This is a genomic window from Myxococcus sp. MH1 (genome assembly GCF_059738865.1).
Map to the genome: position 1 here is coordinate 10085891 of NZ_AP026947.1, position 57291 is coordinate 10143181.

47 protein-coding genes (2 of these 47 only partly in view) are annotated in these 57291 nt (G+C 71.1%); 30 read left to right on the top strand and 17 right to left on the bottom strand.

The features are described 5' to 3' along the window. On the bottom strand, positions 1 to 1127 hold the 5' portion of the coding sequence (locus tag AC6JA9_RS39920) for an Hsp70 family protein (RefSeq protein WP_046716815.1). The gene continues 703 nt to the left of window position 1, outside the view; only the first 1127 of its 1830 coding nucleotides appear in the window; it begins with the start codon at positions 1125 to 1127; its stop codon lies off the left edge, out of view. Positions 1128 to 1285: 158 nt separating this feature from the next. Here AC6JA9_RS39920 and atpH point away from each other — a divergent pair, with 158 nt between their 5' ends. The 3 genes from atpH to atpA all read left to right on the top strand — a co-directional run bounded on the left by atpH (position 1286) and on the right by atpA (position 5207). After that, on the top strand, positions 1286 to 1825 hold the full coding sequence (atpH, locus tag AC6JA9_RS39925) for an ATP synthase F1 subunit delta (protein ID WP_223751233.1): 540 nt from the start codon (positions 1286 to 1288) through the stop codon (positions 1823 to 1825). Positions 1826 to 2024: 199 nt separating this feature from the next. After that, positions 2025 to 3461, top strand: a complete 1437-nt coding sequence (locus tag AC6JA9_RS39930) for a sensor histidine kinase (protein WP_497958708.1) — start codon at positions 2025 to 2027, stop codon at positions 3459 to 3461. Between the two features lie 198 nt (positions 3462 to 3659). After that, on the top strand, positions 3660 to 5207 hold the full coding sequence (gene atpA, locus AC6JA9_RS39935; protein WP_223751157.1) for a F0F1 ATP synthase subunit alpha: 1548 nt from the start codon (positions 3660 to 3662) through the stop codon (positions 5205 to 5207). A gap of 283 nt (positions 5208 to 5490) precedes the next feature. Here atpA and AC6JA9_RS39940 read toward each other — a convergent pair whose 3' ends face one another. Together AC6JA9_RS39940 and AC6JA9_RS39945 are read right to left on the bottom strand one after the other, a co-directional pair. After that, positions 5491 to 6015: a hypothetical protein gene (locus tag AC6JA9_RS39940; protein WP_497958709.1), complete on the bottom strand. Its 525-nt coding sequence runs from the start codon at positions 6013 to 6015 to the stop codon at positions 5491 to 5493. A gap of 94 nt (positions 6016 to 6109) precedes the next feature. Continuing rightward, positions 6110 to 6958 (bottom strand): HAD family hydrolase, encoded by an 849-nt coding sequence (locus tag AC6JA9_RS39945; protein ID WP_223783905.1) that lies wholly within the window; start codon positions 6956 to 6958, stop codon positions 6110 to 6112. A gap of 175 nt (positions 6959 to 7133) precedes the next feature. Between AC6JA9_RS39945 and AC6JA9_RS39950 the strand changes: the two genes are divergently transcribed. The 3 genes from AC6JA9_RS39950 to AC6JA9_RS39960 all read left to right on the top strand — a co-directional run bounded on the left by AC6JA9_RS39950 (position 7134) and on the right by AC6JA9_RS39960 (position 10216). Next, positions 7134 to 7508 carry a hypothetical protein gene (locus AC6JA9_RS39950; RefSeq protein ID WP_223751159.1) on the top strand — a complete coding sequence of 125 codons (375 nt, stop codon included), beginning with the start codon at positions 7134 to 7136 and terminating at the stop codon, positions 7506 to 7508. Between the two features lie 174 nt (positions 7509 to 7682). Beyond that, positions 7683 to 9176 (top strand): hypothetical protein, encoded by a 1494-nt coding sequence (locus tag AC6JA9_RS39955; RefSeq protein ID WP_223751160.1) that lies wholly within the window; start codon positions 7683 to 7685, stop codon positions 9174 to 9176. A gap of 164 nt (positions 9177 to 9340) precedes the next feature. Beyond that, positions 9341 to 10216, top strand: coding sequence for a hypothetical protein (locus AC6JA9_RS39960; RefSeq protein ID WP_497958710.1), 876 nt, complete (start codon positions 9341 to 9343; stop codon positions 10214 to 10216). On the opposite strand, the gene AC6JA9_RS39965 is transcribed toward AC6JA9_RS39960, so the two are convergent. Beyond that, positions 10206 to 10616, bottom strand: coding sequence for a response regulator transcription factor (locus AC6JA9_RS39965; protein ID WP_223751162.1), 411 nt, complete (start codon positions 10614 to 10616; stop codon positions 10206 to 10208). The two genes, AC6JA9_RS39960 and AC6JA9_RS39965, sit on opposite strands and share 11 nt — an antisense overlap. Before the next feature lie 334 nt (positions 10617 to 10950). On the opposite strand from AC6JA9_RS39965, the gene AC6JA9_RS39970 reads away from it, so the two are divergent. Further along, complete coding sequence (locus AC6JA9_RS39970; RefSeq protein WP_223751163.1) at positions 10951 to 11841, top strand: hypothetical protein; 891 nt, start codon at positions 10951 to 10953, stop codon at positions 11839 to 11841. A gap of 100 nt (positions 11842 to 11941) precedes the next feature. On the opposite strand, the gene AC6JA9_RS39975 is transcribed toward AC6JA9_RS39970, so the two are convergent. Together AC6JA9_RS39975 and AC6JA9_RS39980 are read right to left on the bottom strand one after the other, a co-directional pair. Beyond that, entirely contained in the window at positions 11942 to 12640 is a 699-nt protein-coding gene (locus AC6JA9_RS39975) for a nucleotidyltransferase family protein (RefSeq protein ID WP_141324256.1), read from the bottom strand. A gap of 257 nt (positions 12641 to 12897) precedes the next feature. Next, positions 12898 to 13209, bottom strand: a complete 312-nt coding sequence (locus tag AC6JA9_RS39980; RefSeq protein WP_141324287.1) for a hypothetical protein — start codon at positions 13207 to 13209, stop codon at positions 12898 to 12900. A gap of 177 nt (positions 13210 to 13386) precedes the next feature. On the opposite strand from AC6JA9_RS39980, the gene AC6JA9_RS39985 reads away from it, so the two are divergent. Together AC6JA9_RS39985 and AC6JA9_RS39990 are read left to right on the top strand one after the other, a co-directional pair. Next, positions 13387 to 15381, top strand: coding sequence for a patatin-like phospholipase family protein (locus tag AC6JA9_RS39985; protein ID WP_497958711.1), 1995 nt, complete (start codon positions 13387 to 13389; stop codon positions 15379 to 15381). A 131-nt stretch (positions 15382 to 15512) separates the two neighbouring features. Further along, the gene (locus AC6JA9_RS39990; protein WP_223751165.1) at positions 15513 to 16328 is read left to right on the top strand and encodes an OmpA/MotB family protein; all 816 of its coding nucleotides are present in this window, start codon (positions 15513 to 15515) and stop codon (positions 16326 to 16328) included. Positions 16329 to 16397: 69 nt separating this feature from the next. Here AC6JA9_RS39990 and AC6JA9_RS39995 read toward each other — a convergent pair whose 3' ends face one another. Then, entirely contained in the window at positions 16398 to 16922 is a 525-nt protein-coding gene (locus AC6JA9_RS39995) for a hypothetical protein (protein WP_223751166.1), read from the bottom strand. A gap of 192 nt (positions 16923 to 17114) precedes the next feature. Between AC6JA9_RS39995 and AC6JA9_RS40000 the strand changes: the two genes are divergently transcribed. Both AC6JA9_RS40000 and AC6JA9_RS40005 read left to right on the top strand, forming a co-directional pair. Beyond that, complete coding sequence (locus AC6JA9_RS40000) at positions 17115 to 20003, top strand: hypothetical protein (RefSeq protein WP_408888805.1); 2889 nt, start codon at positions 17115 to 17117, stop codon at positions 20001 to 20003. 33 nt (positions 20004 to 20036) lie between these two features. Then, positions 20037 to 21230 (top strand): OmpP1/FadL family transporter, encoded by a 1194-nt coding sequence (locus AC6JA9_RS40005; RefSeq protein ID WP_248545451.1) that lies wholly within the window; start codon positions 20037 to 20039, stop codon positions 21228 to 21230. A 105-nt stretch (positions 21231 to 21335) separates the two neighbouring features. Here the strand turns inward: AC6JA9_RS40005 and AC6JA9_RS40010 are convergent, their stop codons facing one another. Both AC6JA9_RS40010 and AC6JA9_RS40015 read right to left on the bottom strand, forming a co-directional pair. Continuing rightward, on the bottom strand, positions 21336 to 22514 hold the full coding sequence (locus AC6JA9_RS40010; RefSeq protein WP_223783900.1) for a cyclic nucleotide-binding domain-containing protein: 1179 nt from the start codon (positions 22512 to 22514) through the stop codon (positions 21336 to 21338). A gap of 27 nt (positions 22515 to 22541) precedes the next feature. After that, the gene (locus AC6JA9_RS40015) at positions 22542 to 23759 is read right to left on the bottom strand and encodes a cyclic nucleotide-binding domain-containing protein (protein WP_141324262.1); all 1218 of its coding nucleotides are present in this window, start codon (positions 23757 to 23759) and stop codon (positions 22542 to 22544) included. 240 nt (positions 23760 to 23999) lie between these two features. On the opposite strand from AC6JA9_RS40015, the gene AC6JA9_RS40020 reads away from it, so the two are divergent. From AC6JA9_RS40020 to AC6JA9_RS40065, 10 genes are all read left to right on the top strand, one after another. Further along, positions 24000 to 25364, top strand: coding sequence for a WD40/YVTN/BNR-like repeat-containing protein (locus AC6JA9_RS40020; RefSeq protein WP_223783898.1), 1365 nt, complete (start codon positions 24000 to 24002; stop codon positions 25362 to 25364). Beyond that, entirely contained in the window at positions 25361 to 25987 is a 627-nt protein-coding gene (locus tag AC6JA9_RS40025; RefSeq protein WP_497958712.1) for a hypothetical protein, read from the top strand. The genes AC6JA9_RS40020 and AC6JA9_RS40025 overlap by 4 nt, the downstream gene beginning before the upstream one ends. Further along, positions 25984 to 27237, top strand: a complete 1254-nt coding sequence (locus AC6JA9_RS40030; RefSeq protein WP_408888801.1) for a YncE family protein — start codon at positions 25984 to 25986, stop codon at positions 27235 to 27237. The genes AC6JA9_RS40025 and AC6JA9_RS40030 overlap by 4 nt, the downstream gene beginning before the upstream one ends. Next, positions 27234 to 27959 (top strand): c-type cytochrome, encoded by a 726-nt coding sequence (locus tag AC6JA9_RS40035; protein ID WP_248545456.1) that lies wholly within the window; start codon positions 27234 to 27236, stop codon positions 27957 to 27959. The genes AC6JA9_RS40030 and AC6JA9_RS40035 overlap by 4 nt, the downstream gene beginning before the upstream one ends. A gap of 12 nt (positions 27960 to 27971) precedes the next feature. Further along, the gene (locus AC6JA9_RS40040) at positions 27972 to 29255 is read left to right on the top strand and encodes a DUF1444 family protein (RefSeq protein ID WP_497958713.1); all 1284 of its coding nucleotides are present in this window, start codon (positions 27972 to 27974) and stop codon (positions 29253 to 29255) included. Between the two features lie 71 nt (positions 29256 to 29326). Further along, positions 29327 to 29821 carry an endonuclease V gene (locus tag AC6JA9_RS40045; protein ID WP_497958714.1) on the top strand — a complete coding sequence of 165 codons (495 nt, stop codon included), beginning with the start codon at positions 29327 to 29329 and terminating at the stop codon, positions 29819 to 29821. A gap of 116 nt (positions 29822 to 29937) precedes the next feature. Then, positions 29938 to 31854 (top strand): beta-propeller domain-containing protein, encoded by a 1917-nt coding sequence (locus AC6JA9_RS40050; protein WP_497958715.1) that lies wholly within the window; start codon positions 29938 to 29940, stop codon positions 31852 to 31854. Between the two features lie 127 nt (positions 31855 to 31981). Further along, entirely contained in the window at positions 31982 to 33160 is a 1179-nt protein-coding gene (locus AC6JA9_RS40055) for an alkaline phosphatase PhoX (protein ID WP_497958716.1), read from the top strand. Between the two features lie 75 nt (positions 33161 to 33235). Beyond that, positions 33236 to 34084: a hypothetical protein gene (locus tag AC6JA9_RS40060; protein WP_408888797.1), complete on the top strand. Its 849-nt coding sequence runs from the start codon at positions 33236 to 33238 to the stop codon at positions 34082 to 34084. A gap of 82 nt (positions 34085 to 34166) precedes the next feature. Beyond that, positions 34167 to 34568, top strand: coding sequence for a DUF2203 domain-containing protein (locus AC6JA9_RS40065; protein ID WP_046716838.1), 402 nt, complete (start codon positions 34167 to 34169; stop codon positions 34566 to 34568). 7 nt (positions 34569 to 34575) lie between these two features. On the opposite strand, the gene AC6JA9_RS40070 is transcribed toward AC6JA9_RS40065, so the two are convergent. Next, positions 34576 to 35178, bottom strand: a complete 603-nt coding sequence (locus AC6JA9_RS40070) for a hypothetical protein (RefSeq protein WP_223751180.1) — start codon at positions 35176 to 35178, stop codon at positions 34576 to 34578. Between the two features lie 195 nt (positions 35179 to 35373). Here AC6JA9_RS40070 and AC6JA9_RS40075 point away from each other — a divergent pair, with 195 nt between their 5' ends. Both AC6JA9_RS40075 and AC6JA9_RS40080 read left to right on the top strand, forming a co-directional pair. Further along, positions 35374 to 36300 carry an NmrA/HSCARG family protein gene (locus AC6JA9_RS40075; RefSeq protein ID WP_223751181.1) on the top strand — a complete coding sequence of 309 codons (927 nt, stop codon included), beginning with the start codon at positions 35374 to 35376 and terminating at the stop codon, positions 36298 to 36300. A gap of 97 nt (positions 36301 to 36397) precedes the next feature. Continuing rightward, positions 36398 to 37093 carry a hypothetical protein gene (locus tag AC6JA9_RS40080; RefSeq protein WP_223751182.1) on the top strand — a complete coding sequence of 232 codons (696 nt, stop codon included), beginning with the start codon at positions 36398 to 36400 and terminating at the stop codon, positions 37091 to 37093. 3 nt (positions 37094 to 37096) lie between these two features. Here the strand turns inward: AC6JA9_RS40080 and AC6JA9_RS40085 are convergent, their stop codons facing one another. Then, positions 37097 to 37342 carry a hypothetical protein gene (locus tag AC6JA9_RS40085; protein WP_223751183.1) on the bottom strand — a complete coding sequence of 82 codons (246 nt, stop codon included), beginning with the start codon at positions 37340 to 37342 and terminating at the stop codon, positions 37097 to 37099. A gap of 258 nt (positions 37343 to 37600) precedes the next feature. On the opposite strand from AC6JA9_RS40085, the gene AC6JA9_RS40090 reads away from it, so the two are divergent. Next, a complete protein-coding gene (locus AC6JA9_RS40090) occupies positions 37601 to 37843 on the top strand; it encodes a hypothetical protein (protein WP_046716841.1) in 243 nt (80 codons plus the stop codon). Between the two features lie 3 nt (positions 37844 to 37846). Here AC6JA9_RS40090 and AC6JA9_RS40095 read toward each other — a convergent pair whose 3' ends face one another. Both AC6JA9_RS40095 and AC6JA9_RS40100 read right to left on the bottom strand, forming a co-directional pair. Next, positions 37847 to 39214 carry an MFS transporter gene (locus AC6JA9_RS40095; protein ID WP_267698991.1) on the bottom strand — a complete coding sequence of 456 codons (1368 nt, stop codon included), beginning with the start codon at positions 39212 to 39214 and terminating at the stop codon, positions 37847 to 37849. Then, positions 39211 to 40173 (bottom strand): ornithine cyclodeaminase family protein, encoded by a 963-nt coding sequence (locus tag AC6JA9_RS40100; RefSeq protein ID WP_141324278.1) that lies wholly within the window; start codon positions 40171 to 40173, stop codon positions 39211 to 39213. The genes AC6JA9_RS40095 and AC6JA9_RS40100 overlap by 4 nt, the downstream gene beginning before the upstream one ends. A 266-nt stretch (positions 40174 to 40439) precedes the next feature. Between AC6JA9_RS40100 and AC6JA9_RS40105 the strand changes: the two genes are divergently transcribed. Then, on the top strand, positions 40440 to 42017 hold the full coding sequence (locus AC6JA9_RS40105) for an ATP-binding protein (RefSeq protein WP_305070709.1): 1578 nt from the start codon (positions 40440 to 40442) through the stop codon (positions 42015 to 42017). A gap of 6 nt (positions 42018 to 42023) precedes the next feature. Here AC6JA9_RS40105 and AC6JA9_RS40110 read toward each other — a convergent pair whose 3' ends face one another. Continuing rightward, positions 42024 to 43649 carry a Sapep family Mn(2+)-dependent dipeptidase gene (locus AC6JA9_RS40110; protein ID WP_408888796.1) on the bottom strand — a complete coding sequence of 542 codons (1626 nt, stop codon included), beginning with the start codon at positions 43647 to 43649 and terminating at the stop codon, positions 42024 to 42026. A 136-nt stretch (positions 43650 to 43785) separates the two neighbouring features. Here AC6JA9_RS40110 and msrA point away from each other — a divergent pair, with 136 nt between their 5' ends. Then, positions 43786 to 44442: a peptide-methionine (S)-S-oxide reductase MsrA gene (gene msrA, locus AC6JA9_RS40115; RefSeq protein ID WP_141324280.1), complete on the top strand. Its 657-nt coding sequence runs from the start codon at positions 43786 to 43788 to the stop codon at positions 44440 to 44442. A 51-nt stretch (positions 44443 to 44493) separates the two neighbouring features. On the opposite strand, the gene sitI6 is transcribed toward msrA, so the two are convergent. Genes sitI6 through AC6JA9_RS40130 form a run of 3 tightly spaced genes read right to left on the bottom strand, consistent with a single transcriptional unit; the run spans position 44494 to position 46426 of the window. Then, the gene (sitI6, locus tag AC6JA9_RS40120; protein WP_408888795.1) at positions 44494 to 45210 is read right to left on the bottom strand and encodes a SitI6 family double-CXXCG motif immunity protein; all 717 of its coding nucleotides are present in this window, start codon (positions 45208 to 45210) and stop codon (positions 44494 to 44496) included. Continuing rightward, complete coding sequence (sitA6, locus tag AC6JA9_RS40125) at positions 45211 to 45912, bottom strand: SitA6 family polymorphic toxin lipoprotein (protein WP_438825888.1); 702 nt, start codon at positions 45910 to 45912, stop codon at positions 45211 to 45213. Positions 45913 to 45943: 31 nt separating this feature from the next. Continuing rightward, positions 45944 to 46426, bottom strand: coding sequence for a hypothetical protein (locus AC6JA9_RS40130; RefSeq protein WP_497958717.1), 483 nt, complete (start codon positions 46424 to 46426; stop codon positions 45944 to 45946). A gap of 297 nt (positions 46427 to 46723) precedes the next feature. Here AC6JA9_RS40130 and AC6JA9_RS40135 point away from each other — a divergent pair, with 297 nt between their 5' ends. The 4 genes from AC6JA9_RS40135 to AC6JA9_RS40150 form a co-directional block, all read left to right on the top strand. Beyond that, a complete protein-coding gene (locus AC6JA9_RS40135) occupies positions 46724 to 50101 on the top strand; it encodes a peptidoglycan-binding protein (RefSeq protein WP_497958718.1) in 3378 nt (1125 codons plus the stop codon). Positions 50102 to 50506: 405 nt separating this feature from the next. After that, entirely contained in the window at positions 50507 to 54973 is a 4467-nt protein-coding gene (locus AC6JA9_RS40140; protein ID WP_497958719.1) for a discoidin domain-containing protein, read from the top strand. Between the two features lie 92 nt (positions 54974 to 55065). Continuing rightward, positions 55066 to 56241, top strand: coding sequence for a hypothetical protein (locus tag AC6JA9_RS40145; protein WP_223751192.1), 1176 nt, complete (start codon positions 55066 to 55068; stop codon positions 56239 to 56241). A gap of 61 nt (positions 56242 to 56302) precedes the next feature. Continuing rightward, positions 56303 to 57291, top strand: the 5' portion of a protein-coding gene (locus AC6JA9_RS40150; protein ID WP_497958720.1) for a TIGR02996 domain-containing protein. The gene runs 259 nt beyond the window's last position; only the first 989 of its 1248 coding nucleotides appear in the window; the start codon lies at positions 56303 to 56305; its stop codon lies off the right edge, out of view.

Below are 57291 nucleotides of genomic sequence, written 5' to 3' on the forward strand. Positions count from 1 at the left end.
ACCGCGGCGCCCAGCGCCACGGCCTCGTCCGGGTGCACGTCCGTGGAGGGCTGCCGACCGAAGAAGTCCGCGACCAGCCGGCGCACCAGCGGCACGCGCGTCATGCCGCCCACCAGCAGCACCACGTCCACCGAGCGCGGGTCCATCTTCGCCTCGCGCATCACGCCCTCGCACACCTCCAGGCAGCGGCGAGACAGGGGCTCCGACAGCGTCTCGAAGAACGAGCGCGTGAGCACCGTCTCCAGCTCCGTCGTGCGCCCGCCCTTGCCCGAGTGGTCGCCCAGCCCCGTCACGGAGATGGTGGACTCCTCATGCTCGGTGAGCTCGCGCTTGGCGGCCTCGGCGGCGACCTTCAGGCGCCTCAGGCTCTGCGCGTCCTGCGACACCACGTGGCGCAGCTCATCGTCCACCTGGGCCAAGAGCCACTGGACGATTCGCTGGTCGAAGTCCTCGCCGCCCAGCCTGGGGTCGCCGCCGGTGGCGCGCACCTCGAAGACGCCGGACTTCACGTCGAGGATGGACACATCGAAGGTGCCGCCGCCCAGGTCGAACACCAGCGCGTTGCCCTCGAAGCCACGCGACAGCCCGTACGCGAGCGCCGCCGCGGTGGGCTCGTTCACCAGCCTCACCACCTCCAGGCCCGCGATGGAGGCCGCCTCGCGCGTGGCCTGGCGCTGGTTGTCGTCGAAGTTGGCGGGGACGGTGATGACACACTTGCTGACGGGGCGGCCGAAGTGCGCCTGCGCGTCCAGCGCCAGCTCGCCCAGAATCATCGCGGAGACCTGCGTGCAGGGCATCACCCGCCCGGCCAGCTTCACGCGCACGTCACCGGCGGGGCCCGCGACGAGCGGATAGGGCACCAGCGCCTTCGCCTGCTGCACCAGCTCCGGCGTGTAGCGGCGCCCGAGGAAGCGCTTGGTGGCCCAGACCACCGCGTCCGGGTGCTCCTCCGCCAGCACCTGGGCCTGCTGGCCCACGACGCGCTCGCCGCTCTTGGTGACGCCGAGCACGGAGGGCGTGAGCCGGCCCCCCGCGCGCGAGGGGATGAGGCGCGGCCGGCCATCTTCCACGGTGGCCACGGCGCTATTGGTGGTACCCAGGTCGATGCCGATGACGGGGTCGTGCATGGGGGGCGGTCGGGACCCCACGGTACGGGTCTTCCCGCCTCCTCGCCAAGCCCCCTCGCGTCGGACCTGCCCTCCGCCTGTCGCTTCCCTGCCCGCCCGGGCACGACGGCCACGGGGGTGGACGGCCATGGGGCACCATGCTAAGGGCGCGACCCGTCATGGTGAACGTCTCCATCGCCCGCCGCTACGCCCGTGCCCTCCTCGACGTCTCGTCGGAGGCGGGCCGCATCGATGCCGTCGCCGAGCAGCTCACCACCTTCGCGGACATCCTCGCGAAGAACCCCGAGCTCACGGACGTGCTCAACAACCCCGCCTACTCGCGCTCCCAGCGCGGCCAGGTCGTGGAAGGGGTGATGAAGCTCATCCCCGGGCTGGAGCCGGTGCTCGCCAACACCCTGCGCCTGCTGGTGGACCGCAACCGGCTGGTCTACGTGCCGGACATCGCCCGCGTGTTCCGCGACATGGCGGATGCCCGCGCCGGCCGCGTCCGCGGCAACGTCACCAGCGCCGCCGCCCTCCCGGCCGACACCCTGGCCCAGCTGCGCCAGACCCTGCAGCAGCTCACCCAGCGCGACGTCATCCTGGAGACCCGCGTGGACCCCAGCCTGCTCGGTGGCGTGTCCGCCCAGGTGGGCAGCATCCTCTACGACGGCAGCCTGCGCACCCAGCTGGACCAGATGCGCCGCGAGCTGAAGTAGCACCCGCCGTCCGGGGCGTGCGGCCGCATCCTCGCGGCCAACGCCCCAGGTCGTCCACGCACCCGGTAGTCCGGGGCAAACCGGCATTTCCAGTAGCCCTGGGACAGAGGTATACTCGGGGGAACACGGGGCAACCCCGGGTTTTCTGGACGACCTCAACATGCCGCAGTCCCTGTTTCACCCCCTTCCCGGTGGCCCGATGTTCGCCGTGGCCCCCGAGGAGGCCTGGCCCTTCCTCGGCGCGCTGCTGAACGCGACGGGTTGTGGCATCGCCCTGCTGGACAGGGAGCTCAGGCCCGTGTGGGTGAATGGCGCGCTGACGTCGCTGTCGGGGCTGGAGACCCGGGCCTATCTGGGGCGTCCCCTGGTGGACGTCTGGCCGAAGGTGGCCTTCTCGCTGGCCCCGCTGCTGACGCGTGCCCTCTCGGGGGAGAACGTGGTGGAGGCGCCGCTGACGGGGGTGCTGGCCGCGGGCTCGGGTGAGAAGCACCTGCGGGTGGGGCTGTCCCCGGCGCACCAGGCCGGGGTGCTGGCGGGCGTGGTGCTGTGGGTGCGCGACGAGACGGAGCGCGTGCGCGAGGAGGCCCGGCTGCGCGAGCGCGAGGCGCACATGCGCAGCCTGGCCGACGTGGCCTGTGACGGGCACTTCCTGCACGAGAACGGCGTGGTGCTGGACGCCAACCGCGCGCTGGCGCACCTCCTGGGCCACGAGTCGCCCCGGGAGTTGATCGGCCACCACCTGGTCGAATGGGTGGCGCCGGAGTACCGGCCCGCCGTCATGTCCGCGGTGGCCCGGGGGGTGGAGACGCCCTACGAGGTCATGTGCGTGCGGCGCGATGGCCAGCGCATCCCCTTGGAAGTGCTGGGGAAGTTCGTGACGTGGGAGGGCCGGCAGGTGCGGCTGGCCGCCATCTGGGACATCAGCGGGCGCAAGGCGGCGGAGGAGCGCGCCGAGCGCACCGAGCACTTCCGGGAGCAGCTGCTGGGCGTGGTGGGCCACGATTTGCGCTCCCCGCTGGAGAGCATCCAGTCCGGCACGAGCGCCCTGCAGCGGCTGGAGAACCTGGAGGAGCCCCAGCAGCGGCTGGTGGGGCACGTGGCCCAGGCCGCGCGGCGCATGGAGCGGATGATCCACGAGCTGCTCGACTTCACCCGGGCCCGGCTGTCCGGCGGGCTGCCGGTGCGCCCGGAGCCGCTGGTGCTGGACCGGCTGGTGGAGAAGGTCCTGGAGGAGCGGCGGCAGGTGCACCCGGGCCGCACGCTGCTGATGGAGACGCAGGGCGACCTGCGGGGCCACTGGGACGCGGGGCGCATCACCCAGCTGGCGGACACGCTGCTGGGCAGCGTGCTCCAGCACAGCCCGGAGCCCACCCCGGTGTGGCTCAAGCTGGTGGGCGCGGTGGGGGGCGTGACGCTGTCCATCCGCAACGACTCGCTGATGGTGCCGCAGGAGGAGCACGCCACCCTCTTCGAGCCCTTCCGCCGGGGCCGCCCCGCCAGCGCCGAGGGCCTGGGCCTGGGCCTGTTCATCGCCCGGCAGGTGGCCGTGGCCCACGGGGGCCGGCTCACCGTGGAGTCCTCCCAGGGCGGAACACGCTTCGTCGTCTGGCTGCCCCGCGAATCCTCCGTCCGCTAGGGCGCCGCGAGCGCCCGCCCGCCCTCGCTCGGCCGGTGTGGGAGCGCCGGGACTTAAGGGGTTGATAATGCCCCGAGAGCCCCGAATGTCGTGCGCATTGCAGGGGCCGGGGGTGCGTGGTAAGGGGCCCCGACTTCTTAAGCTTTGGCGGACCCGAACCGACCCGGCCCGCCCCCTGTTCGAGGACGCAAAACGCCCATGGAAATCCGCGCCGACGAGATCAGCAGAATCATCCGGGAGCAGATCAAGGACTACGGCAAGAAGGTCACCGTCGCGGAGACGGGCACCGTGCTGTCCGTCGGCGACGGTATCGCGCGCATCTACGGCCTGGAGGGCGTGCTGGCCGGTGAGCTGGTGGAGTTCACCAACGGCGTGAAGGGCCTGGTCCTCAACCTCGAGGAGGACAACGTCGGCGTCGCCATCATGGGTGACTTCCAGACCATCCGCGAGGGCGACACCGTCAAGCGCACCCAGCAGATCGCCTCCGTGCCCGTGGGCAAGGGCCTGCTCGGCCGCGTGGTGGACCCGCTCGGCCAGCCCCTGGACGGCAAGGGCCCCATCGAGGGGACCGAGACGCGCCGCCTGGAGGTGAAGGCGCCCGGCATCGTGAAGCGCAAGAGCGTGCATGAGCCCCTGCAGACGGGCATCAAGGCGCTGGACGCGCTGGTGCCGGTGGGTCGTGGTCAGCGCGAGCTCATCATCGGTGACCGCCAGACGGGCAAGACGGCCGTCGCCATCGACACCATCATCAACCAGAAGGGCCTGAACGTTTACTGCATCTACGTGGCCATCGGTCAGAAGCAGTCGACCGTCGCCCAGGTCGTGGAGAAGCTCAACCGCTTCGGCGCCATGGAGTTCACCACGGTGGTGGCGGCGAACGCCTCCGACCCGGCCCCGATGCAGTTCTTCGCGCCGTACGCCGGCGTGGCCATGGGCGAGTACTTCCGCGACAACAAGATGCACGCCCTCATCATCTACGACGACCTGTCCAAGCAGGCCGTGGCGTACCGCCAGCTGTCGCTGCTCTTGCGCCGCCCGCCGGGCCGCGAGGCGTACCCGGGCGACGTGTTCTACGTGCACAGCCGCCTGCTGGAGCGCGCCGCCAAGCTGTCGGACGAGGAGGGCGCGGGCTCGCTCACCGCGCTGCCCATCATCGAGACGCAGGCCGGCGACGTGTCCGCCTACATCCCGACGAACGTCATCTCCATCACCGACGGGCAGATCTTCCTCGAGACGGACCTGTTCTTCTCCGGCGTCCGCCCGGCCATCAACGTCGGTCTGTCGGTGTCCCGCGTCGGCTCCGCCGCGCAGATCAAGGCGATGAAGCAGGTCGCCGGCACCATGAAGCTGGACCTCGCGCAGTACCGCGAGCTGGCCGCCTTCGCCCAGTTCGGCTCGGACCTCGACAAGGCCACCCAGGAGACCCTGGCCCGTGGCGCCCGCATGGTGGAGCTGCTCAAGCAGGGCCAGTACGAGCCGCTCTCCGTCGAGCGTCAGGTCATGCAGATCTACGCCGCGACCAACCGCGACGACCCCAAGAAGCGCGGCTGGGTGCGCGACATCCCCGTCTCCGACGTGGTGCGCTGGATGCGTGAGTTCCTGGAGTTCGCGGACGGCAAGCACCCGAACGTCGCGAAGGACATCGCCTCCAAGCGCGAGCTGACCAACGACATCAAGGCGGCGCTGAACAAGGCCATCTCCGAGTTCAACGACGTCTTCCAGCCCACCCCGGGCGCGAAGGTCTAGGCAGAGCTCCGGCCGCCAAGGCCCGACGCACCGAGCCCCGCGCTCCCTTCACCGGGAGGCGGGGCTTCGTGTTTCCGGGTGCGGCGGGGGCTCGTGGTCCGCGACTTCGCCGCGTCCTCGCCGCGCTGGTGCCTCGCGTCCGTGGTGCCGATGCCGCGGGCAGGGGGGTGCCTGGCGTGGTCGCGGTAACCTGCTGCTTCGCCTTGTCCTCGCGCGCTGGTGCCTGGCGTCCGTGGTGCCCACAGCGCGGACGCTGGAGTGCCTCGCGCGATGTGCTGAGCCGCTACTTCGCCCCCTCCGCGCGGGCCGGCACCTCGCGCACCGCGGTGCCGATGGACTCGCCCGTCCACTCGGGGTCCACGGGGATGATGAGGTAGCCGTCCTCGGCCCCGCGCACGGGGCGATCATCGAGCGGCAGCGGGTCCCCGACCTCGGGCGCGGGCACGTCCGTCCAGGAGATGAAGCGCGCCTCGAACTCGCGCACACGCTGGCCCCCCGCCAGCTTGCGCTCCGCCGGGTGGGGCAGCAGCACCGCGTCCGCGCCCATCAGACACACGGTCTCCTGGAGAAGCTCCTTGCGGCCCTCCTCGCCCAGGTACTCGTTGGTCGTCATCGACAGCGTGCCCACCTCGGCGTAGGGCCTGGATGGCTCGCCCTGCTCGAAGACCTCGAACGCGCAGCCGGGCGCCTTCGCGGGACGCGTGACGGAGGCCTGCGGCCGGCTCACCACCGTCTGCGGCGAGGACGCGCACGCGGCCCCGAGCACCGCGGCGAAGAGGCACATCGACAGCGGACGACGCGGGCCCATGGACACCCCTGTTGCCGAATCGCGAGGACGCGGGGCATTCGAGGCCCCGCCTCCTGACTCAACGCGGCCTCCGGGCCCACCATATCGCGCGCGCTCAGCGCAGCCGGGGCAAGAGCGCGTGCAGGCTCTTGTCCACGCCGCCACGGGCGCCGAGCTGCTCGATGGCCTTCAGCTCGTACGGCAGCACGTTGTCGCGCGCGACCAGTTGCACGTGCGCGCCCAGGGCGGCCGGCAGCGCCAGGTCCAGCTCGTAGATGTCACCCGCCACCAGCGTCTGGTCCGGCCGCGTGCCGGTGGTGTCCCAGATGCGCTTGAGCGCCTCGAAGTAGCGGCCCCGGCGCAGGTACACCGGCCGGCGCAGCACCCCGTCCAGCGTCTGCGTCTCCGGCAGCGCGTCGAAGCGCGCGTCCGCCACGTCCGGCGGGTCCAACAGGAACTTGCGCGCGTCGCCGGACACCTTGAGCCGCTCGCGGCCCTTGGGGGCCAAGGTGTCGAGCTTCTTCACCACCAGCTCCGTGTGCGCGTTCGTCACCACCGTGACGGGCAGCCCCGTGGCGAGCAGCGCCTCCAGCACCTCCTTCGCCTCCGGCTTGAAGGCCGTGGCCGAGTGCACGTACGAGTCGCGATACAGCTTCTGCACCGCCTCCGAGCGCGTGGCCTCGTTCGTGCCCACCGACAGCCGCTGGAAGATGCGGTGCGCGGCCGTCGTCGCCGTCAGGTACGGGTCCGCCGTGGCGGGCGCCACCACCCTGCCGCCCAGGTTCCAGCCGAGGAGGTCCGCACCCGCGCGCAGCGCCGCGACTTCTTCCTCCCACGCCTGCTCCACGCCCTGCCCCAACGCGTGGGCCAGCCCGTCACGAAAGTGTGTCAGGAAGGGCGCGCTCTCCGTCGCCACGTCCGTGAAGGTCCCGTCGAAGTCCAGCACCACGCAAGCAATCGCCATCAGCCCACCGTCTCCCGAAGTTGGAGGAAAGGGGCCGGATGACGCCCCGCCACGGCCCGCGAATCAAGCCCGTGACTCCGGTTTCCGCCCTGTAAACTTGAGGCCTCCCTGTAAATCGGTGGCAGGGCCGCCACCTTGAGGCCTACAGCGGGGGACTCGCTAGCCTTCGGGGGGCATGGAAGCGACACGGCGAAACGAGGCGGCGCGGTGGCGCCGGGCGTGGTTGCCCTGGGGGCTGCTGGCCGGAGCGTGCGTGCTGGGCGCGACGGGCGCCTGGGCGGGCTCGCGCTCCGTGTCGGCGCTGCACGAGCGCCGCGTCCAGTTGGAGCGCGAGGCGGCCGAGTCCGAGGCCCGCGTGGCGGAGCTCCAGGCCCTGCGCGAGGCCATGGCCCGGCGGCTGCGCGTGCTGGAGCAGCAACACCAGACGGCCCGCGAGGAGGCCCTCAGCGCGGCCGCCGCCTGCGCCGCGCCCCCCGCCGAGCCGCCCCCCGCCCAGGGCCGCGCCGAGCCCCGCCGGACCACCAAGGGCAAGAAGGCCCACCGCCGCTGAGAGTCCCTTCGGGCGTGGACCCCAGGTCCACACCCGCCGGCCCGTGTGGACCTGGAGGCAACAGCCCCTGCCCCTCCCGCGCGCGCAACCCCCTGGAAGGACTGTGACGCGGTGCACGGCCCGCCACGTGCTACCTGGGGCTTCGCGTCATCTTCCGCGCGAGGTCCTCACCCCATGTCGTCCCTCCAGTTCCGAGCTCCCTCCAGGCTCCTGTTGACCGCGCTGTGTCTCACCGCGCTCCTGCCGCTCTCGCGCGCCAGCGCCGAGCCGGGCATCCGCATCCTCAACTCGCTGTCCACCGCGGACCTGGCCTTCAACGCCCTCACCACCAACTCCCGCTCGCTGGAGGCCCTCACCTCGCAGCCGCTGACCACGTACGCCTTCGAGGCGGACGCGCGCCTGCGCCACCAGCTGGAGGACCCGGCCGCGCGCAACGTCATGCACTACCTGGTGGAGTGCGCCCTGCCCGCCACCGCCACGGTGGAGTGGATGGACCGCAAGAAGGAGGTCCACTCCTTCTCGGGCGGCGTGGGCCTGTGCCCGGAGTGGGGCGTGCGCGCGCCGAGCGCCCAGTGCCTGGGCTACGTGAGCGCGTGCCTGCTGTCGCGCAACAACGCCTACGGCCACACGGTGGAGATTTCGATGCGCGGCGAGCACCCGAAGGACTCCCGGCTCTTCAACCCCACCGGCGTCACCCAGCAGTGGCACCCCATGTTCCTGCCCTGCGCGCACGGAGGCCGCGGCGCGTGGGAGGAGTGCGGCTGGGTGGGTGAGGGCGTGGGCAGCTGCACGCCGGGCGAGCAGGTCACCATCGCCGCGGGCGCGCCCCGGCTGGACACGTCGTGCACGACGACGCTGGGCTCCGGCGACGGCGACCGCGTGCTGCGCGTGTGCGCCCAGCCCCGGGGCTGCGAGGCCGCCAGCTCCCTGGCGCTCGGCGAGGGCAACGACTGCGGCGGCGCGCAGCCCAGCGCCACCTTCACCTGCCCCCGCGGCGGCAGGTACAGCGTCATGTCCGCGCCATATGACCGCTCCTCGCCGCCCGGCTCCTGGGTGCGCCCCGCCGTCACCCACGGCCGCTACCCCACCGAGTCCTTCGGCGCGTTCACCTTCCGCGAGGGCGCCTTCTTCGGAAACATCCTGGACCCCAAGGGACTCAACGTGGAGGTGCACATCAACATGGACACCTACGCGCCCTTCCTGTCCAAGCCCGACTTCGACGGCTACCCGTACCAGAACGCCCACGCGTGCTACTCGCGGGACTGGGTGGCGGGCGACGTGCACCTGGCCTCGCGCGTCTGCGCCAACGCCATCGTCGGCGGGCGCAACGCGTACGGCTGCCTGGCGCGCACCGTGGGCCCCTGCGAGCCCGACGCCTTCACCCCCAAGGCGGCCTGCGACGTGAACGACGGCCCCGTCGTCACCGCCGACGGTGACTTCGAGGTCTGCGCCGACACGGAGGGCGCCTACCACCTCGAGTCCATCACCACCGTGCTCAACAGCCCCTGTGACGCGCTGCCCCCCAGCGACCGCGTCACGTGCGACCCCGCGATGTGCGACTTCAGCTACTCCCCGCCCCGCTGCAAGAAGGGCTGTGAGCAGCGCTCCGCCTCCCAGTGCCTGGCGGTGGCCTGCGTGAAGAACCCCAAGCTCTGCGGCAAGAAGTAACCCCCCAGGGCCCCGGGAGGGTCGTCGCCCACCTCCCGGGCTCCATCCTCGGGCCGGCGGGGGGTGGGCGACGGCCCGTACACCCCAGGTGTATGAATAAAGCAGGCGGACGGCCGTCCCGAGCCGTGTTGCCGCCCGACGGCCACCGCCCCAGGAGCCCCGCCGTGTTCTCTCTTCGTTCCGCCTTGTGTGCCTTCCTCGCGCTGGGCCTGCTGCTGGGCACGACGTCGGCGGAGGCGCGCTTCGGCAAGCGCTCCCGGCCGTCGCAGAGCGACTCGAAGAAGGACGACGACAAGAACGACGACACCCACGAGGCCTCGCCGGTGGGCTCGCGGGATGACGACGACGATGACCGGCCCCGTCGCCGCCGGAGCAACCACCGCCGCCACGTCTCCTCCGGCGCGGGCGACGTGGTGGAGGGCCTGGGCTTCCTCGCCTTCGTGCTCTCCAGCGGCAACCACCGGCTGACCGTCGTGGACGAGCCCCGGCAGCGCGGGGAGCTGCGCCAGGAGCGCCACGCCGCGCCCCTCTCCTTCCGCCTGGGCCTGCAGGGCGGCCCCGTCAACAGCGGCGGCGCGGGGGACTTCTTCATCGGCCTGGAGGGCCGGCGCTTCGGCTTCGACGCGCGCGTCACCGGCATCGCCGTGGACGCCGACGACGGCACCGACGAGACCGACAACCTCACCCTGGTGGAGGCGCACCTGACGTGGGCGCTCGTCTCCCTGGAGCGCGCGCGGCTGCGCCTGGAGGCCGGCGTGAGCACCGCCAACGCGCCGGACATCACCTTCGTGGGCCCCAGCCTGGGCCTGTCCCTGGAGGCGTGCCTGGCCGGCACGCTGGACTTCGAGGCCCGCGCCCAGATGACGCCCTTCCCGTACCGGCAGGTGGACGCGAGCGCCGCGCTGGCGCTGCACCTGGGCGCGCTCGTGCTGCGCGGCGGCTACCGGGGGATGGTGCTCGACGACGCGGGCCAGGTGGACGGCGTGGTGCACCGCGACGGCTTCCACGGCCCCTTCTTCGGCCTGGGCCTCACCTACTGACGCGCTGAGCGGTCTCCTGCCGGGGGTCCGGGCAGTGCGCCTGGACCACGGCCATCAGGTCCTTGAGCCGCACGGGCTTGCGCAGAAGCGCCACCGCCCCCGGGGGACACGGGCCGGACTCCGCGCGCATCCCCACCACCCGCGAGCTGGCGAAGCGCGCGTCCTGCTTCAACGTCTCCAGGAGCGACGGCCCCTGGACACACGGCGCCTCCAGGTCCACCAACACCAGACACGGCACCTCCGTGGCCGCCAGCACCCGCACGGCCTCGCGGGCGTTGATGGCCATGTTCACGTCATAGCCTTCGGCCTGGAGCGCCTCCGCCATCACGCCCCGGAGGTCCGGGTCGTCCTCCACCAGGAGCACGGTCGGCTGCATCACCACATGGGTCACGATTGCCACCCTAGTGCCTCCTTCCCGGGCTGACACGCCTCGTTCCACCCCACGGCGCCTCATTGTCGAACCGTGAGCATCCGCACGGTGCGAGCAGGCGGATACGCCCGGCGCCCGTGGGAGGAGATGCACCGCGCGCGGGCGCTGCGCACCCGTGAGCGTCGGGTACACGAGCCTCGCGCGGCCCGGCTGTCACGTCGTGCGCACTCGGCGCCGTGTGCGCTGCCCACGGCCGTACAGCAGCGGCTGGCCAACGGCCGTCCGCCCTCGGGGGCCATGGCCGGCAAGGGCCGGGCGCCCTTGAATGTCGCTCCCCGTCGTCCCCGTCCCCGAGGAGTGCACCTTGCCCTCATCCAAGGCCGTGCTGGGCTGTGTGCTCGCCGCCACCGTCCTGCTGGAGCCCGCCCTCGCCGAGGCCCGCTTCGGCAAGCGCTCATCCTCGTCGTCCCCCGGCCGTGCCGGGCGCGGGTCGCCGCGCCGCGAGCACCCCTCCTCCCCCGCGGGACAACCTCGCGACGGCGCGCCCGCGCCCCACCCCGCGACGGCCATCGACACGAAGCCCCCGCGCGCGGACGACGACGACGCGCCCCGGAGGAGACGCCGGCGCGTGAGGGCCCCGGCGACGGGCGCGCTCGTGGGCGTGGGCGCCGCGGCGACGGGCACGTCCACGCTGCGCTCCAGCGCGAGCACCACGCGCCGGCGCGACGAGCCGGTGCCCCTGCTGGTGCGCATGGGCGCGCAGGCGGAGTGGCTCAAGGACGGCAGCGGCATGGGCGTGTTCATGGCCATGGAGGGGCGGCGGCTGGGCGTGGACACGCGCCTCACCGGCCTGTCGCTGAAGGCCGACGACGGCTCCGACACCGAGGACCGAATCACCCTGTTGAGCGCGCGACTGACGGCGGCGCTGTGGGCCAGCGCCCGGGGCCGGATGCGCGTGGAGGCGGGCCTGTCGAGCGCGCACGCGCCCGGCATCATCTTCGTGGGGCCCAGCTTCGGCGCGTCCGTGGAGGCGTGCATCGGCGCGTCCCCCCTGGACGTGGAGGCAAGGCTCAACGCCACGCCCTTCCCGCATCGACAGGTGGACATCCAGGCGGGCCTGGCGGCGCACCTGGGCGGCTTCAACGTGCGCGGCGGCTGGCGCGCGCTGTACCTCAACGACGCCGGACACCTGGACGGCGTCGAGCATGAAGAGGGCTTCGGCGGACCCTACTTCGGCCTGGGCCTCACCTTCTGACCTCCCGCGCGCGATGGGCGAGCGCTCGCCGCCCAGCGCGCGACGACGACGACAGGCCGGAGCCACCTTCCACGAGGAAGGCTCCGACCCCCTGCTCCGACTACTCGTCCGACGCCGCGGCCATGGGCGCCGAAGCGCCCTCGCCGACGTCCGACACCGTGGTGAGCCCCGAGCCGCGCTTGCCACTGCCCTTGCGCTTGGGCGGCGCGGGCGGGGGCGCGAGCGTCGGCGCCGAGCCGAACAGCCGCTCGTATGTCTCCGGCGCGTTGATGTTCACCAGCACCCCAGGGTCCTTCATGGGCACCCGGCGCACGCGCATGCCCTTGAGCACCGTCTCCAATTGCTCGCCGTCCGCCGCGCGCAGCCGCTCCGCCATCCCGCGCGACATCATCACCGGCCACCCCGGCGCGCCCTCGAACTCCGGACGCAGCATCTCGTCGGAGTCCCCCATCAGCTTGAGCATCGACTTCACCGTGTTGGTCCTGAGCGCCGGCATGTCCACCGGGTGCAGCACCACCACGTCCGCCCCCTCCGCCAGCGCCGCGTCCAGCCCCGTCTTCACCGAGGCCATCTGGCTGTCGCGCCACTGCTCGGACTCCCGGAGGTCCATCCCTGGATGCTGCTTGCGAATGGCCTCCGCGTCCTTCCCCACCACACCCAGCACCTGACAGCCCGCCTTGACGAAGGTCGACGCCAGCGACTGAAGGAAGCTCTTGTCGCCTTCGTGCAGGATGAGCGCCTTGGGGTGGGCCATCCGCCGGGCCTCGCCCGCTGCGAGGATGATCGCCACTGCCTTCATACCAAGCCTCCTCCGTCCCCCGGGGAATCGAGTGCCTCTTGGCCCGGGGCCACCGGGAACAGGCTGTGACCTCTCGGGGGGATTTTGAGCCCACCCCTCGGTGCGAGCCGTCAGCCGGCCCCCAGTCACTTCCCGCGCCGCGTCCGAGTGGCGAGAGCTGGAGCGTGCGCCCTCCGCAGACGCACGGCCCGCCTGCTCGTCCGCACCGCCCCGGAGGCTTGCTTCCCCTGCCCGGGGCCCGGAGGGCCTGGCGCGCTTCAATGCAGCCACCGGGGTGATGGCGCGTGGAGCAGCAGCGTCGTCGCGGGGGCCACCGTCTTTTCTTCCGTCCCCGCCAGCGCCTTGGCGGTCAGAATTTCAGCCAGCCGCGCCAGCGGCGCGAAGGCGGACAGCCGGCGCAGCTCGTCCTCGGACACCTCCCCCAACCACGCGCCGTCACGGCCATCCACGACGGACAGCGCGTGCACCGCGTGGTGGTGCATCACCTGGAGCGCCGAGAGGACGGTGTCCTCCGGGAAGAGCGTCACGGCGCGGGAAACGAGCATCTCGAACTCAGGGCTGCGGCACATCGTCACGGAAGGCCTCCAGAAAGCAGGCGTCAGGCGCCTCTGATCCACCCCCGTAGCAAGTGCCTTGCCGGGCCTGGATGACGGTTCGCCAGTCGACACACAACCCGCGACGCCGGATGCGCGATAATCCCCCTTGCGACCGCAGCCACCCCTCGACGCGTCCGTGGAGTCACCGCGATGAGCATCAAGCCCCTGCCCTCCTCCACGTCGTCTGCCGCGGCGCGTCGTACTCCCGAGCCCGTGGCCGCGCGCCCGGCGGAGGCGCCCAAGCCCAACCTGCTCGAGCGGATGGGCCAGGGGCTGCAGAACGTCGCGCGCGAGGCCAACCGGCTGGTGGACGGCTTCGAGGCGAAGCTGCCGGACCTGTCGCGCCTGGGTCTGCCGAAGCTGCCGGGCGCGGGGAACACGCCGTGGGCCGGCATCACCCTGACGGGCAAGCCGCTCCAGATTCCGCTCGACAAGCTGCTGCAGGTCGACCTGGGGGATTTGCGCAAGGTGCTCGAGCGCATCCTGCCGCCGAAGATCGACGACAAGCAGGGCAAGCAGCTCGTCGCGCAGACGAAGGACTTCCGCGACACGCTGGGCCAGGTGCGCTCGCTGGCGGCGCAGCTGGACATGCTGCCCTCCACGCACCCGCGCTATCCGCAAGTGAAGGCCGCGCTGGAGAAGGCGGAGGCGCAGCTCACCCAGACGACGGGCTACACGCGCGCCACCGCGCCGCGCCCCGGCTCGCTGTGGTTGGATCCGCAGTTCCTCGCCAAGGAGCTGCCCGGCGGCCAGGTCCACGCGAGCCGATTCCCCACGGGCACGCCGGTGACGAAGCCGCCCTCCGCGCTGGACATCGTGTCGGGTGGCGACGCGAGGAAGGCCGCCGAGTACACGGCCTCCGTCGCGCAGAACCGCGCCGAGGCGGGGATGCCGGTGCAGGGCGGCGAGCCCATGGGCGTGCACCTGAGCCTGGAGGGCGGTGGTGGCAAGGGCAAGCGCTACGCGGCCATGTTCGCGGAGATGCGCGACCTGGGCGTGGTGCCGGTGAGCCTGACGGGCACGTCCGCGGGCTCCATCGCCGCCGCGTTCGCCGCCACGGGCGCCACGCCGCAGCAGATTGAGGACGTGGCCAAGGACCCGCGCCTGGGCCAGTTGTATGACTTCGACCTGGACCTGAACGACGGTGGCCTCCTGGATGGCCAGGCCGCGTTCGACCTGTTCGACCAGAAGCTGCGCGAGCTGACCGGCATCACCGACCGGCCCGTCACCTTCGCGGACCTGAAGATTCCCCTGCAGCTGGTCGCCGCCAAGGCCTACGACAGCGCGGTGCCGGACGGCGGCTTCAAGAGCGCGCAGGACCGCATCTTCGTCTTCAGCCAGGAGACCACGCCGGACACGCCCGTGGCGCTCGCCATGCGCGCCTCCATGGCCATCCCCGGCGTGTTCGACCCGGTGCAGGTGGTGGACCCCGTCACCGGCCGCCAGATGCACCTGGTGGACGGCGGCACGCTGGACAACCTGCCCATGGGCTACGCGAAGAACGACCTGCCGCAGATCGGCGCGTCGCTGCAGTCGCGCGGCGGCACGCACCCGTCCAACGGCACCGCGCAGCCCAAGCCGCTGCCCACCGGCCAGCTCGACACCGACGACGCCCTCTGGAACGGCTTCAACGGCTACGCGATGCTCAAGGACAACGCCACCGAGGCCCAGGACTGGCGCGACAAGGCGAAGCCCGGCGCCAACCAGTTCATGCTCGCCGTGCCCACGTGGAACCTGGACGACCCCAAGCAGGGCAACAGCGTGCTCGGCTTCGGCTACGACGCCAAGGTGGACCCCAAGCTGGACACGCAGACGCGCCAGGTGACGCGCGACTTCCTGCGCGAGTTCATGGACGACATGAAGGTCCCCGGCTCGCGCGGCACCAACCTCGTCACCCAGGTCCCCAAGGACCTGAAGTTCAGCGAGGACGTCCAGATCTGGGGCGAGAAGTTCCAGGTGACGTACAGCGGCGGGGACACCGTCGTCGCCACCGCCGCCAATGGCAAACGTCACGAGGTCCGGCTCGGTCAGAAACAGATTGAAGCCCTCTGGTTGGATGGACAGACGTTCAAGGACTTCGACGCGCAGCTGTCCCACGTCCTCAGCGACGTGCGCAGCGTGCGGCCCTCCTGGCTCCCGTTCTGACGCGCGGTGCGGGGTTTGCGCCCCCGCTGCAACCTTGCACCTCCGGATACCTGGACCCACCCGGGGCGCCTTGCTGCGCACCCGGGTGTCGTCATTACGGTGTTTCAGGAACATCCCCTTGGAGGTCCTGAATGCAAGCGGAGCGAGGGCGGGCCTGGGTGCCCTGGCTGGTGACGGTGCTGGTGGTGCTGCTCGCGGGTGGCGTGCTGTACCTGGCGCACCGGGGCTCGGTGCAGGCCCAGGCGCAGGCGGAGGAGGCGCGCAAGGCGGCGGACGAGGCCACCGCGCGCGCCCGTGACGCGGACGCCGCCCGTCAGCAGGCCGAGGAGAAGCTCGCGGCGCTGCAGACCGAGCACACGAAGCTGACGACGGAGAAGGAGCAGCTCAATACGGAGAAGGAGCAGCTCACCCAGACGGTGCAGGAGCAGGAGGCGGAGCTCGCCAAGCTCAAGGCCACCTATGACGACCTGCAGGACAAGATGAAGGCCGAAATCGCGGAGGGCGCCATCAAGCTGTCGCAGGCCCAGGGCCGCATCCAGGTGGACCTGGTGGACAAGGTGCTCTTCGACTCCGGCGACGCGAGCATCAGCAAGCGCGGCCAGGAGGTCCTCAAGCGGCTGGGCGGCGTGCTGGCCAAGGTGGATGACAAGGCCATCCAGGTGTCGGGCCACACGGACGACTCGCCGCCGTCGCAGAAGCTGCAGACGACCTTCCCCACCAACTGGGAGCTGTCCGTGGCGCGCGCCGTCAACGTGGTGCGCTTCCTCCAGGAGCACGGCAACGTGCCGGCGCGCCGGATGCTCGCCGCGGGCTATGGCGAGATGCGCCCCATCTCCGCCAACGCCACCCCGCAGGGCCGCGCGCGCAACCGCCGCATCGAGGTCCTGCTCATCCCCGACCTCGCGGCGAAGAAGGCCGGCGTGAGGACGGCGCGCGACACGCGCTGAAGCCAAGACACGCGTGAGACATGTGACACGCCCCCTGGGCCTGAAACATGTCTCACGCGGGCAGCCCCGCTACTTCTTCTTCACGGACTCGAGCAGCTTGCGGAAGGCCTTCTCAGACGCCGCCACGCTCTTCTCCGGCCCGGTGAGCTTGAAGAACAGCGCGCCCTCGGGCCCCTCCACGATGGCGCCCAACAGCCGGTAGCCGGGCTTGGGCGTGGACGGGCCCATCATCGGGCCGCCGCCCGCGTACGTGCCCTTCACGTCCACCGTCGTCACCGGCATGCCGTTGAGCTTCTCCGTCTTCGTCTTGGCCACCTTGTCCACCGGCTTGCCGTCCGCCGTCTGGAACTGGCCCAGCCACCGCTTCACGTTGGCGTCCACCGCGCCGCCCTGGCCCTGGCCGAAGTAGAACACCGCCAGCTCCCCCCCTTCCGCGTCGCCCTTCGCCGCCGGCAGCTTGTACGTCGCCGCGCGCATCGGCCGCTCACCCTGCGCTTCCCACTCCTTCGGCGCCGTCCACGTCAGCCCTCCGGCCTCCTGGGCCGACGCCACCATCGCCACGCACGTCACCAGCACACTCAGCAGTCGGTTCATCCGCTGAGCGTACCGGTGTTCGAGCCCGGCGCAGTGTGTCAATGACAGACGGTGCCACCCGGGCATACGGTCGTGCATGACTGACACGACGCGTCAAGTCCCATCGCTTTCGGCCAACCCACTTACGTGGTACGCCACGCGACTGTCACCTAGTCCTGCAGTCCAATCCTGGACTCGGAGGGGGTTGTATCCATGAAAAAGGCGTTGTTCCTCGGGGCTCTGGCCCTGGGCACGGTAGCGTGTGATCCAGAGATCGCGCAGGACCCGGCGGTCGACCCGGCCGACGTCCAGGTCGCGGAGTTCGACCCCTCCGCGTCGCCTGCCGTCGTCCCCTCTCCGAATGACCTGGCCATGGGGGTGGATGCCAATGGCGACCCCATCGTCAACGCTCCGGCCAACCCGAACACGCCCGCCGCGGAGCAGGAGTTCACGCGGGACTACCTCAACACGCTCAACGGCTTCCCGACGACGGCCATCGCCACCACGGTGGTGAAGAACCTGAACCCGGAGACGGTGAACGCGTCGACGGTCAAGTTCATCAACCTGTCCGCGGCCGTCACCGGCCCGGTGACGCCGACCATCGGCTACCGCGAGGCGACGAACCAGATCACCGTCATCCCGCCGCAGCCCCAGGGCTGGCCCAAGGGCGGCAAGTACGCCGTCGTCATCGTGGGCGGCGACAAGGGCGTGAAGACCAAGGACGGCAAGTCCATCATCGGCACCGCCACCTGGTCGCTCGCCAGCTCCACGCTTCCGCTGGTCAACTGTCCCGACAACAACCTGGCCTCCGACAACTGCACGCTGGCCACCGAGCTCATCCCGTCCTCGGAGCGTGACCCCGCCGCGCGCCTGGCGGACCAGCTCAACAGCGCCAAGCGCCTGGAGCAGATGCGCCGCGGCTACGCGCCCCTGCTGGACCTGGTGTCCGCGCAGAACGGCCTGGACCGCAACGACCTGGTGCTGGCCTGGACGTTCAGCATCATGAACCAGCCGGAGATGACGTTCGACCCCACGAACAGCATCATCCCCTTCCCCAACGACCTCTTGCGCGTGCCGCGCACGGCCACCGCCCCCGCGCGCCTGAACCTGCCGGTCCCCCCGGGCACGGGCACGGTGCAGGACCTCATCAAGGGCCTGAACACCCTGGATGGCTGGTCCACCACGGCCCCCATCATCTCCGAGAACGGCCCCACCCGCGGCATCATCGAGGCGGACCTCAAGGTCGACCCGGCCACCGTCGCGCTGGGCAAGCAGGTGCTGTTCGTCAAGCTGACCCCGGGCGGCAGCCAGCCCAAGGTCAAGGTCTGCATCAACTGCGCGTCCAGCTCCAAGCGGGACGGCTCGGCCGCGGACCCCGCGCCCCAGCAGCTGCAGATCATCCCCGAGATTCCGCTCGACCCCGCCAGCCAGTACGCCGTGGTGGTGCTGCGCGGCGTGAAGGAGCAGGCCGCCGAGGGCGCCAAGGCCCGCGCCGTCGCGGTCCCCGCGGCCCAGGCCCTGATGAAGCTCGCCTCGCCGCTGTTCGTGGACGGCAAGAGCCAGATTTCGGCCGTGCCGGACGCCACCGCCGCCGCGGTGGAGCCCGCTCGCGCCGCCATGAAGCCCCTGTTCGACGCGCTGGCCGCCAACGGCATCGCGCGCAAGGACATCCTGCTGGCGTGGGCCTTCACCACCCAGAGCACGCACACCGTGCTGGACTCGCTGCACAAGGTGCCCGCCTCGCCGCTGCCGGACTCCCCGGTGTCGCTGGTGGACCAGACGGCCAACATCATCGGCGCCATGGAGGCGCTCAGCCTGGAGCACCAGCACGTGGGCCGCGCGCTCGCGGGCACGTTCCTGTCGCCCTTCCTCCTGGATGACGTGAACGGCGCGCTCAACCCCGCGCGTCCCCAGCACCTGGACCACATCCCGTTCCTGCTCATCCTGCCGGCCACGCCCGCTCCCGCGGGCGGCTACAAGACGGTGGTCTTCGGCCACGGCCTGGGCGGCAACCGCACCGACGCGCTGGCCATCACCAACAAGCTCAACGAGGCCGGCTACGCGGTCGCCGCCATCGACACCGTGTTCCACGGCGAGCGCACCAGCTGCGCGGGCATCACCGCCGCCTCCGGCACGGGCCCCATCACCACGCCCGACATGGCCTGCTCCACCGGCACCTGCGACGTGACGCCGGGCAGCGCCACCTTCGGCCGCTGCGTCGCGCCGGACACGGCCATCGCCTGCAACCCGGTGGGTGGCGGTGACGCCACGTGCGCCGCGGCCGGCCAGGGCGTGTGCCTCAACACCGGCAAGTGCGAGGGTGGCGACTTCCGCCGCGCCTCCGCGGGCAGCCCCCCGGTCGTCTCCAGCTGGAACTTCCTCAACCTCACCAACCTGTTCGCCACGCGCGACAACTTCCGTCACCACGTGCTGGACATCTCCCAGTTCACGCGCGTGCTGGCGAGCGACGGCCTGCGCGGCATGCTCAACCAGATGTCCGAGGGCAACTACATCAACGCCACCACGGTGGACTACGTGGGCCAGAGCCTGGGCGGCTTCCAGGGCACCCTGTCCGCGTCCGTCAACGAGCGCATGCGCCGCGTCGCCCTCAACGTCCCGGGCGGCGACCTGGTGGACACGCTGCTGACGTCCACCAACCCGACGTTCGCCGCGCGCCGCGAGGGCTTCCTGTCCTTCCTCGAGTCCGTGGGCCGCGTCTCCGGCACCCCCGGCTTCGATGAGTTCATCGTCCTGGCGCGCACCATCCTGGACCCGGCCGCGCCGCGCAACTACGGCTGGTACCTGGAGAACTTCGACAAGGCCCCCGAGGGCCGCGAGGCGTTCATCCAGTACATCCAGGGTGACGAGGTGATTCCGAACCCGGTGACGCAGGGCCTCATCGCGTCCGCCAACCGCACGGGCGCGACGCGCACGGTGCAGAGCTACATGGCGCAGATCGACCCGCTGCCCACGTCCGCCCGCCACGCGTTCCTGCTCATCATCAACGCGCAGGACCCGGGCAACGCGTTCCTCCGGAGCGTGCGTGACACGGCCCAGGCCCAGGTCATCCAGTTCCTCAACACGGGCACGGCGAACGAGTAGTCCTGACGGACAGGAAATAGGGGAATGACTCACATGAAGAAGACACTGTCCCTCGTCGCGCTCCTGGCCGCGGGTAGCTCCCAGGCGGCCGGCTTTCAGATCAACACCCAGAGCGCCCGCTCCTCGGGCATGGGCAACGCGGCGGCCGCGTGGCTGGACGACTCGTCGGCCATCTACTCGAACGCCGCGAACATCCTCGGTGTGAACAAGCTGGACGTGCAGATTGGTGACACCGGCATCCTGCCGGCCATCAAGTTCACGCCCGACAACGGCACCGAGCAGGGTCAGAAGACGACCCTGTCGCCTCCGCCGCACCTGTTCCTGGTCTACAAGCCGTTCGACCGGGCCGCGGTGGGTCTGGGCATCTACACGCCCTTCGGCGCGCGCAGCCGCTGGGAGGATGGGTTCGTGGGCCGCTTCCGCGCCCAGGAGTCCGCGCTGTCCGTCTACAACATCAACCCGACGGCGGCGTACCAGCTCCACGAGCGCTTCCGCGTGGGCGGCGGCATCAACATCTACCGCTCCACCCTGGAGCTCAAGCGCGCCCTGGGCTTCGTCGAGTCCGAGGGCCAGGTGCACCTGGGCGGCAGCGACTGGGGCTGGGGCTACAACATCGGCGTCCAGGCCGTGCTGTGGCCCAAGCTGGTGACGTTCGGCCTGCACTACCGCAGCGCTGCGGACCTGTCGTTCAAGGGCCAGGCGGACTTCCAGAACGTGCCGGTGGAGTTCCAGACGCGCCTGCCGGACACGCGCGTGCAGGGTGACGTCACGCTGCCGGCCACCATCGCCGCGGGCATCGCCGTCACGCCGCTGGAAAATCTCAAGATCGCCTTCGACGCGAACTGGGTGGACTGGTCCTCGTTCCAGGAGCTCGCCATCGAGTTCCCGGACAACCCGGCCATCAACAACCCGCTGCCCAAGCAGTGGCGCGCGAAGTGGAACTACCACCTGGGCGCCGAGTACGGCGTGACGCAGGCCTTCCAGGTCCGCGCCGGCCTCATCTACGACCCGGCCCCCAGCCCGGGCAGCACGCTGACGCCGGACCTGCCGGACGCGAACCGCTTCGGCGTGTCCGGTGGCCTCGGCTACAACTGGAACGGGCTGCGCGCGGACTTCGCGTACCAGTTCGTCAGCCTCTCCGACAAGGAGAGCTCGGCCCCGGGCATGTCCGGCGTCTACAACGGCTCCGCGCACGTGTTCGGCCTGACGCTCGGCTACTCCATGTAGTCGGCTGACGCCGCGCCGGTCCGCTCCGTCGGGCCGGCCGCGTCGCGACACGCCCGGGTCTCCCGCATGGGGAGCCCGGGCGTCGTCGTTTCAGAGGCCCGCGCTTCAGACGCGCAGGTCACCGTCGTGCAGCACGCGGCCCGACGCCAGCACGCGCGCGGAGCGCTGCAGCCGCTCGGTGCCCATGCGCATCAGCTGCCCCTTCAGGCCCGGCTGGCTGAGCAGGTGCTTCTCGAACGCGGCGCGAGGCAGCCGCAGCACCACGCCCACGCCCTCCGCGCGCACCGTCGCGGACACCGGCTTGTCGAGCAGCAGGGAGATTTCGCCGAACACGTCCCCCTCGTGCAGCTCCGCCAGCGCCACCCGTCGGCCATCCGGATGAAGCAGCCACGGCGTGCACCGTCCACGCAGGAGCACGTAGAAGGCGTCACCCGGCTGCCCCTGTGTCAGCAGCACCTCGCCCTCGGCGATGGGGCGCAGGCTGAAGTCCAGGCTGAGCGCGGCCTTCTGCGCGGGCGTCAGCCGGCTGAGCAGCGGGTTGCTGCGCAAGAGGTTGTCCACCAGCCTGCGCCGGTAGAAGTCCTCCACCACCCGCGCCACGCGCGGCTGGCGCGCGGACACGGACGAGAGCGCCTCCCGCGTCAGCTCCAGCAGCACCGCGCGCTCGGTGACGACGACGCTCGCCAGCCGCGGACCCTCGGACACCAGCGCCAGCTCGCCGAAGACGTCCCCGGGCGCCACCGCGCCCACCACGGCGCGCTCCCCGTTCTCCAGCGCGCGCGCGACGTCCGCGCGGCCCTCCACCAGCACGAACATGGACGCGCCCGCCTCGCCCTCTTGCACCACCGGCTGGCCGGGGAAGAAGGCGCGCGCCTGGAGCACGTCCACCAGCGCGACGAAGTCCTCGCGGCCCAGCCGGGAGAAGAGCCCCGAGACGCCGTCCTCACACGCCTCCGAGCACAGCGCGAAGCGCTCGGCCAGCGCCGCCTGGGTGCGCGCCCTCACGGAGGCCGGCGCCCCCAGGCGCCCCAGGGCCACGCACGCGGCCACCGCGCGCAGGGGTTGCAACGCCTTGGCCCAGGCCAGCGCGGCGGCCTCGTGCGCGGCCGCGGCGTCGCTCGTACGGCCGAGCCACTCGAGCAGCTCCGCCACCTGCTGGCGCACCTCCGCGTCGTCGGGGGCGTGCTTCAAGAGCGCCTGGTACTCGGCGAGCGCCGCCTCCAGCTGGCCCTGCCGGGCGAGCTGGACCGCCCGCGCCCTCCCCTCGACACGCGTGTCCGCCATCCCGCCATCCTACCGTCCCCGCGCGTCCTACGTGCTGAGCACCCGCACCCGCTCCGCCAGGTTGTGGGTGAACAGCCGGTAGATGCGCAGGGCCGCCGCCTCGTGGGTGGCCAGGTAGTGCTGGAAGTCCGCGCGCGTCACACGCAGGGCCCTCACCGTGGAGCTGGAGCGCACGTGCGCGGACGTGGGCCCATCCAGGATGAGGGAGATTTCCCCCAGCCACGCGCCGGGCCCCAGCGTGTTGAGCCGCCGGGCGTCCGGCCCCGGACCGCTCGACACCTCCACCGTGCCCTCCAGCAGCACCAGGAGCCCCGTGCCCCGCGCGCCTTTCTCCAGCACCGTGGTGTCCTCGGGGATGACCACCTGCCGCGCCACGCGGTAGAGGTCCTTGAGGTCCTCCAGCGCCAGCTCCCCGAAGATGGGAATCGCCTTGAGGTACTCGTACCCGTCGGGCGTCGCGCCCGGCCGCTCGGCCACCGGCGACGAGGACTCCCCGGACGCGGGCGAGCCATCACTCAAGCCCAGGTGCCGGAGCAGCCGCAGGTGCTCGGCCTTGAGCACCTCGTCCTCGCGCGCGGCCGCGGACTCCTGCCGCGCATCCGCCAGCAGCACCAGCGCGCGCATGGACTCCCCCTGCTCGTCGAGCAGCGCGCACATGCGCAGCACCGCCTCGCGTCGGCGGGGGTGCTCGGACGGCACGCCGCGCAGCGCCTCCAGCTCCGCGTGCGCGTAGCCCAGCGCGTGGTACACCTCCGCGGCCTCCAGGGGACGCTGCAGCCGCGTCAGGCAGTGCGCCATGGACTCGCGCGCCTCCAGGGAGCGGTACAGCTCCAGCGCCCGCTCCAGCGCGCCGCCGCGCTCGAAGGCCGCCGCCGCTCTCGCGGGCTCTCCCGCGCGAAGCCACGCCTCCGCCGCCATCAGCAACGAGCCCGCCTGCTCATGCAGCGTCGCGGCCTCGGCGTCCGCGCCCTGGGCCTCCAGGAGCCGCGCCGCGCCCGCGAAGTCCCGGGCCCGCCGCAGCACGTCCACCAGCGCCGTGCGCGCCTGTGCGGGCACGTTCGCGGAGTCCACCAGCACGCGCTCGCGCTGCCCGGGGGACAGGTCCTCGTAGGCCCGCACCGCCACGTCCACCGCTCCCTGCATCACCGCCTCCCACACCGAACGTGCAGGGCCACCCATGGGCAGACGTCGCCCCCGGGCGCCCTCCTCGGGAATGAGGTCGGACCTCTCCGCGGCCCCCGCCATGTCGTGCTCCCCCCTGCCACAAGTCTGCGTCGTGCGTAGCAGACCGGCCGCCACGAGGCGAGTCCCCCACGGGTCACCCGCACCCGTGAAGTGGTGGCTGCAAAACCTTCCGCCCACACCACCGCCACGTGGGGTGGGGTGGCAAAGCGCCGCACCCGTCCGCACGAAACCCTCCGCTATATGTGGGAGGCCCAATCGTTAAGGTCCGGGATGGGCCGTCACCATCCCGGGAGCCCCGTCATGTCGCATCAGCACCCCCACCGTTGGAGCCAGGTCCTCTGCCTGCTGGCCGTGTGCGCCGGGACGACGGCGAGCGCCCACGCGGGCCTGCCCGAGACGTCCAACGTCACCCTCCGCCGAGGCCACCCGGAGGACTTCTTCCTGGGCGCGACGTTCGGCGCGGTGATTTCGCGCGACGCTGGCAAGACGTTCCGGTGGATATGCCCGGACGCGATGGGCTACGGCGGCTGGAACCCCACGGCCTACCTGTGGCGTGAGGCCGGCGACATCATGGCGGCCACGGGCAGCGCGCTGCTGCGCTCCCCCGACGGCGGCTGCTCGTGGAACACGCACCCCTACTTCAAGGACACCTGGGTCTCCGGCCTCGCGGCGCACCCCACCGATGACCGCGTGCTGTACGTCGTCACCTCGCGGCACGGCAGGCCCAATGGCCTGTACCGCTCCCAGGACGGCGGCGAGACGTGGGCCCCCTCTCCCCTGCTGCGCCAGGGCCTGGTGCTCAACGCGGTGCGCGTGTCCCCGGCGAACCCCCAGCGCCTGTACGCGACGGGCAAGGAGGAGGGCCGGATGCTCCTGCTGCGCAGCGACGACGCGGGAGAGACGTGGCGCGAGGTGGTGCACACGCTGGCGCCGCTCTTGTTGCCTTACGACTTGATGGTGGAGGCGGCGGACCCGGTGTCGGCGGACATCGTGTGGGCGCGCGTGTCGTCGCAGGGCTCCACCTTCATGCTGCGCAGCGACGACGGCGGCGAGACGTTCGTCAACGTCTCCGAAATCCAGGACGTCTTCATCAACATGGAGCTGTCCGCCGACGGCAAGACGACGTGGGTCGGCACGCTCAACCACTTCTTCCGCGGCCCCTCCACGGGCCCGCTGGACATGCTGACGCTGCCCACGGGCAACGCGTGCGTGCTGCGCCAGGGCGACACGCTCTACGGCTGCGGCTCCACGTGGCTGCACGACTGGGCGCTCGCGCGCAGCACCGACCAGGGCAGCACGTGGGAGCACCTGTTCGGCCTCTACGAAATCCAGGGCACGCACCACTGTCCGCGTGGCACGCCGGTGCGGGACCTCTGCCCCAGCCGCTGGCCCCAGCTGGCCGAGCAGCTCGGCGCGCCGCTGTATCCGGATGGCGGCGTCGAGGAGCCGACACCCGAGGACGCGGGCACGCCCGACGCGGGAGCGCCCGACGCGGGAACCCCCGATGCAGGCTCCACTCCTGAACCCCCGCCTGGTCCCAAGGGGTCGGGAGGCTGCGGGGCGATGGGTGGGAACATGGCGCCGCTGCTGATGTTGCTGTCCCTCTTCACCCTGCTGCGCCGTGGTCGGCGGCGTGTGCACTCCACGACAGGTCCCCTCCCATGAAGCCCCTCTCGCGAAGCCTCCTCTGGACCACCTCCGCGGCCGCCCTGCTGGCCCTGACCTCCGCCTGCGGTGACGACGAGCCCACCGGCTCCCAGTGTGGCGAGCCACTCTACGGAGGAGACGCCACGGACGAGGCCTGGCGAGCGCTCGTGGACGCACGGAACCTGGCGAAGGCGGACGAGGAGGCCACGGCGCTGTCCTCGCCCCAGAGCAACACGCGCTATGCCTTCGACGCGGCGGCGCCGACGTGGACGTGGGACTCGTCGCTCGCCCAGGCGCTGCCCCGCTCCAGGCCCGCGAGCCCCCTCGACACCGCGCGCACGATGCTGGCGACGGTGGGACAGTGGCTGCTGCCCACCGCGCACGCGCACCTGCCGCCCTTCACCGGGGACATCTACTGGGTGCAGGTGACGGTGCCCGGGCGCGAGTGCCCGGTGGAGATGCTCACCTCGAACCTGTCCTGGCAGCTCGACGCCGCGACGTGGGACACGCTCAAGGCCAACGCCGGCAAGGACCTGTCCGTGCAGGTGACGAGCGCGTACCTGCTCCAGAACCGCATCCAGGAAGGGCCGTACCTCCTGGCCCAGCCCGTCACCTTCCGCATCGAGCCGGAGGCGCCATGACGCGACGACTCGCGCGCGCGTGGGTGCCCGCGCTGGGACTGCTGCTCGGCGCCTGCTCCGAGGAGAAGAGTCCCTTCGACGGCGTGAAGCCCCCGGACGGCCTTCAGTACGAGCACGAGACGCCGTGGACCGAGGGCAGCACCGTGCCCCCTCCCGGTCCGGGCGGACGCGTCCTGGTGACCAACAGCCTGGATGACACCGTGAGTCTGTTGGAACTGGATGGCGCCACCGCGCCGGGCTGGCGGGAGCTGGCGCGCGTGCCGGTGGGGCTCAACCCGGTGGAGCTGGAGGGCCCCCACCACACGGCGGTGTCACCGGACGGCGCCTTCTATTACGTGGGCATCTCCAACTACGTGCCGGGCGGCGGCTCGGGGCCTCACGGCGCGCACGGCACGGGCTCGGATGACGGCTACTGCCTGAAGCTGGACGCGCGCGACAACCGGCGGGTCGGCGCGGTGCGCGTGGACCCCAACCCTGGCGACGTCATCGTCAGCAAGGACGGCAAGACGCTGTACCAGTCGCACTTCGACACGCTGAAGATTGTCGAGGTGGCGCGGCGCGGCGGCACCGAGGAGGAGATGCACGCGCGGCTGGCCATCATCGACGCGGAGACGATGACCCGGAAGGCCATGCTTGAGGTGTGCCCGGCGCCGCACGCCATCCGCCTGTCCCCGGACGAGCGCACCGCGTACATCGCCTGCTGGTCCGACGAGGTGGCCATCGTCGACCTCACCGCGCTCACCGAGAAGCCCCGGCGCGTGAAGGTGGCCCCCGGCGCGGGCACCGCCATCGCGCCCCGACACCAGCCCTACGCACTGACGATGTCGCCCACCACGGGCGATGTCTGGGTCAGCTCCATGGCGAGCCGCGAGCTGCAGGTGCTGGAGTCCGCGACGAACACGATGAACGCCGCGCGCACGATTCGCCTCGCGGGCGCGCCCATGTTCGGGGACTTCAGCCAGGACGGGAAGACGCTCTACGTGCCGTACCAGGGCGTGGAGGCGCTGCTCGTCATCGACGCGGCCACAGGCAACATCCAGCGCGAAATCGACCTGGCGCCCGAGGGCTGTCTCAACGCGCATCAAGCGACGCTGACGCCGGATGGCAGCCACGCGCTCGTCGTCTGCGAGGGCGACCACGTGGGCCCCGGCACGCTGCACGCGGTGAACCTGGCCGACGGCGCGGTGGTGAACACCGTGCGCGTGGGCATCTTCCCGGACTCGGTGAGCATCCTCGGAGGTCGACGATGAGCCGCGCGTCCTGGAAGCTGTGGCCCTGCGTGGCGCTCGCGCTGTTCACCTCCGCGTGTGGTGACGAGGCCGAGCCGCCCACCGCGGCGGAGTACGGCGAGCTCTTGTTCCGCGACGCGCGCCTGTCGGAGAGCCAGTTCAACGCCTTCTCCTGCGCCACCTGTCACGCGACGACGCCCACGCCGCTCGATGGCCGCATGGACTCCGGCTACACGCTGCACAACGTGGTGTCGCGTCCGGACTGGTGGGGCGGCTACGAGACGAACCTGCTGGACGCGGTGAACTTCTGCTACGTCAGCTTCATGCGAGGCGTGCAGCCGCTGCCGGTGGACTCGCCCCAGAGCCGCGCGCTGTACGAGTACCTGGTGAGCATCAGCCCGGATGCCCAGGCGCCCGCCCTGCCCTACACCGTGGTGAAGGACATCGTCGAGGTGCCTCGCGGCAGCATGGAGCGCGGACAAACCGTGTATCGCGCGGCCTGCCAGGAATGCCACGGTGAACTCCATACAGGCGCGGGGCGCCTGACGGAGCTGGCCTCCATCCTGCCGGAGGTGACGCGGGATTACGACGAGCTCTTCCCGGGTATCCCCCACTCGCTCGTCGTCATCGAGAAGGTGAGACACGGCCAGTTCTTCCACATCGGCGGCAACATGCCCGCCTACAGCCTGGAGGCCCTCTCCGATGCGGACATGGGAGCGCTGCTGACGTACCTGGGGCTGTAGTAGGAAACCCGCATGGGTTTCTTCAAGAAGCTGTTCGGGTTCGGGAAGAAGGTCGAGGACACGCAGGCGGCGGTGGACCCTCGGGAGTACCTGCTGCGCGAGACGGAGTCGGTGTTGAACGCCGACCCCGCCGTGTCGCAGGTGACGCGCCTGCCGGGCGAGTACGGGTTGAGCTTCCTGTACCACGGCAAGGAGATGCGCACGTACCTGGAGAACCTCTTCGCGGAGACGCGCGAGGTCTCTCCCGAGGAGCGCACGCGCATCATCGAGCGCTTCATCAGCGCCATCTCCAGCCCGAGTGGCAGCTCGCTCACCTGGGAGGAGGCTCGCGAGCGGCTGTTGCCCGTGCCGCGCGCGGCCTCGTTCGGCGGCCAGATGCCGACGGGCGCGCACGCCTCCAGCTTCATGGTGGAGCGGCGCACCATCCCCTTCCTGCGCGAGCTCTTGGTGGTCGACCTGCCGGAGACGAGCATGTACGTGCAGCCCGACCTGCTGGAGCAGTGGGGCGTCAGCGTGGACGAGGCCTTCCAGGCCGCGTACGCCCACCTGGACACCCTGCGCGACGTGGGCGTGGAGCTGCAGGAGGAGCGCCCCAGCCCGCTGTGGTCGGTGGACTCGAACGACACCTACGAGGCGTCGCGGCTGCTCCTGCCGGGCTTCCTCGCGTCCTTCGCGGGCAAGGTGAAGGGGCGCCCCGTGGCCGCCATCCCCACGCGCTCCATGATGCTCATCACCGGGGACCAGGACCCGGTCATGCTGGAGCGCTTGTGCGACGTGGCCGAGCGGGAGCACGAGGCGAGCTCGCGCGGCATCTCCTTCGCGCTCTACACGGTGGATGACGCGGGCCGCGTGGTGCCGTACCGGCGCCCGGGTGACGACGCGCTCGCGCAGCGCATCCGCGGCAACCACGTGCGCTTCGCCATGGTCGAGTACGGCGAGCAGAAGGCGCTGCTCGAGGCCCAGCACCAGTCGAGCGAGCTGGACGTGTTCGTCCCCAGCTTCAGCGTCATCGTGCGCGAGCGGGACAGCCGGCCCATCTCCTGGTGCAGCTGGGCCCGCGAGGTGGACTCGATGCTGCCGGAGACGGACGTGGTCATCGTCGAGGCGGCCCAGGAGGGCTCGGACGAGCTGTGCATGGTGCCCTTCGCCGACGTGCTCCGGTTGGCGGGCCACTGCCTGACGCCCGTGCCCGGGGCGTGGCCTCCGCGACACCGGACGCTGTCCTGGCCGGACGACGCCGTGCTCGAGAAGCTGCGCGCCGCGAAGGTCGACCCCGGCAGCATCGTCGACCCCTGAGTCGAGCGAGGTCAGCCGGCCTCCGGCCCGTGCGTCCGCGGCGGGCCGTTTCACACCGAGGAGATGACGAGATGCTCGCCTGCGTGGACGTGGACTACCGCGAAGACCTCACCGTGGCCGCGTGCGTCTTGTTTCGCGATTGGGTGGACGGTGTGGAGGCCGGGCACCATGTGGACCGCGGGCCTCGCGCGGCGGAGTACGAGCCCGGCCAGTTCTACCGCCGGGAGCTGCCCCACCTCTTGCGCGTGCTCGCCCTGGTGACCCAGCCGCTGGAGGCCATCGTCGTCGACGGCTACGTCTGGCTCGGCCAGGACAAGCCGGGGCTGGGAGCCCACCTGCATGAGGTGCTGGGGCGCGCCGTCCCCGTCATCGGCGTGGCCAAGACGTCCTTCCACTCCAGCGACGTCGCCCTGCCGGTGCTGCGCGGCCAGAGCCAGCGCCCGCTGTTCGTCAGCGCGGTGGGCCTGAGCACCACCGCCGCCGCCGAGTCCATCCAGCGCATGCACGGCGCCTCGCGCATACCCACCCTGCTGGGCCGCGTGGACCGGCTGTGCCGCGAGTCGTGAGCGCCCCTGACACGCGCGTCGCGCCCCTGCGCCTGCGCCGTGTCCTCCACGAGTGACTGTCGCTCTGAGGCCGAGTTCCACACCCCTGGTATGGGCCTTGCTGGATGGGCGGACCCATGCGCCCATCGCGTCGTCCTCGGAGTCATCATCTGGTGACGGGGTTGCTGCTCGCCCTCGTCATCTCGGCGTGTCCCCCGGAGCCTCGCGCCCTCACGCGCGCGGAGGTGGAGTCCATCACCTTCACGCGGCTGGAGCGCTTCAGCTCGGAGGCGGAGCTCGACGCGCACCTGGCGCGGGTGGAGGCGATCCGCTCGAGTCTGGCCACGGGAGGCGGCCCCGTCATCGGCTGCGGCGGTGAGCACGCGGACGGAGAGCCGTCCCCGCAGACACCCGACGAGTCGGAGCCCTCCATCACCCACAACCAGGAGGCCGGCGTCGACGAGGGCGACATCGTCAAGGCGGTGGGGGACTGGTTCGTGGTGCTGCGGCGGGGACGGCTCTTCACGGTGCGCCAGGGGGAGGGCGTGCTGGAGCCGGTGACGCAGGTGGACGCGCACGCGCCGGGCTTCACCCGAGGCACCTGGTACGACGAGATGCTGGTGTACGGACGGCGCATCGTCGTCGTGGGCTACAGCGCATCGGTGAACGCGACCGAGCTGGGCCTGTTCCGCCTGGACGACGCGGGCGGGTTGACCCACGAGGCCACGCACTTCCTCAGCTCGAGCGACTACTACTCCAGCCGCAACTACACGAGCCGGTTGGTGGGCGGCACGTTGGTGTTCTACCTGCCCTATCATCCCCTGTCGGGCGGCACGGTGTCGCTGCCGTCCACGCGCGCGTGGGTGCGCGGCAACGAGACGACGGCCTGGCGCCCCATCCTCTCGCGACTGGAGGTGTTCAAGCCGGTGCAGACCACGTTGCAGCCGATGCTGCACACGGTGGTGCGTTGTGACCTGGACGCGGCGGAGTTCACGTGCACGGCCAGCGCGTTGATGGCGCCCGTCTCGCGGACCTTCTACGTGTCGCGGGACGCCGTGTACCTGTGGGTGTCTCCGGGGTTCGAGTGGTGGACGGTGGAGGGCGGGGTGCGGAGCACGACTCCAGACTCGGTGGTGTATCGGTTGCCGTTGGATGGCGGCGAGCCTGGGGCGCTTCGTGCGCGGGGTGCGCCCATCGACCAGTTCTCGTTCCGGCAGGACGAGGATGGACATCTGGATGCGCTGCTCGTGGCCACGGGCCAGGGCGATTCGATGTGGGGGCCGGAGCTGACGCGGGGGGATGGACGCTTCGCGCTCCTGCGTGCGCCGGTGGCGGCGTTCGACGCGGAGCTGCACGGGCTGCGCGCGGAGCACTTCACGGTGCTGCCGGGACCGGTGACGGGCACGCTGCGCAATCGCTTCGTGGGGAACCATGTGCTGTGGGGTTCGGGCGATGCGACGAATCAGGGTTCGAGTCGAGGTGAGCACGCGGTGTGGGTGACGGACGTGCGCGTGCCCTCGGACGTGCATCGGTTGGTGCTGGAGCACTCGGTGACGCGGCTGGAGCCGCTGGGGAGCACGGGCGCGCTCGTGGTGGGGCAGGACTTGTTCGGGTTGAGGTTGAGCACGCTGGCGCTCACGGAAGGTGGGCCCGTGAGGAGTGACTCGCTCTCACGCCCCGGGGCGACCCAGGGCGAGACGCGCAGTCACGGGTTCTTCTTCAAGCCGGATGGGACGGGGGGCGGCGTCATGGGCTTGCCCGTGCGGATGCAGGGGGGCTCGTGGAGTCACTTGAGATACGGCTCCGCGGAGGTGTCCTTCCTGCGGGTGGACGCGGGATTGCGATTGTCGAGCCTGGGCGCGCTGGAGGCGTCCACGGAGGCTCGTGATGACGGGTGCACCAGGTCGTGCACGGACTGGTACGGCAACGCGCGCCCCATCTTCTACCGGGACCGCGTCTTCGCGTTGATGGGCTATGAGTTCGTCGAGGCCCGCGTCACCGAGAGCGCCGTGGAGGAGTCGTCTCGCGTGAGCTACTTGCAGCCGGGACGCTGAGGCCGCCCGGGAACGTGGGTCCGCACATGAAGGCAGCAGGCCGACGAGGTGCCTGCCTGCATGGCGGGAGCATCACGGTCGCCTCACCGACGTCCGCCACTCCGTGGCGCTTCCCCTCGCGGAGGACATGGGCGACAACAGGGGCATGCACCGTCGTCACTTCCTGCGATTCGGCGCCCTGGGGGGCGGCACGTTGGCCCTCGGCAGCCTGGGCTTCTGGCGCAACGTGTACGCCGCGCCGCCCACGCCGGGCATCGGCCCATATGGCGCCCTGGCGGACGTCGCGGACGCGAACGGGCTTCGCCTGCCGCGTGGCTTCACCTCCCGAGTCATCGCGCGCAGCGGCGACATGGTGCCGGGAACGGACTACGTGTGGCACATGGCACCGGACGGCGGGGCCTGCTTCGCCCAGCCGGATGGCGGGTGGATCTACGCGAGCAACAGCGAGGTGTCCCCAGATGGTGGCGTGTCCTCGGTGCGCTTCGACGCGAAGGGGCAGGTCACGGGCGCGTGGCGCATCCTCTCGGGCACCCACCTCAACTGCGCGGGCGGCCCCACGCCCTGGGGGACGTGGCTGTCGTGCGAGGAGCACCGCCAGGGGCTCGTCTGGGAGTGCGACCCGACGAAGCCGGGACAGGGTGTGGCGAGGCCCATGCTGGGCGCCTTCGTGCACGAGGCCGCGGCCGTGGATGAGCTGGGCCGGCGCCTGTACCTCACGGAGGACACGCCCACCGGGCGCTTCTATCGCTTCACGTCGGCGAAGTGGCCATCGCTCGAGGAGGGCACGCTGGAGGCCGCGCAGGTCATCAGCGATGCACGCTCGGGCGCGCGGGTGCGCTGGGTGCCCGTCTCGCCGCTGACGTCCGCCGCGCAGCAGGCCAACGCGAAGGAGACGACGGTGTTCGCCGGCGGCGAGGGCTGCTGGAGTGAAGGCGGCATCGTGTACTTCACGACGAAGCACGACAACCGCGTCTGGGCGTACACGCCGCTGACCCGCCGGCTCGAGGTGCTCTACGACGCGGCGACGTACCCGAGCGCGCCGCTGCGAGGCGTGGACAACCTCACCCTGTCCAAGGCCCGCGAGGTGTTCGTCTGCGAGGACGGCGATGACATGCAGCTGTGCCTGCTCACGCCGGACCGGAAGGTGACGCCATTCCTCCAGGTGGTGGGGCACCCCGGTTCGGAGCTGGCGGGCGCGGCCTTCAGCCCCGATGGCAAGCGGCTCTACCTCAGCTCGCAGCGCGGCACGGATGGGCGCGGCGTGACGTACGAGGTGTCGGGTCCGTTCACGACGCGTCCCGCATAGCCTGTCGCATGGCGACCAGCCGGACGAGCATCCCGCTGGAAACCTCCCCCCTCTCGGGCATACCTTTTCGGGGCGATGGGAGCCCCGCCCCCCTCACAGCTCGGACTGTTCGACCCGGCCGGGCCCGCGCGCGAGGAGTCCCTTCCACGCGCCAGCACCCGCCCCGTTCGCGAGCCGGCGTCACCTCCCCGCGCGGAGCCGCACGACGGACGCCGCCTCCCGGAGCGCGAGGATGCGCTCCTCCAGGCCGCGAGCCTCGCGCGACGTCTCTCACAGCTCCTCGGCGCGCCCGTGCACCTGCGCCTCACCGACAACCGCGCCACGCTGGTGAGCTTCCGCCGCGTCCCCCAGGGCCTGCGGCTGCGCGTGCACCACCTCTTCCTCGAAGCCCCTGACGACGTCGTGCGCGCCATCGCGCGCTACGCCGCGCGCTCCGACGCCAGCGCGGGCGCGCTCCTCGAAGCCTACGCACGCGAGCACCAGGACCTCGTGCGCCGCGAGCGCCGCCCCGGCAAGGCGCTGCGCTCACGCGGCCGCTGCTTCGACCTGCGCGCCGTCCAGTCGCGCCTCAACGCGGACTGGTTCGACGACAGGGTCCAGGTGGACATCGGCTGGGCGCGCCGCCCGTCGAAGGGCCGCCGGCGCTCCATCCACCTGGGCGGCTACGACGCGCGCCTGAGGGAAATCCGCATCCACCCCGCGCTGGACCGGCCCCACGTCCCCGCCTTCGTCGTGGACTACCTCGTCTTCCACTCCATGCTCCACGCCGACCTCCACGAGGAGGACGGCGACGGCCTGGACGCCCAGGGCCGCTGCGCGCCGGGACACTCGCCCGCGTTCCTTCAACGGGAGGACACCTTCCCCCTGAAGGACGCCGCGCAACGCTGGCTTCAGGACAACCACACCTCCCTCTTGCGCGGCTGAGCGTCAGGCCGTGCGCAAACGCGCGCGCTCCGGCCACACCACGGATGGTCATGCGCCCGAGCGCCCTGCATGCTCCCCGGCCATGCGCTACTTCAGCGTCGACGAGGCCAATCGACTGGTGCCGCTCCTGAGCCGCACCTTCGAGCACATCCGCCCCTGGGTGGAGCGGGTGCAACAGCTCGTGGAGACGCTCGGCACGCCCGAGGGCAAGGCCCTGGCCAACCACGAGGCCCTGCGCGAGGAGCGCGACGCGCTGCTCGAGAAGGTCCGCGTCGAGCTGCGCCAGTTCCACGAGATGGGCCTGGAAATCAAAGGCGCGCAGGGGCTCGTCGACTTCCGGGCCCACCGCGGTGAAGAGCCCGTCTACCTGTGCTGGCGCATCGGCGAGCCCGCCGTCTCGCACTGGCACGGCATGTATGACGGCTTCTCGGGACGACGCCCCATCAACAGCCCGGACGAGTTCGCCCCCACCTACCTGAGCTGAGCGCCCCTCACCCGCCGAAGCTCTTCTGCAAGAGCGACAGCTTGTTGCGCGCGGACATCAGCTGCTGACGCAGCGACTCCGCCTGCCGCGAGATGTCGTTGAAGTCCTTCTCCTCCGCGGCCTGGCTCAGCGACTGGGCCTCGTCGGCCACCTCGCCCATGCGGTCCTGGAGCGACTGGAACGACGTGGCCAGCGCCGCGTTCTCCTCGGGCGTCTTCGCCTGCTGGCGCTGCGCGGCGAACTCCTGCATCCGCACGTTGAGCTCACCGGCGCTCTGCCCCAGCGAGCCGTAGCGCACGAGCAGGTCCTTGAAGATTTCGGTGCGCTGCTGCAGCTCCATCGCGCGCGCCTGCACCGCCTCCGCCTGGGTCTGCTGCCGGTCACGCACCTGGGAGATGGCGCCCACCAGTCCGGCGACGCGGGCGCGCAGCTCCTCGTCCATGTCCGCCAGCGCCTTGAGGGTGGCGGAGGCCTTCTCCAGGTGCTTCTCCGCCTGGAGGGGCGCGTCCTGGAGCTGCTGGGCCAGGGCCTCGAACCGCTCCAGTCCCTCGTCGAGGGAGCGGGCGGCCGTGACCAGCGTGGATTCCTGCGGTTTGTCTCGCTTGCTCATGAGCGGCGGCACCATCGCACGCACGCGGCCCGGCCGGGGGAGGACTTGGGAGGGAAAACGAGGGGGGCCTGCACGCCTTGCTGCCCGGCGGGCTCGGGCGAGGGCACAAGCGCCGCCTCCTCCACGCTCGCCAGAGGCCCTCATCGTCCCCACCTTCCCGACATCCCGTAGTGCTGTCTGTCGCGAGGTTCACACATGACCAGGGCCCACTCCTTCTCCGTGCTCGTCACCGGCGCCACCGGCCGGCAGGGCGGTGCCGTGGCGCGCCACCTGCTCCACCGCGGACACCGCGTCGTCGCCTATGTCCGCAACCCCGACGCTCCCGGCGCGCGCGCGCTGGAGACGCTGGGCGCCGAGCTGGCCGTGGGCACCTTCGACGACGTGGACACGCTCGCCCGCGTCGCCGAGGGCGTGGACGCCTTCTACGCCATGGCCACGCCGTTCGAGTCCGGCGTGGCGATGGAGATACGCCATGGCATGAACCAAGTGAACGCCGCGCGGCTCGCCGAGGTGAAGCACTTCGTCTACACCTCCGTCGCCGGGGCCGACCGGCTCACGGGCATCCCCCACTTCGACAGCAAGCACCGCGTGGAGCTGCACCTGCGCCAGAGCGGCCTGCCCTTCACCATCCTGGGGCCCACGTTCTTCATGGAGAACCTCACCAGCCCCATGTTCGAGGAGGGCCTGCGCGCCGGCGTGTTCGCCATCGGCCTGCCGCCCACGCGCGGGCTGCAGATGGTGACCGTCGAGGACCTGGCCGCCTTCGCCGTGAAGGTGCTGGAGAACGGCGAGCGACACCTGGAGCAGCGCATCGACGTGGCCTCGGACGAGGTGACCGGACAGCAGGCGGCCGGGCTGCTCTCCATGGTGAGCGGGCACCGCATCCACTTCGAGCAACTGCCGCTGGAGTACATCCGCGAGCGCAGCGAGGACCTGGCGGCGATGTACGAGTGGCTGGACCGGGTGGGCTACCACGCGGACATCCTCACGCTGCGGCACGACTATCCGGACGTGCGCTGGCACACGTTCGAGGACTGGGCGCGGCAGCAGGATTGGAGCAGCCTGACGTCCCCCGCGTGGCCGCACGCGGCCGCGGAGCCCACGCCGCCCGCCAGTCAGTGAGGCCCCTCTGCGCTCGGCGGCGTTCCGGGGTGGCGCCGCTCCCTCGGGCGGCGTGAGGCACGCGAGGGTTACCTTTCCAGCAAAGGAGAGACATCCCATGCGCGCGCTCGTGCCGCTCGTCGCCCTGTTGGTGGCGGCGGGCTGTGCCTCGAATACCAACACGTTGAAGCCCACCACGCAGGCCCAGGTGCTGCCCGCGGACCAGGACTCGGCCGTCGCGGAGGGCGCGGGGGTGAGGTTGGTGGCGGACGCCTCCGCGTGGAAGGGCTCGCCGGCGAACCTGGAGCGCACCCTCACGCCCGTCTACATCCGGCTGGAGAACCAGAGCGGCAGGACGCTGCGCATCCGCTACGAGGACTTCTCGCTCGTGGGCACCGAGTCGCGCTTCCGCTACTCCGCGCTGGCGCCCTTCTCGCTCAGGCAGTCGGCCCTCTCGTCGATGGACGAGGGCACGGGGGGCTCGGGGCGCTCATGGGTGTACATGGGCGGAGGGCTCCGGTGGGGCTCGCGCTTCGGTCCACGCTGGGGCAGCCCGTTCTATCCGTTCTATGGGCCGTACGGCCCGGGCCCCTACGCGTACCAGTGCGAGGAGCCGCTGCCGACGCAGGACATGCTCCGTCAGGCGCTGCCCGAGGGAACGCTGGGCGACGGCGGCACGGTGCAGGGCTTCATCTATTTCCAGGTGGTCACGGGCCGCGAGAGCGGCGTCGTGCTGGAGGCGCGGCCCGTCGACGCGAACAGCGGTGAGTCGCTGGGCACGCTCGACATCCCGTTCCAGGTGGGCAAGCGCTGAGGCTCAGTGCAGCAGCATCGCCGCGCGTGACGAGGCCGCGCGGCGGTGGCCGTTGAGCAGCGAGGCCTCCTCGTTCACGCCCAGCTCGCGGCGGATGTCCTCGCCGCGCAGGGGCAGGCCGAACAGGGGCCCCATCAGCACCAGGTCCAGCGAGGCGGCGACCAGGGGGCCGAGCCCCAGCAGGGCCAGCCCCGCGCCCTTCGCCGACCCCGCGCGCAGTCCCCCCAGCACCAGACAGGACCCGGTCACGATTCGAAGCCAACGTCCCGTCCGCGATGCCATGAAGCCGACGACCATGCGCACACCTCCCCGGGCCAAGATGGGCACGCTCCGGCGAGCGACCACGGGGTGATGCTGCGTATCCAGCCGGGAAGCAGGCCGCCGGGCGGGCGCACGGCGCGGCACCAGGAGACCGGGAGGTCTGTCACGACGTCCGGTGGTGCACGGTGCGGGGTGGCGCCCCAGCTTCACGTCGAGGGGTACTTCCCACGCCCCCAGGGAGCTCCCATGTTCACCCGCGCAGAGATTCACAAGGGCATGAAGGTCCGAGGCAATGACGGCCACGTCATCGGCCACATCGTCGACATCACGGAGAAGGAGCTCATCGTCGAGAAGGGCCTGCTGCGTCGTCACGACTTCGCGGTGTCGTTCGACGACGTGAGCGAGGTGCTCCACGGCGAGGTGGTCCTCCACCACGGCCGCGACAGCCTCTTCTCCGCGCCTCGCGAAGTGGCCCACGTGCAGCACTGAGCGCTACTCCGCGCGCACCGCCTCGGCCGCCTCCGCCGTCAGCGGGGCCTGACTCCAGCCCGCGCGAGCCTCGGACTCGCGCGCCGCGCGCTTGCCCTCCGCGACATCCACGCGCCACAGCACCAGCGCGCCCGAGCCGAAGAAGACCAGCAGCGACAGCACCGCCTGCCGGCTGGAGCCCGTCAGCTCCACCGTCGCCGCGAACACCAGCGGCCCCGCCACCGCCGTCACCTTCTCGAACACGCTGAAGAGCCCGAACATCTCCGCCGCGCGGTGGCGCGGAATCATCTGCGCGAACATCGAACGGCTCAGCGCCTGGCTGCCGCCCTGCACCATGCCCACCAGCAGCGCCAGCGCGAAGAAGTGCACCGGCGAGCGCATGAAGTAACCCAGGAACGTCACCACCACGTACACCGCCAGCGAGAACATCAGCGCCGGCTTCGGCCCCACCCGCGACGCCGCGCGGCCGAAGAGCACCGCGCACGGCACCCCCACCGCCTGCGTCATCAGGAGCGCTCCCATCAGCGCCCCCTGGCCGATGCCCAGCTCCGTCCCATACAGCGTCGACAACCGGATGATGGTGCCGATGCCGTCGCTGTAGAGCAGGTACGCCACGAGCAACAGCAACGCCTCGCGGTACTGGCGCAGCGCGCGGAAGGTCTCCGCCAGCTGAGCGAACACCCCACCCAATGACAGCCGCGGCACCTGCGCGTCCCCCGTGGGCCGGGGCTCGGGGATGCGCAGGAACAGCGGCACCGAGAACGCCGCCCACCACACCGCGACGGTGAGGAACGCCACGCGCGAGGCCGACGCCGCGTCCGCGAGCCCGAACCACGCGGGCTTCACCAGCATCACCAGCTGCACCGCCAGCAACACCCCGCCGCCCAGGTAGCCCAGCGCGTAGCCCGCGGTGGACACCCGGTCCAGCTCCTCGTCCCGGGCCACGTGGCGCAGCAGCGCATCGGAGAAGACGATGGACCCCGTCAGCCCCACGTTGCCGATGCCGAAGCACCCCAGCGCCCACTTCCAATCGCCGGGCCCCACCAGGGCCAGCCCCACCGTGGACACCACGCCCAACGTCAGGAACACCCCCAGGAGCGTCTTGAGCCGCCCCGCCCTGTCGCTCAGCGCGCCCAGCACGGGCGACAGCACCGCCACCGTGCCCAGCGCCAGCGCGGTGACGAGCGCGAAGCGACTGGAGGCCACGTCGCTCGGCAGGCCCTTGGCCGCCACGGACTTGTAATAGATGGGGAACACGACGGCGACGACCGTGGTGACGTAGGCGGAGTTGGCCCAGTCGTACCAGGCCCACGCGCGCAGCTCCGGCCGCGTGAGCCCCATCCTCGACATCAGCGCGCCCCAGGCACTCATGCGCTGAAGTCCACCCCGCCGATGGCGTCATCCCCCGTCGCCGCCTGGTACACGTGCCACGCGGCGGCCAGGTCCTGGAACGGCAGCCCCACCGCGCCGAACACCGTCACGTCCTCCGCCGACACACGCCCGGGTTTCAAGCCCGCGAGCACCTCGCCCAGCTCCGCGCGGATGACCTCCTCACCCAACCCCACGTTGCCCACCGCGCCCTGCGAGACGGCCAGGCCCCGGTGGTCACAGAAGAAGCGCGCCTCACGCAAGAGCTCCGCGGAGACCTCCGCCTTACCCGGCTCGTCCGCGCCCAGCGTGGTGATGTGCGTGCCCGGCCGCACCATCCCGGAGCGCAAGAGGGGCTCGCGGCTCCACGTCGCGGCGACCACGATGTCCGCGTCCTCCACCGCCTCCGCCACCGACTCCGCCGGCCGCACCGGCAGGCTCAAGTCCTGGTACATGCGCGCGGCGAACGCGTTGGCCCTCGCGGCGTCCACGTCGAACACGCGCACGTGCGACAACGAGCGCACCAGCCGCAGGGACTTGAGCTGGATGCCGCCCTGCACCCCCGCGCCGAGGATGGCCACCCGGCTCGCGTCCGGCCGCGCCAGCACGTCCGCGGCGAGCGCCCCCACCACCCCCGTGCGCACCGCCGTCAGGTGCCCGGAGTCCATCACCGCCAGCAGCTCGCCCGTCACCAGGTCGTGCAGGTGCAGCACACCCTGGATGGCCGGCGTCCTCGCCGGGAACTTCGAGTGCACCTTCACCGTGTACGCGGGCACGCCGGGCAGGCTGCCGGGCAACAGCGCCATCACCGTGCCCTCGGCGTGCAGGGGCGCGCGGATGCGCTGGGGGGCCACCGTGCGAGCCAGGGCATCGGTGCGGAAGGCCTCTCGCAGGTCCTCCAACAGGGAGAGCGCCTGGAGGTTTCGGGACACATCGGAGCGGGTGAGCAGGAGGGTGCGCATCTGTCATCCACCCTAACCGAGCCCGCGCGGCGCCACAGCCCCGGACCTCATCCTCCAGGGCGAAGCGATGAGCGGACGACGGACGAAGCCCTGGCCCCACGGGGCGCGTCGGCCGCGAGCGCAGCGCGGCCCGGTGCGTCCCCGGGAGTCCAACACGGCGCTCGGGAAGCCGACGCCCGCCAGCCCCCCAGGGCGGACATACCCATGAAGACCCTCGTGCCCAGATTCGTGGCGGGATGACCGGATGGGGACTCGGGAGGTCGGTGATGCTGGGGCCGGACACAGGCGCCGCGGAGCACGGTGGAGCCGAGCGCGAGTCGCCGCGCCGGGCCTCGGAGTTCCTGCGCGCGCACCACCACGGGGTGCTCTCGGACTGGCTGGAGGCCATGAGCGCGCTCCACGCCGAGAACCCCCAGCGCCCCTCGTGGCTCCTGGACCACATGCCCCTGCTGCTCGCCTCGCTCGCGGACGCGCTGGAGCACGGGGAGCACGAGCGCGCCGACCCGCTGTCGGACGAGCACGCCACGGTGCGACTGGAGCAGGGCTTCGACGTGGGCGAGGTGGCGGCCGAGTACGCGCTGTTGCGCAAGTGCATCCTGCGGCGCCTGGAAGGACAGCCCCGGCCGCTCGACGTGGGTGAGCTGGAGCGGATGGAGGAAGCCCTGGACCACGCCGTGGTGCGCACGGTGCGGCGCTTCGCGGTGGAGCGTCAGCGCGACATCCAGGACCTGGAGCGCGAGGCGAGGGTGGAGGCCCAGCGCTCGCTGGCGCTGCTGGACGCGCTCCTCGCGGCCGCGCCCCTGGGCATGGCGTTCCTGGACCTGGACCTGCGCTACCTGCGCATCAACCAGACGCTCGCGGACATCAACGGCGCGCCGCCCGAGGCGCACCTGGGGAGGACCTTCCGGCAGATGCAGCCCCCGGAGCTGGCGGACCTGCTGGAGCCGCTGCTCCTGCGCGTGCTGCGCACGGGTGAGCCGCTGAACGGGTTCGAGTTCGCCACGCCCCCGTCCCTGATTCCCCAGCGCGGCAAGCGCGTGTGGCAGGCGACGTTCTACCCGGTGCTCGCGCCCCTGGGCTCGCGGCTGTTGGGCCTGGGCTGCGCCGTGGTGGACATCACCCAGCACAAGCAGACGGAGGCCGCGCTCCAGCGGGCGGTGGACTTCCGCGAGCAGCTGCTCGCCATCCTCGGCCATGACCTGCGCAACCCGCTCAACGCCATCAGCGCGTCCGCGTTCCAGCTCGCGCGCGCCGAGGAGCTGGAGGCGCCCGAGCGTCGGGCCGTGGAGCGCATCCGCAAGTCCGCCGGGCGCATGGGGCGGATGATTACAGACATCCTCGACTTCGCGCGCAGCAAGCTGGGCTCGGGCATCCCCGTCTCGCGTCAGTCGATGAACCTGGCGGACATCTGCCAGGCGACACTGGACGAGCTCCAGGTGAGCCACCCCGAGCGCAGGCTCCTGTTCGAGTCGTCCGGCGACACCTCGGGTCAGTGGGACCCGGACCGCGTGGCGCAGGTGCTGGGCAACCTGGTGGCCAACGCGCTCCAGCACGGCGGGCTCGACTCACCGGTGGCCACGTCGGTGCGAGGCGGCGCGGACGTCGTGCTGATGGAGGTCCACAACCAGGGCGAGCCGATTCCGGCGGAGCTGCAGCCTCGCCTCTTCGACCCGTTCAAGCCGTCGGTGGGCGCCTCATCGTCGTACCAGAAGCAGCGCAGCCTGGGCCTGGGGCTCTACATCGTCCACCAGATCGCGCGCGCGCACGGAGGCCGCGTGGAGGTGCGCTCCTCGCGGGAGGAGGGCACCACGTTCCGGGTGTACTGGCCGCGTCGCACCGCCTGACGGGCGTCACTTCCCCGGCGCGGAGACGGGCTCGGGGGCCACGGCCAACAGGTACACGGCCTCGGCGAGCATGCGCGTGGTCAGGTCCAGGTTCTCCAGCGAGATGGACTCATCGGGCGCGTGGCCGGTGTACTCGTCGCCGGGGAAGCCGGGGCCGAAGTCCACGGCCTTGGGGAACAGGCGCGCGTAGGTGCCGCCGCGCACGGACGTGGGGACGGCGTCCGGGTCGTCGCGGTGGCGCTTGTAGATGGCCATCAGCGTGGTGACGAGCGGCCCGGTGGTGTCGGCCACGTGCGGGTCACCCACGTAGCGCTCGCCGGCCTCCGTCACGCGGCCGTCCGAGTCCTGCCCCACGAGCAGGGCGGCCTGGTCCAGCGCGGCGTTGAACCGCGCGGAGTCCTGCCCCCGGGGGCGGCGCATGTTGACGCCCAGGTTCACCTTCCCGTCGGCCACGCGCAGCATCGTGGGCGCGACGAGCAGCGGCCCCATCAGCGCTGCGTCCGAGTACTCGACGGCCAGCTTCTGGCCGAAGTGGTCGCCCTCGAAGCGCAGGAACAGCACGTGCAGCATGGCGGCGATGCCGTTGTCCTCCAGGATGAGGCGCGAGGAGATGGCGGACAGGCCCCACAGCGCGTTGACGCCCTCGTTGGCGACGGAGGAGTGCACCGCCTTGCCGTGCACGGTGAGCAGCACCGCGCCGCCCTCCTCCTTCACGTCGGCCTTGAGCCAGGAGCGCGTGCGCTGCTCGTCGGCGACGGCGGCGCGCACGGTCTCCAGCGCGACGGGCAGCGAGCTGCCCTCACCCGGGAGCAGCTTGAGGGTGGCGGTGCCGGGGACCTGCGTGAGGAACTCGCCGCCCTTGGCGTCCACCGGGCGCAGCGCGAACTTGGAGGACTTGCGCGCGGGCCCCACGGGCGCCGACAGGTTCCACGCGACGAAGCCCGACTGCGCGGCGACGACGGGGAAGCTCGAGTCGACGGAGATGACGTGCGGGGCCTTGGGCTCCATGGCCGCGTACTTCAGCATCCCCGTCCAGTCGCTCTCCTCGCCGTTGCCGATGATGACGAGCACCTTGCCCTGCGGCTCGAGGCCGAGCTGCCGCGCGTAGTCGAGCGCCACCAGCGCGGAGGCCAGCGGCCCCTTGTCGTCCTCGACGCCCCGGCCGTACAGGCGGCCGTCCTGGACGTAGGGCTCGAAGGGCGGGCGCTTCCACTCGTGCGCGGGGGCGGGCACCACGTCGCCGTGGAAGACCAGGCCCAGGGCGGGGGCGCCCTTGCCCCAGGCAATCTCGAACACCTCGTTGGCGCCCACGGCGCGGTAGGCCATGTCGTGGGCCTTGGCCCACTTCTGGAGGAAGCGGCCCATGGCGGCGATGCCGGGGTTCTTCGGCGCGGGGGCCTCGCTGCTGACGGTCTTGAAGCGCACCAGCGCCTGGGTGAGCGCGACGACGTCGTCCAGCGCGCACGCCTGCACGTAGGCGGCGTGGCGGGCCTGGGGGCTTGAGCCCTTCATGGCGTCCTCGGAGAAGCGGGCGGCGCGGGCCTTGGGGGTGCCCTGGCAGCGGGGGTCCGGAGCCGCGAGCGCGGCGGAGGGGACCAGACAGCAGAGGGCGGCGGCGATGGGGAGGCGCATGGCGGTGGGAGACCCTATTTCAAGAGGGCAGGTCGTCCTACCTCGGCGGAAGGGTTGCTTCCCCAAGTGACGCCCGTCAGGCCGCCCGCTCCCCATGGGGGTGAAACCGGAGGGCGGGAGCGCTATTCCTCCAGGCATGTTCTTCGACACGACCAAGAAGCTGAGGATGCCGTCCCCGGCGGAGGCGCTGCCTGGCCGGACGGACGAGATGCCTGTTCCGCCCAAGCACGAGGTGCTGGGCACGCCGCTGAAGGGGCCGGTGCCGGAGGGGTATGAAGTCGCCATCCTCGGGCTCGGGTGCTTCTGGGGCGCGGAGCGGAAGTTCTGGCAGACGCCGGGCGTGTACAGCACGTCCGTGGGGTATGCGGGCGGGCTGACGCCCAACCCCACCTATCGCGAGGTGTGCAGCGGGCTCACCGGGCACAACGAGGTGGTCCGCGTGGTGTTCGACCCGAAGAAGCTCTCGTACGAGCAGCTGCTGCGGGTGTTCTGGGAGAACCACAATCCCACGCAGGGCATGCGTCAGGGCAACGACGAGGGGACGCAGTACCGCTCGGGCATCTACTACACCAGCGAGTCGCAGAAGCGCATCGCGGAGGCCAGCCGGGACGCGTACCAGAAGGCGCTCGCGGCGAAGGGCGTGGGGACCATCACCACGGAGATCCTCCCCGCGCCCGCGTACTACTACGCCGAGGACTACCACCAGCAGTACCTGGAGAAGAACCCCGGCGGGTACTGCGGCCTGGGCGGCACCGGCGTGAGCTGCCCCATCGGCGTGGGCGTCAGCGCGTGAGCCCGTGACGTGAAGCCCCGGGAGGCACCTCGCGTGCCTCCCGACGGAGCCTCAGCCAGGTCGCGCGGTGGTGCCTTCTTCCGGGGCCCCGACGTCGACAGCGACCACCTCCGACTCGCTCAACTCCGGCGCGAGCCTCTCGATGACGCGCTCGCTGCAGACCACGAGGCTCGCGCTGGGCCGGGCGAAGTCGACATCGGGGAGCGCGGTGACGCGCAGCTTGCCGAGCGGAGGCCGCGCGAAGGTCGTCCGGCCACAAGTCCCACAGGGCTCGTGAGCCTCCGCTCCGACGATTCGCCCGCCGGGCAGGACCTCGAGCTCCACCAACTCCACGCTGCGCGCCCCCTTGAAGCGCGTGGGGACCGGAACAGCCCCCGTGAGCCCTTCGAGCTTCGCCATCACGTCTGGGTGCATCAGCAGCAGCCAAGGCATGTGGACGACGACAGGCGCGAAGCGCCCCCGAGCCCGGCCCGTCAGCGGCCCGAATCCCGAGCCGGGGCCCACCGTGGCACCGGGTGGCAACAAGGGAAGCACCCGTTCCCGCAGGCTCGTGAATTCCGCCCAGGGCACGCACCGCGGACGCGCGTAGTCCTTGGAGCCCGCGAGCGCTGACAGGTCGACGGTCGGATAATCGTAGCCACCTCCACCCCACGTGGCGCCACAGGTGGGGCACTCGACTCCAGGCAGCTGCCACGGACGCCCCAAGTCATAGCCCCCTGTCCATCTGGAGCCCGCGCTGAGCTCCTCTCGCAGCGTGTAGTAGCGCATTCACTCTCCGGATGCGGTCAGCAACGAGAGTCGCTGCCAGTACGTCATGGGCATGCCCACCAACCCATAACGTTCCACCATCTTCCCTCCCTGACGGAAGTGGTCTGCGCGCGATGCGGTGTCCCGGTTCTCGTCGATCCAGATTCTCCAGTCGCGGTTCCAGGGACCTCCGTTGGCGCCTGCATGAACCCGCTGGTGCTCTTCCACGGCGACCAGCAGGGTGTACTTGTGGATCTCGATGCCGATGGTGGCGAAGTACGGCTGGAAGGCCCTGGGAAAGATGTGGTGTCGCTCCTTCGGCCGTCGTTTCCACTCCGCGATGGCCTTCCGGACGGACGTGGCGCTCGGCAGTTCTTCACGCCGATACCACGGGATGATGAACACCGGCGTTCGCCCCGGCAGAGGAATGGCTCCGCCCCAGTAGCGCTGGATGCGTGCGGTGGCGCCCGAGGCAGCCTGGCCAGGCGCGACACGCAACGCATACGGAGGCGATGCGAGGTCTTCACAGCGATAGAGGCCGCAGCCCTCATCATCGCAGGCTGGGGCATGACAGTGGTCCTCGTCGTGCCCAGCCGAGCTGGCGCAGCTCTCCGCCGAGTCCTCCACGCCCGTGTCGAACAGTTCGTCACCGCGCGCGAACTGCGGCGCCGACGTACAGCCAGACAGCAGGAGCAGCACCATCCCAACCAAGCGTCTCGACATGAACGTCCCCCCGGAACATGTGCGTCGCGAGCTACTCCACCACTTCCAGCCCACCGTTGTCGGCGGCGATGGCGGTGAACGCGCCCCAGTGCAGCAAGGCGTTGCGCAGCGACTTGCCATCGTGCGGGAACGACTCGAACCCGGAGACCACGAGCTCGCCGCGCGCCTCGACCGCCTGACGCAGCTCCGCTTGCGTGTCGTTCCAGCGCTCCTGGAGCGTAGCGAAGAACTCCGAGGGCACCTCCTCCTGCATGAAGCGGCGCATGCTCCGCGAGATGCGCACGCACTCATCGGGGTCGAACTGGTTGCCCGCCTCACCGAACCGGTCCATCGCCAGGAGCTCCGACCCGTCCGCAGGCTCCTCGGCCACGACCCCGAGCAAAATCATCGCCTCGATGAGCATGTCCAGCTCGACGTACCGCAGGCGGTAGTCGACCGGATGCTCCGGGTCGAGCGGCGGATACCAATCCGGCAACGAGTCGGGTGGCTCGACGATTCTCAGGGTGATGGACATGGGACGCCTCCACGTGTGTCGTCCCTCCGGACTCTGGAACCCGCGGCAGAACCCGTCAACGAGCGTGGGACCGGTGGGTCCCGTCGACCCACCGTGACGAATACACACGCTCTCATGAACCGAGATTCATTGGAGCCACACACGTGTCCGCAATGGCTTCGTGATTCATCCGTATCGGCTTCGCATCCGGTATGTTCCGCCGGGACGGCGTGACGAGACGCAACACCGCGTCACGCCAGCGGATAATCCAGCCAGGGACACCACGTCCCGGTGATGTATCAGAGGGGGAGTCACAACATGCGTGTCGACGGCTCATCACGCCCGACGCAATCCGTCTCATCCGAAGGCGCGACTGAAACAGCCCGGATCGAGACCCGCACCGAGAACAACGCCGTCAAGGAGGAGTCCTCTCGCCCGGAGGGCTTCGATTCGACCTCCAGCTTCGAGGAGGACAACGGCGGCGCGGTCCACCGCGAGCGGCTCCAACCGCCGCCTCCACCGCCACCTCCCGAAGAGAAGGAAGAGGAGCCCGCCCCCCTCCCGCTCCGGGACCTGAAGCGCGGCGACACCGGCCCCGACGTGAAGGCGGTGCAGGACGCGCTGGTGAAGCTGGGCTACCTCACCGAGGAGCAGGTGGCCACGGGCCCCGGACAGTTCGGCCCGAAGACCGAGGCCGCGCTGGAGCGCTTCCAGGCCGAGCACGGCCTCACGGCCTCCGGTGACTATGCGGGCAGGACGCGCGAGGCGCTCGGCAAGGCCCTCACGGAAGCGAAGTCCTCCGGCGGCGCGCGTCGCCCCGCCATGTCCGCCGAGGACGCGTTCATCACCCAGTTCACCTCCGAGTACAACCCGACCGGCCCTCGCGGCAGCACCAACTGCGGCCCCGCGAGCCTCGCCATGTCGCTGGCATACACGGGCCACATGCCCGCGGGACTCACCAAGGAGCAACAGGTCGACTACGCGCGCGCGTTGATGAGCCCGCGCCGCGAGAGCGAGTTCACCTACGTGAAGGCCTCCGACGGCACCCGCGTGCCGCAGCTCGACCGTGACCGCGAGCTCACCGGCGGCACCATGGTGAGCGACGGCGTCAAGGGCGCGGGGCTCGACGCGCGCTACGGCCAGGGCTGGGAGGAGCTGGACCGCCAGCTCGCCGCGGGCAACCCCGTGGTCGCCAACGGCCGGACGAACGCGGCCTGGCGCGAGCAGTTCCCCGAGCGCATGGGCTCCGGCGACATCGGCCACCTCAACGCGATTCTCGGCAAGACCTCGGATGGGAAGTACCTGGTCGCGGACCCGCTCCACACCGGCGGCCCGGTGGCCATGACGCGCGAGCAACTGGGCGTCTTCTTCTCGCCCACGCGAGGACAGCCGTCCTTCACCGCGCTCCAGGGTGCCTCCACGAACCCGGCCGCGGACGCGGGTGCACGCGCGGGAGGCAGCGTGGGCGCGGCGGTGGCGAAGCGCCTGGAGGACGCCGCCCGCGACGTCCCCGCGCCGAAGCCCGAGCCCTTCCTCCCGAACCCCGGCGTGAGCACCGTCGGCGGCTCCGGCACGGACGTGAAGACCCGCGCGGCCCAGGACGCGAAGGCGCTGGAGGCCACCCTCCAGACGAGCCTGGAGCAGGGCGCGCGTCAGTTCGAGCGGCTCATCGCCAGCAACCCGGACCCCGTCTACCAGGAGGCCTTCGTCCGCGCGGCGGAGCCGTCCCTCGCGAAGATGGGCCAGCTCTTCGCCGGCGTGTCCCCGGAGACGAACCGCAAGCTCCATCCGCCCGGCGCGCAGAAGCCGCCGGACCTCAATGACCGCAAGGTGCTCGAGAAGCTCGCGAACGAGGAGACGCGCATCGAGCACGAGACGTACTACGCCCTCGCGCGCGCCACCGAGCACCTCAAGGACCCGACGGCCGGACGCGTGGGCAAGGCCTTCACGCGCGACGCGCCGCCCACGCTCGTCAACCTGTCGCTGACGAGCGCGGTGCGCACGTCCCTCAACTTCGGTCTCGGCTCGCGGCTCGCGTTCGACATCGAGCGCTCCCTCAGTCGCGAAGAGGTCATCCCCCCGGGCAGCACCGCGCCCTCCTACGGCACGGCCCAGGCGGCGCTGCACCAGACGCTGTGGAGCACCCTCGACGGCATCCGCGGCCAGTTCGCCACCGCGGCGGACAAGGCGCAGCTGCACCAGCAGCGGCTCACCGAGCTGCTCAGCGGCCCCGCCGCCGTCCTCTCGCCCGAGCAGCAGAAGGCCTTCATCGACACGTACCTGCGCCAGGGCAGCGTCCAGCAGGACCTCGCGGAGCACGAGCGCCTGGGCAAGCTACTCTCCACCGCCGCGCCGGATGGCGTGCCCGTGGGCTCCGACGATGCGCGCGTCAAGGCGCTCGCGCGCGAGCTCCCCCGACTGGCCGAGACGAAGGGCGGCGCCGAGTACCTCGCCGCGCAGCTCACCGCGAAGGCGGAGGACAAGCCGCTCTTCCTCGACGTGGTGGGCGCGCTGAAGGACGGCAAGGACTTCGACGAGAAGCTCGCGCTCGCGCTGGTGAAGAGCGCGGGCACGGTGGCCCTCATCTCCGCCGGCGACAAGTCGCCCGCTGAGGCGCGGAAGGTCTTCGACGGGCTCGCGCGCTACGCCGACGTGTTCGGGATGAAGTCGAGCGACATGAAGTCGTACTTCCGGCTGCTGCGCGACATCAAGCCCGGCTCCACCGACGCGCAGGTGCTCGAGACGACGAAGTCGCTCAAGGCGCTGCTCACGGACCAGGAGACGGGCCTGCCGTTCGCGCCGGACTCCCCTCGCGGGCAGGCGCTGCGGACCCTGGGCATGCTCGTCACCACCACCGCGTTCGTCGGAGACGCGACGGGCTGGAGCCAGGCGGACCTCGCGTCGAGGCTCAAGGTCGTCGGCGACGGCCTGAGCGTCACGGGCGACGGGGCCACGGTCATCACCAGCGTGCTCGGCAACACGGCGCGCTGGTCCTCGGCCGTCTCGGCCTTCGGCAAGGTGTCCGCCCTGGGCGCGGTGCTGGGCGCGGCCGGCGACGCGATGCAGAGCCTCCAGTTCCTGCGGAAGGGCGACGGGTGGAAGGCCGCCTCCTCGGGAGCCCAGGCGCTCGGCGGCGCGCTGATGGCGGGCGCCTCGCTGTTCGGCATGGCGCCGGGCTTCCAGATCCTGGGGGCGGCGCTGTTCCTCGGCGGGCTCGGGCTGAAGTACCTGGACCCCGCGGACGCGCGCCTGCGCGAAGAGCAGGTGAAGCTGCTCACCGCCAGCGGCATGGCCCCGGGACTCGCGAAGGGCCTCATCCACCTGGGCCCCGACCTCCTCGACAGCCGCCTGGTGCAGGGCGCGGGCATGTCACCCGAGCAGGTGCAGACCTTCCTCACCGCGCACCCGGACGTGGCCCAGGACGCCCTCCACCTGGACAGCCTCGCCCAGGCCGCCAGCGCGATGAAGATGAAGGGAGCGCACTTCCAGGAGTTCCTCGAGCGGCTCGCCAAGGCCCACGGCGTCGACATGGCGACGCTCGGCCGTGAGGTGCACACGCTGTTCTTCGGACACCCGCCCTCGGGCGGCGCGGGCGGTGGTGAGCAGTACCGCTCCCAGGGCGACGAGTTCCGCGCCTGGGTGCAGCAGCGCACGCCCGACGTCGCCGCGTGGGCGAAGCAGCACGAGTCGCCCTGAGCAGCGCCCTCCGGTCCGGGAGCGCGGCCCGCCTCGCCGCGCTCCCGCCCCGGGGCGAGCCCTCCACTCCACGTCTCGGGACAGCGATGAGCGCGGGGCGCCGAGGAGCTCCCTCGCGCCGCGACGCCGTCGGTACCCGACAGCCGCACGCGCCACGTCCGCGCACCCTCGGGCTCACTGTCCGCGACGCGACGCGGCGGCCACACACCCTGATGGAAATCCTGCATGCGCGCGCCGCGGGCATTTCTCGACTTAACGCGTTATCCGGTCCCGGTTTGACTTTCTTTTTCGTCCGAAGAAATAGAATCAGCCGCGAAAGGAAAGGACCGCTCGGACGCAGCCCCATCCCGGTATGCGTTTGTTCATCCCCTCCCCCACTTTCTCCAGCGGCCCGCTTTTCATTCCATGCGATTACCAACTCCTCTCTTGCAGGCACTGCACCGTGTCAGGAATGCGCTGACGCGAGCATGCGCCGTGGCGGTGGTGGTGGGTGTGGCGGGGTTCGCCTCGGACGCGAGCGCCCAGGCGGGCAACCTCGCCCTCAACCGGCCCACGGTGACGTCGTCCTCCGAGCCCGGGCTCGGGGGCACCTACGCCGTGGACGGAGACGGCGGCACGCGCTGGGGCAGCGCGTTCACCAACAACGAGTGGCTCTACGTCGACCTCGGCGCGAGCACCTCCATCAACCGCGTCGTGCTCACGTGGGAGACCGCGTACGCGCGTGCCTACACGGTGCAGACGTCCACGGACGCGACGAACTGGACGGACGTCCGCGCGGTGACGGACGGCGACGGCGGCACGGATGACCTGACGGTGACGGGCACGGGCCGCTACGTGCGCATCCTCTGCACGCAGCGCGGCGCCATCGACTACGGCTACTCGCTGTGGGAGCTGGCCATCTACGGCGGCGGCACGTCCACCACCGGAGACCTGGCGAAGAACCGCCCCGCGACGGCGTCCAGCGTGGAGGCCAACGCGGCGCACCTGGCGCCCGGCTACGCGGTGGACGGCAACACGACGACGCGCTGGTCCTCGTCGGAGGTGGAGGCCCAGCCGTGGATTCGCGTGGACCTGGGCAGCGCGCAGACCCTGGGCAAGGTGGTGCTCAACTGGGAGGGCGCCTACGCGGCGACGTACGTCGTCGAGGGCTCGACGAACGACTCCACCTGGGCGCCCCTCGCGTCCAACATCACCGACGGCGCGCCGGGGCGGCGGGAGGTCACGGTGTCGGGCTCGGCCCGCTACGTGCGCGTGCGCGCGCTCACCAAGGGCACCGGCTACGGCATCTCCCTCTGGGACTTCGAAATCTACGCGCCCGGCCAGGGCCCGCAGGAGCCGCAGCCGCAGACGACGAACCAGACCATCAAGCTGATGTTCCCGGAGCTGGCGTACGCGAAGATCAACGTCTCGCCCGCGCCGGTGAGCGTCACGCCGACGCCCGAGGAGGGCAACACCACGCCGTCGGTGCGCAACCCTCCCGGGCCCTTCACGTATGAAATCACCTTCGCGCCCAACACCACGGTGACGCTGTCGAAGAACCAGTTCTCCCCCACCGCGCCCAACACGGACATCCGGCTGGTCGTCACCGCGGCCAACGGCACGGTGCTGCGCGGACAGAGCGTCACCGCGCTCGCGGTGCAGGGCGCCGAGTGGAGGGTGGAGATCTATTCGACGGGCACGGGCCCCGACCGCGACCGCACCATCATCCCGGACCCCTATGTCGCGCCCGCGCCACCGCCCGTGGCGGGAGCGTTCGCGCTCGTCGCGCCGGCCAACGCCGCCATGGTGACGAGCACGCGCCGCCCCACGCTCCAGTGGGCCGCCGTCTCCGGCGCGGCGAACTACAAGGTCTACCTGAACATCAGCCGCGACGACTACGACTGGATGGCGGCGGGCAGCCTGCTGGACCGCTACACGCTGATGACCACCACCACGGCGACGTCGTGGACGCTGGACCGCGACTTGCCCGACCGCTGGACGTACAAGTGGTACGTGGTGGCCACGCAAGCCAGCGGCGCCACCAGTCGCTCGGACCTGCGCACCTTCAGCCTGTACCTGCCCGTGGTGGAGACGGCGGACGACGGCGTCGCGCTCATCAACGGCATGCGCGACTTGAACAAGAACGGCGTCATCGACCCGTACGAGGACTGGCACAACCCCATCGCCACGCGCGTCAATGACCTGATGGCGCGGATGACCCCGCGCGAGAAGGCGCTGCAGATGTTCTACGAGGCGAAGACCTTCCCCGAGGCGGGCTTCACCATGGGCCCGCTCAGCCCCACGGACATCGTCGCCTTCCAGCGGGCCTCGGCGGCGACGCGGCTGGGAATCCCGAACATCGACGCGGGCGACTCCATCCACGGCTTCAAGACGAGCTGGCCCACACAGCCGGCGCTCGCGGCCTCGCGGGACCTGGACACCATCTACGAGCTGGGTGACATGCAGCGCCGCGAGCAGCTCGCGGTGGGCAGCCGGGGCACGCTGTCGCCGCTGGCGGAGGTGGGCACCAAGGTGCTCTATCCGCGCATCCAGGAGGGCAACGGCGAGGACGCGGACCTGGCGGCGGGCATCACCCGCGCGCTCATCGCGGGCCTGCAGGGTGGCCCCGAGGTGAACCCGCACTCCATCTGGGTCACCACCAAGCACTGGCCCGGCCAGGGCGCGGGCGGTGAGGCCGGCATCACCTACGACGGCACCACCATCCACTACCACATGCGTCCGTGGCACGCGGCGCTGGAGGCCGGCACCAGCGGCATCATGCCCGGCTACGCGGGAAGCTGGCTGCTCGGCCCGGAGGGCTACGGCGCGGGCGACAGCGTGGGCATCCTCAACTACCTGCGCGTGAAGCTCGGCTACCAGGGCGTCATCTGCTCGGACTGGCTGCCGTCGGGGGCGTGGGTGCGCTCGGCGACGGCGGGCTCGGACGTCATGGGCGGCGCGAACCCCGCGCAGATGGGCGACTTCGAGACGGCGGTGCCGATTGCCCGCATCAACGAGTCGGTGCGCAGGATCCTGGACCTGAAGTTCCGCCTGGGCATCTTCGAGGACCCGTACCGCCGGGGGCCCGCGGGCACGTCCGAGTGGCACACGGCGGACCACAAGGCGCTGGTGCGCCGCGCGGCGCAGAACGCGATGACGCTGCTGAAGAACGATGGTGCCTTGCCGATCCGGCTCGGCGCGGGCTCGAGCATCGTCATCGCGGGGCCGTGCGCGGATGCGGGGCCATGCATGGTGACGTGGCGCTCGGACTTCCACGGCACGGAGTTCGGGGACCTGACCATCTACCAGGCCATCAAGCAGCGCGCCGAGGCGGCCGGAATCACGGTGTACAAGGACAACGCGCCCGCGGGCGTGACGCCCAGCGCCGCCATCGTCGTGGTGGGCGAGAGCTACTTCACCCACGGCACCGAGTGGGACAAGGAGAAGCCCTACCTGCCCGGCGACCCCATCGGCCCCGCGCACGACGCCAAGTGGGGCAACCAGTACGGCCTCATCACGGGCTTCCGCGCGCGCAACATCCCCACGACGACGGTGCTCATCCTGCCGCGTCCGTACATCCTCACCAACGTGGTGCCGCAGACCAACGCGCTGCTCGTGGCGTATCGGCCCGGAGACTCGGGCGGCCCGGCGGTGGCGGACGTGCTCTTCGGTGACGTGTTCCCGCGAGGCAAGCTGCCCTGGCAGCTGCCGCGCTCGCTGGACCAGATTGGCACCGACGTGGAGAACAACCAGCTGGAGCAGTGGGACCTCCCGTTCGACCTGGGGGCCACGGCGGCGCAGCGCGCGGAGATTCGCTCGCGCATCGCGCAGGGTCTGCCGGTGCTGCCCATCTACGGCAACCCGCTGTTCCAGTACGGCGCGGGCATCGAGGGCTTCGGGCTGTCGGACTCGACGCCGCCCACGGCCTTCACGCTGCTGACGCCAGCACCGGGCTCCACCCTCACCACGCGGCCGAACTTCACGTGGACGGCGAGCAGCGACCCGCAGACGGGCATCCACCGCTATGAGGTGTTCCTCGACGGCAGCCCGTTCCCCGTGGCCACGACGCGCACGAACTCCGCGCCGGTCATCAACGCGGCGCTGGGCAACGGCCAGCACACCTGGTTCGTGCGCGCGTACAACTGGGCGGGCGGCTTCACGCAGTCGGCGACGGCGACCTTCACGCTCAACGACACGGCGCCCCCGGCGGCCTTCGCGGCGCTGGTGCCGTCCGCGGGTTCGTCGGTGCCGGGGACGTCCACCACGTTCATCTGGGAGCAGACGACGGACGTGGGCGCGGGCGTGTCGAAGTACGTGCTGGTGGTGGACGGCGTGGACAGGACGCCGGACGTGACGCCCAAGGCGTACGTGGGCACGACGACGAACCTGGCGCTCGGCAAGAACGTGTCCGCGACGTCGTCGGAGTTCGGCAGCCCCAACGACGCGGTGGACGGCAACGCCACGACGACACGCTGGGCCAGCCGCACGGACGTGCCCGCTCCCAACACCGAGTCCATCACCGTGGACCTGGGCGCGGTGTACTCGCTCAAGCGGGTGAACCTGCTCTGGGAGGCGGCGTACGGGAAGCAGTACGCCATCGACGCGTCGGTGGACGGGGCCACGTGGCGCACGGTGTACACGGAGACCAACGGCAACGGCGGGCAGGATGACCTGACGGGGCTGAGCGGCGTGGGGAGATACGTCCGCATGCGCGGCATCGAGCGCGGCACGGGCTACGGGTACTCGCTGTGGGAGTTCGAGGTGTACGGCGTGGGCACGGAGCAGGCGACGCTCACGGGCCTGTCCACGGGCAGCCACACCTGGCGGGTGCGCGCGGTGGACGGGGCGAACAACGCCACGCTCTCCAGCGGCCCCATCTCCTTCACCAAATAGTCCGCTCCTGGAAATCACGGAGCGTGTGGCGCGTACCCCAAGAAGAGGTCCCTCCGCATCCGTGGAGGGACCTCTCCAGAGGGGGAACCACCATGCAGCTCCAGCGAATCCTTCCCGCCACGCTCGTCTTGCTGACCACCGGCAGCGCGAGCGCGGCGGACTTCCATCCCATGACGCCGACGGTGTGCCACACGCAGGTGGCGCCGCTGTTCACCACGGGAGGCCAGTACCTGGACCCGAACAACGGCGTGCGGCAGGACGCGTGGTCCATGCTGATGCGCTGGCAGGGCAACATCGCCTCGACGCCGGTGTCCTACAACGTGGGGACCTTCACGGGCCTGAGCGTCCCCGCGCCCTTCTCCGCGTGGCAGCGGGGACAGCAGCCCGAGTCCGCGTCGGGGACTCCCGCGGCCCAGGTGTACTGCCACGACGCGGGCATGTTGCTCAACACGTGGACGTCGCCCAGGACGCACGTGGAGGGCGGCGGCTACAACGACATGTTCGGCTACGCCTGGAGCCCGGCGAACCGGCCGCGTCCCTTCAAGCTCTTCACGGCGCGCAACGGCGTGCTCGGGATGTGGCCCACGGAGCTGGTGCTCCAGGGGAACATGGCGGTGCCCCTGGTCACGGGCTGGAACTCGCCCGACGGGGGCACGACGTGGAACGGCATCAGCAACCCAGGCCCCGGGGACGTCTACAACTCGGGTGCCGCGCAGCTGAGCATGTTCGCGTACCTGCGCGACACCTCGCATCCGAACCTGCGTCCCATCGGCGTGCTCGCGGGGGCCTACGCGAACAACATCCCCGCGTCGCCCTGTCCCGCCCATGGCCGGGCCACCATCCTCTACGACTATCCAAACGGGGCCTGGTTCACCGGCAACGCCCTGTGCAACACGGACCTGTCCACCGTGCGCTACACGGGCGCGACGAGCACCAACTCCCAGTTCTCGGACCTGCGCTTCTTCCGCGTCCACTACACCCGGCAGAACCTCATCAACCTCGTGCAGCGCATCAACAACCAGCTGTGCACCGTTGACGCCGCGGGGAACCTGGAGACGGGCAAGTGCAAGTGCTCGAACCCCGGGGTGACCTGCCCGCCCATCGGCTACTCCATCAATCCGGATGACTACGTCATCGAGTACACCGGCGTGCTCGCGGAGATCACCAAGTGCAAGCCGGGCGAGGAATGCAGCACCACCAAGGCCGACCGCCAGATTTCGATGACTTCGCGGGTGAACGGCTACGGCGCGTTCTGGTACGTCCCGTAACGCGACTCCCGGGGCTCGCGTCCGTTCTCCTCGGGGAGCGGACGCACAGGTGTGGGGAGTCATGTCGAAACCCAGTTACGGGAAGGTGCTGGAACGGGTCATCCAGGTGCTGGATGACTTCTTCTCGGGATTCGACCCGGTCACGCCGGCTCCTGCTCCGGGGCACGATGTGCCCCCGGAGCTTCGTGAGCCGGAGCTGGAGGCCGCCATCCTCCGTGAGCCGGAGGACGACGACGGCTATCTCGTCTATGGGGATTGGCTGCAGGCGCACGGAGCCCCGCGCGGCGAGCTGGTGGCGCTCCAGCATGCGGCGTTGCTCGCCACGGGGCCCGAGAAGAAGGAACTGGAGAAGCAGGTCGGCGACTTCCTGGAGCGCCATGCGCAGAGGTTGCTCGAGGAGCTGTACTTCCGGGACAGCCTCCATCCCTCACGCTACTCGGGACTGTCGAGCGGCCGCGTGTACTGGCACTGGCACCTGGGCTTCATCCAGCGGGCGTGGCTCGGGAGCAACCACGCCTACTCGCTGGACGTGCCTCGGGTGCTGACGGAGCTGCTCACGCATCCCTCCGCTCGCTTCTTGCGTGCGTTGACGGTGGGGCTGCTCGACAACGACGCGGATTCGAATCACTACGAGGGCATCCTCCAGCACATCGTGCGACACGCGCCCGCGACGCTGCGGGAGCTGAAGGTCGCGGACGTGCTGGAGAACGAGTTCGGCCTCTCGCGCGTGCGGCTCGGGGATGTGTCGTCCCTGTACGCGGCGCTGCCGAGGCTGCGCACGCTGACGCTGCGGGGGAACATGGTGCTGGGCGCCATGCACCTGCCGGAGCTGCGGGAGTTGACCCTCGAGACCTCGGGGCTGTCGCGCGAATCCCTGCGGTCCATCCTGTCGGCGAGCTGGCCGAAGCTGGAGAAGCTGGTGCTCTGGTTCGGGTCGCCCGAGCACGGGGGTGACGTCACGTTCGAGGACGTGCGGCCGCTGCTCGACGGTGCCGGGATGCCCAGGCTCGTGCACCTGGGGTTGTGCAACGCGGGGTTCACGGATGCGGT

Coding starts and splice junctions, on each gene's coding strand:
- atpH (WP_223751233.1), top strand. CDS start 1,286: ATGGTGAACGTCTCCATCGCCCGCCGCTACGCCCGTGCCCTCCTCGAC.
- AC6JA9_RS39930 (WP_497958708.1), top strand. CDS start 2,025: ATGTTCGCCGTGGCCCCCGAGGAGGCCTGGCCCTTCCTCGGCGCGCTG.
- atpA (WP_223751157.1), top strand. CDS start 3,660: ATGGAAATCCGCGCCGACGAGATCAGCAGAATCATCCGGGAGCAGATC.
- AC6JA9_RS39940 (WP_497958709.1), bottom strand. CDS start 6,015: ATGGGCCCGCGTCGTCCGCTGTCGATGTGCCTCTTCGCCGCGGTGCTC.
- AC6JA9_RS39945 (WP_223783905.1), bottom strand. CDS start 6,958: ATGGCGATTGCTTGCGTGGTGCTGGACTTCGACGGGACCTTCACGGAC.
- AC6JA9_RS39950 (WP_223751159.1), top strand. CDS start 7,134: ATGGAAGCGACACGGCGAAACGAGGCGGCGCGGTGGCGCCGGGCGTGG.
- AC6JA9_RS39955 (WP_223751160.1), top strand. CDS start 7,683: ATGTCGTCCCTCCAGTTCCGAGCTCCCTCCAGGCTCCTGTTGACCGCG.
- AC6JA9_RS39975 (WP_141324256.1), bottom strand. CDS start 12,640: ATGAAGGCAGTGGCGATCATCCTCGCAGCGGGCGAGGCCCGGCGGATG.
- AC6JA9_RS39980 (WP_141324287.1), bottom strand. CDS start 13,209: ATGTGCCGCAGCCCTGAGTTCGAGATGCTCGTTTCCCGCGCCGTGACG.
- AC6JA9_RS39985 (WP_497958711.1), top strand. CDS start 13,387: ATGAGCATCAAGCCCCTGCCCTCCTCCACGTCGTCTGCCGCGGCGCGT.
- AC6JA9_RS39990 (WP_223751165.1), top strand. CDS start 15,513: ATGCAAGCGGAGCGAGGGCGGGCCTGGGTGCCCTGGCTGGTGACGGTG.
- AC6JA9_RS39995 (WP_223751166.1), bottom strand. CDS start 16,922: ATGAACCGACTGCTGAGTGTGCTGGTGACGTGCGTGGCGATGGTGGCG.
- AC6JA9_RS40000 (WP_408888805.1), top strand. CDS start 17,115: ATGAAAAAGGCGTTGTTCCTCGGGGCTCTGGCCCTGGGCACGGTAGCG.
- AC6JA9_RS40005 (WP_248545451.1), top strand. CDS start 20,037: ATGAAGAAGACACTGTCCCTCGTCGCGCTCCTGGCCGCGGGTAGCTCC.
- AC6JA9_RS40010 (WP_223783900.1), bottom strand. CDS start 22,514: ATGGCGGACACGCGTGTCGAGGGGAGGGCGCGGGCGGTCCAGCTCGCC.
- AC6JA9_RS40015 (WP_141324262.1), bottom strand. CDS start 23,759: ATGGCGGGGGCCGCGGAGAGGTCCGACCTCATTCCCGAGGAGGGCGCC.
- AC6JA9_RS40020 (WP_223783898.1), top strand. CDS start 24,000: ATGTCGCATCAGCACCCCCACCGTTGGAGCCAGGTCCTCTGCCTGCTG.
- AC6JA9_RS40025 (WP_497958712.1), top strand. CDS start 25,361: ATGAAGCCCCTCTCGCGAAGCCTCCTCTGGACCACCTCCGCGGCCGCC.
- AC6JA9_RS40030 (WP_408888801.1), top strand. CDS start 25,984: ATGACGCGACGACTCGCGCGCGCGTGGGTGCCCGCGCTGGGACTGCTG.
- AC6JA9_RS40035 (WP_248545456.1), top strand. CDS start 27,234: ATGAGCCGCGCGTCCTGGAAGCTGTGGCCCTGCGTGGCGCTCGCGCTG.
- AC6JA9_RS40040 (WP_497958713.1), top strand. CDS start 27,972: ATGGGTTTCTTCAAGAAGCTGTTCGGGTTCGGGAAGAAGGTCGAGGAC.
- AC6JA9_RS40045 (WP_497958714.1), top strand. CDS start 29,327: ATGCTCGCCTGCGTGGACGTGGACTACCGCGAAGACCTCACCGTGGCC.
- AC6JA9_RS40050 (WP_497958715.1), top strand. CDS start 29,938: ATGCGCCCATCGCGTCGTCCTCGGAGTCATCATCTGGTGACGGGGTTG.
- AC6JA9_RS40055 (WP_497958716.1), top strand. CDS start 31,982: ATGGGCGACAACAGGGGCATGCACCGTCGTCACTTCCTGCGATTCGGC.
- AC6JA9_RS40060 (WP_408888797.1), top strand. CDS start 33,236: ATGGGAGCCCCGCCCCCCTCACAGCTCGGACTGTTCGACCCGGCCGGG.
- AC6JA9_RS40065 (WP_046716838.1), top strand. CDS start 34,167: ATGCGCTACTTCAGCGTCGACGAGGCCAATCGACTGGTGCCGCTCCTG.
- AC6JA9_RS40070 (WP_223751180.1), bottom strand. CDS start 35,178: ATGAGCAAGCGAGACAAACCGCAGGAATCCACGCTGGTCACGGCCGCC.
- AC6JA9_RS40075 (WP_223751181.1), top strand. CDS start 35,374: ATGACCAGGGCCCACTCCTTCTCCGTGCTCGTCACCGGCGCCACCGGC.
- AC6JA9_RS40080 (WP_223751182.1), top strand. CDS start 36,398: ATGCGCGCGCTCGTGCCGCTCGTCGCCCTGTTGGTGGCGGCGGGCTGT.
- AC6JA9_RS40090 (WP_046716841.1), top strand. CDS start 37,601: ATGTTCACCCGCGCAGAGATTCACAAGGGCATGAAGGTCCGAGGCAAT.
- AC6JA9_RS40095 (WP_267698991.1), bottom strand. CDS start 39,214: ATGAGTGCCTGGGGCGCGCTGATGTCGAGGATGGGGCTCACGCGGCCG.
- AC6JA9_RS40100 (WP_141324278.1), bottom strand. CDS start 40,173: ATGCGCACCCTCCTGCTCACCCGCTCCGATGTGTCCCGAAACCTCCAG.
- AC6JA9_RS40105 (WP_305070709.1), top strand. CDS start 40,440: ATGCTGGGGCCGGACACAGGCGCCGCGGAGCACGGTGGAGCCGAGCGC.
- AC6JA9_RS40110 (WP_408888796.1), bottom strand. CDS start 43,649: ATGCGCCTCCCCATCGCCGCCGCCCTCTGCTGTCTGGTCCCCTCCGCC.
- msrA (WP_141324280.1), top strand. CDS start 43,786: ATGTTCTTCGACACGACCAAGAAGCTGAGGATGCCGTCCCCGGCGGAG.
- sitI6 (WP_408888795.1), bottom strand. CDS start 45,210: ATGCGCTACTACACGCTGCGAGAGGAGCTCAGCGCGGGCTCCAGATGG.
- sitA6 (WP_438825888.1), bottom strand. CDS start 45,912: ATGTCGAGACGCTTGGTTGGGATGGTGCTGCTCCTGCTGTCTGGCTGT.
- AC6JA9_RS40130 (WP_497958717.1), bottom strand. CDS start 46,426: ATGTCCATCACCCTGAGAATCGTCGAGCCACCCGACTCGTTGCCGGAT.
- AC6JA9_RS40135 (WP_497958718.1), top strand. CDS start 46,724: ATGCGTGTCGACGGCTCATCACGCCCGACGCAATCCGTCTCATCCGAA.
- AC6JA9_RS40140 (WP_497958719.1), top strand. CDS start 50,507: ATGCGATTACCAACTCCTCTCTTGCAGGCACTGCACCGTGTCAGGAAT.
- AC6JA9_RS40145 (WP_223751192.1), top strand. CDS start 55,066: ATGCAGCTCCAGCGAATCCTTCCCGCCACGCTCGTCTTGCTGACCACC.